Origin of the sequence: Desulfacinum infernum DSM 9756, from assembly GCF_900129305.1 — a bacterium.
Classification (GTDB): domain Bacteria; phylum Desulfobacterota; class Syntrophobacteria; order Syntrophobacterales; family DSM-9756; genus Desulfacinum; species Desulfacinum infernum.
Genome location: NZ_FQVB01000004.1, coordinates 56,314 through 113,337 on the forward strand (window position 1 = coordinate 56,314; position 57,024 = coordinate 113,337).

Annotated in this window: 48 protein-coding genes and 1 tRNA gene (2 of these 49 cut by a window edge); 27 read left to right on the forward strand and 22 right to left on the reverse strand. The window is 61.8% G+C overall.

The window, feature by feature from the left end; translation table 11 throughout:
• The 3 genes from lpdA to BUB04_RS01360 form a co-directional block, all read left to right on the forward strand.
• Window positions 1–1,024 carry the 3' portion of a dihydrolipoyl dehydrogenase gene (gene lpdA / locus BUB04_RS01350; RefSeq protein WP_073036491.1) on the forward strand. The gene continues 395 nt to the left of window position 1, outside the view, so only the last 1,024 of its 1,419 coding nucleotides appear in the window; its start codon lies beyond the left edge, outside the window; the stop codon is at window positions 1,022–1,024.
• A 9-nt stretch (window positions 1,025–1,033) separates the two neighbouring features.
• Window positions 1,034–1,654, forward strand: coding sequence for an NAD(P)H:quinone oxidoreductase (gene wrbA, locus BUB04_RS01355; protein ID WP_073036229.1), 621 nt, complete (start codon window positions 1,034–1,036; stop codon window positions 1,652–1,654).
• A 209-nt stretch (window positions 1,655–1,863) separates the two neighbouring features.
• Complete coding sequence (locus BUB04_RS01360; RefSeq protein WP_073036231.1) at window positions 1,864–3,480, forward strand: FAD-dependent oxidoreductase; 1,617 nt, start codon at window positions 1,864–1,866, stop codon at window positions 3,478–3,480.
• Between the two features lie 211 nt (window positions 3,481–3,691).
• Here the strand turns inward: BUB04_RS01360 and BUB04_RS01365 are convergent, their stop codons facing one another.
• On the reverse strand, window positions 3,692–4,150 hold the full coding sequence (locus tag BUB04_RS01365; RefSeq protein ID WP_073036233.1) for a universal stress protein: 459 nt from the start codon (window positions 4,148–4,150) through the stop codon (window positions 3,692–3,694).
• Window positions 4,151–4,272: 122 nt separating this feature from the next.
• Here BUB04_RS01365 and BUB04_RS01370 point away from each other — a divergent pair, with 122 nt between their 5' ends.
• Entirely contained in the window at window positions 4,273–4,926 is a 654-nt protein-coding gene (locus BUB04_RS01370) for a translation initiation factor IF-2 (protein WP_084075852.1), read from the forward strand.
• Between the two features lie 128 nt (window positions 4,927–5,054).
• Here BUB04_RS01370 and BUB04_RS01375 read toward each other — a convergent pair whose 3' ends face one another.
• A complete protein-coding gene (locus BUB04_RS01375; protein ID WP_073036236.1) occupies window positions 5,055–6,179 on the reverse strand; it encodes an SO_0444 family Cu/Zn efflux transporter in 1,125 nt (374 codons plus the stop codon).
• A 28-nt stretch (window positions 6,180–6,207) separates the two neighbouring features.
• Window positions 6,208–6,561, reverse strand: a complete 354-nt coding sequence (locus tag BUB04_RS01380) for an ArsR/SmtB family transcription factor (RefSeq protein ID WP_073036237.1) — start codon at window positions 6,559–6,561, stop codon at window positions 6,208–6,210.
• 303 nt (window positions 6,562–6,864) lie between these two features.
• Here BUB04_RS01380 and BUB04_RS01385 point away from each other — a divergent pair, with 303 nt between their 5' ends.
• From BUB04_RS01385 to BUB04_RS01395, 3 genes are all read left to right on the forward strand, one after another.
• The gene (locus BUB04_RS01385) at window positions 6,865–10,206 is read left to right on the forward strand and encodes a bacteriohemerythrin (RefSeq protein ID WP_073036239.1); all 3,342 of its coding nucleotides are present in this window, start codon (window positions 6,865–6,867) and stop codon (window positions 10,204–10,206) included.
• A 531-nt stretch (window positions 10,207–10,737) separates the two neighbouring features.
• Complete coding sequence (locus BUB04_RS01390; RefSeq protein WP_073036241.1) at window positions 10,738–11,838, forward strand: ABC transporter substrate-binding protein; 1,101 nt, start codon at window positions 10,738–10,740, stop codon at window positions 11,836–11,838.
• A gap of 51 nt (window positions 11,839–11,889) precedes the next feature.
• Window positions 11,890–14,784, forward strand: coding sequence for a PAS domain-containing hybrid sensor histidine kinase/response regulator (locus tag BUB04_RS01395; protein ID WP_073036242.1), 2,895 nt, complete (start codon window positions 11,890–11,892; stop codon window positions 14,782–14,784).
• Between the two features lie 332 nt (window positions 14,785–15,116).
• Here the strand turns inward: BUB04_RS01395 and BUB04_RS01400 are convergent, their stop codons facing one another.
• Window positions 15,117–15,431, reverse strand: coding sequence for an AzlD family protein (locus tag BUB04_RS01400; protein ID WP_073036244.1), 315 nt, complete (start codon window positions 15,429–15,431; stop codon window positions 15,117–15,119).
• On the reverse strand, window positions 15,428–16,180 hold the full coding sequence (locus tag BUB04_RS01405; RefSeq protein ID WP_218588347.1) for an AzlC family ABC transporter permease: 753 nt from the start codon (window positions 16,178–16,180) through the stop codon (window positions 15,428–15,430). Before BUB04_RS01405 ends, BUB04_RS01400 begins: the two co-directional genes overlap by 4 nt.
• Before the next feature lie 269 nt (window positions 16,181–16,449).
• Here BUB04_RS01405 and BUB04_RS01410 point away from each other — a divergent pair, with 269 nt between their 5' ends.
• The 6 genes from BUB04_RS01410 (at window position 16,450) to BUB04_RS01435 (ending at window position 20,676) form a co-directional block, all read left to right on the forward strand.
• Window positions 16,450–16,794, forward strand: a complete 345-nt coding sequence (locus tag BUB04_RS01410) for a hypothetical protein (protein ID WP_073036247.1) — start codon at window positions 16,450–16,452, stop codon at window positions 16,792–16,794.
• A gap of 71 nt (window positions 16,795–16,865) precedes the next feature.
• Entirely contained in the window at window positions 16,866–17,528 is a 663-nt protein-coding gene (locus BUB04_RS01415; protein ID WP_073036249.1) for an RNA polymerase sigma factor, read from the forward strand.
• 10 nt (window positions 17,529–17,538) lie between these two features.
• On the forward strand, window positions 17,539–18,126 hold the full coding sequence (locus BUB04_RS01420) for a zf-HC2 domain-containing protein (RefSeq protein ID WP_073036251.1): 588 nt from the start codon (window positions 17,539–17,541) through the stop codon (window positions 18,124–18,126).
• Window positions 18,119–18,571, forward strand: a complete 453-nt coding sequence (locus BUB04_RS01425) for a DUF3106 domain-containing protein (protein WP_073036253.1) — start codon at window positions 18,119–18,121, stop codon at window positions 18,569–18,571. Before BUB04_RS01420 ends, BUB04_RS01425 begins: the two co-directional genes overlap by 8 nt.
• Before the next feature lie 602 nt (window positions 18,572–19,173).
• On the forward strand, window positions 19,174–20,148 hold the full coding sequence (lplA, locus tag BUB04_RS01430) for a lipoate--protein ligase (protein WP_073036255.1): 975 nt from the start codon (window positions 19,174–19,176) through the stop codon (window positions 20,146–20,148).
• Window positions 20,149–20,349: 201 nt separating this feature from the next.
• On the forward strand, window positions 20,350–20,676 hold the full coding sequence (locus BUB04_RS01435) for a carboxymuconolactone decarboxylase family protein (RefSeq protein ID WP_073036257.1): 327 nt from the start codon (window positions 20,350–20,352) through the stop codon (window positions 20,674–20,676).
• 194 nt (window positions 20,677–20,870) lie between these two features.
• Here the strand turns inward: BUB04_RS01435 and BUB04_RS01440 are convergent, their stop codons facing one another.
• The 6 genes from BUB04_RS01440 to BUB04_RS01465 all read right to left on the reverse strand — a co-directional run bounded on the left by BUB04_RS01440 (window position 20,871) and on the right by BUB04_RS01465 (window position 26,526).
• Window positions 20,871–21,182, reverse strand: coding sequence for a DUF6506 family protein (locus tag BUB04_RS01440; RefSeq protein ID WP_073036259.1), 312 nt, complete (start codon window positions 21,180–21,182; stop codon window positions 20,871–20,873).
• Window positions 21,183–21,346: 164 nt separating this feature from the next.
• The gene (locus tag BUB04_RS01445; RefSeq protein WP_084075864.1) at window positions 21,347–22,339 is read right to left on the reverse strand and encodes an ATP-NAD kinase family protein; all 993 of its coding nucleotides are present in this window, start codon (window positions 22,337–22,339) and stop codon (window positions 21,347–21,349) included.
• A gap of 418 nt (window positions 22,340–22,757) precedes the next feature.
• The gene (locus BUB04_RS01450; protein WP_073036261.1) at window positions 22,758–23,732 is read right to left on the reverse strand and encodes an alpha-ketoacid dehydrogenase subunit beta; all 975 of its coding nucleotides are present in this window, start codon (window positions 23,730–23,732) and stop codon (window positions 22,758–22,760) included.
• A 60-nt stretch (window positions 23,733–23,792) separates the two neighbouring features.
• Entirely contained in the window at window positions 23,793–24,752 is a 960-nt protein-coding gene (locus BUB04_RS01455) for a thiamine pyrophosphate-dependent dehydrogenase E1 component subunit alpha (RefSeq protein WP_073036263.1), read from the reverse strand.
• Window positions 24,753–24,797: 45 nt separating this feature from the next.
• Window positions 24,798–25,163, reverse strand: a complete 366-nt coding sequence (locus BUB04_RS01460) for a Lin0512 family protein (RefSeq protein WP_073036265.1) — start codon at window positions 25,161–25,163, stop codon at window positions 24,798–24,800.
• 16 nt (window positions 25,164–25,179) lie between these two features.
• Window positions 25,180–26,526, reverse strand: coding sequence for a dihydrolipoamide acetyltransferase family protein (locus BUB04_RS01465; protein ID WP_073036266.1), 1,347 nt, complete (start codon window positions 26,524–26,526; stop codon window positions 25,180–25,182).
• Window positions 26,527–26,882: 356 nt separating this feature from the next.
• Here BUB04_RS01465 and BUB04_RS01470 point away from each other — a divergent pair, with 356 nt between their 5' ends.
• Window positions 26,883–28,916 carry a sigma-54-dependent Fis family transcriptional regulator gene (locus BUB04_RS01470; RefSeq protein WP_084075867.1) on the forward strand — a complete coding sequence of 678 codons (2,034 nt, stop codon included), beginning with the start codon at window positions 26,883–26,885 and terminating at the stop codon, window positions 28,914–28,916.
• A 96-nt stretch (window positions 28,917–29,012) separates the two neighbouring features.
• A complete protein-coding gene (locus BUB04_RS01475) occupies window positions 29,013–29,465 on the forward strand; it encodes a superoxide dismutase [Ni] (RefSeq protein WP_073036268.1) in 453 nt (150 codons plus the stop codon).
• Between the two features lie 43 nt (window positions 29,466–29,508).
• On the opposite strand, the gene BUB04_RS01480 is transcribed toward BUB04_RS01475, so the two are convergent.
• The 3 genes from BUB04_RS01480 to BUB04_RS01495 form a co-directional block, all read right to left on the reverse strand.
• Window positions 29,509–29,865, reverse strand: coding sequence for a hypothetical protein (locus tag BUB04_RS01480; RefSeq protein WP_073036270.1), 357 nt, complete (start codon window positions 29,863–29,865; stop codon window positions 29,509–29,511).
• The gene (speB, locus tag BUB04_RS18635; RefSeq protein WP_084075870.1) at window positions 29,862–31,271 is read right to left on the reverse strand and encodes an agmatinase; all 1,410 of its coding nucleotides are present in this window, start codon (window positions 31,269–31,271) and stop codon (window positions 29,862–29,864) included. The genes BUB04_RS01480 and speB overlap by 4 nt, the downstream gene beginning before the upstream one ends.
• 334 nt (window positions 31,272–31,605) lie before the next feature.
• Complete coding sequence (locus BUB04_RS01495) at window positions 31,606–32,046, reverse strand: hypothetical protein (RefSeq protein WP_073036272.1); 441 nt, start codon at window positions 32,044–32,046, stop codon at window positions 31,606–31,608.
• A gap of 281 nt (window positions 32,047–32,327) precedes the next feature.
• Here BUB04_RS01495 and BUB04_RS01500 point away from each other — a divergent pair, with 281 nt between their 5' ends.
• The 4 genes from BUB04_RS01500 to BUB04_RS01515 all read left to right on the forward strand — a co-directional run bounded on the left by BUB04_RS01500 (window position 32,328) and on the right by BUB04_RS01515 (window position 35,607).
• Window positions 32,328–32,822 (forward strand): NUDIX hydrolase, encoded by a 495-nt coding sequence (locus BUB04_RS01500; RefSeq protein WP_073036274.1) that lies wholly within the window; start codon window positions 32,328–32,330, stop codon window positions 32,820–32,822.
• Window positions 32,823–32,845: 23 nt separating this feature from the next.
• Window positions 32,846–33,211: a VOC family protein gene (locus BUB04_RS01505; RefSeq protein WP_073036277.1), complete on the forward strand. Its 366-nt coding sequence runs from the start codon at window positions 32,846–32,848 to the stop codon at window positions 33,209–33,211.
• Between the two features lie 413 nt (window positions 33,212–33,624).
• Window positions 33,625–34,692 carry a DUF362 domain-containing protein gene (locus BUB04_RS01510; RefSeq protein WP_073036279.1) on the forward strand — a complete coding sequence of 356 codons (1,068 nt, stop codon included), beginning with the start codon at window positions 33,625–33,627 and terminating at the stop codon, window positions 34,690–34,692.
• Window positions 34,693–35,025: 333 nt separating this feature from the next.
• Window positions 35,026–35,607 (forward strand): hypothetical protein, encoded by a 582-nt coding sequence (locus BUB04_RS01515; RefSeq protein WP_073036280.1) that lies wholly within the window; start codon window positions 35,026–35,028, stop codon window positions 35,605–35,607.
• A gap of 92 nt (window positions 35,608–35,699) precedes the next feature.
• Here the strand turns inward: BUB04_RS01515 and BUB04_RS01520 are convergent.
• The 3 genes from BUB04_RS01520 to BUB04_RS01530 all read right to left on the reverse strand — a co-directional run bounded on the left by BUB04_RS01520 (window position 35,700) and on the right by BUB04_RS01530 (window position 37,305).
• Window positions 35,700–35,787 (reverse strand) — tRNA-Leu (locus BUB04_RS01520).
• A gap of 170 nt (window positions 35,788–35,957) precedes the next feature.
• Window positions 35,958–36,371 (reverse strand): polysaccharide biosynthesis C-terminal domain-containing protein, encoded by a 414-nt coding sequence (locus BUB04_RS01525; protein WP_073036283.1) that lies wholly within the window; start codon window positions 36,369–36,371, stop codon window positions 35,958–35,960.
• Between the two features lie 22 nt (window positions 36,372–36,393).
• Complete coding sequence (locus BUB04_RS01530; RefSeq protein ID WP_073036498.1) at window positions 36,394–37,305, reverse strand: M28 family peptidase; 912 nt, start codon at window positions 37,303–37,305, stop codon at window positions 36,394–36,396.
• Window positions 37,306–37,536: 231 nt separating this feature from the next.
• On the opposite strand from BUB04_RS01530, the gene BUB04_RS01535 reads away from it, so the two are divergent.
• The 3 genes from BUB04_RS01535 (at window position 37,537) to BUB04_RS01545 (ending at window position 43,268) form a co-directional block, all read left to right on the forward strand.
• Window positions 37,537–39,714, forward strand: coding sequence for an acetyl-CoA hydrolase/transferase C-terminal domain-containing protein (locus BUB04_RS01535; protein WP_073036285.1), 2,178 nt, complete (start codon window positions 37,537–37,539; stop codon window positions 39,712–39,714).
• Between the two features lie 314 nt (window positions 39,715–40,028).
• Window positions 40,029–41,423: a class II fumarate hydratase gene (locus BUB04_RS01540; protein WP_073036286.1), complete on the forward strand. Its 1,395-nt coding sequence runs from the start codon at window positions 40,029–40,031 to the stop codon at window positions 41,421–41,423.
• Window positions 41,424–42,209: 786 nt separating this feature from the next.
• Window positions 42,210–43,268 (forward strand): VgrG-related protein, encoded by a 1,059-nt coding sequence (locus BUB04_RS01545; RefSeq protein WP_178371866.1) that lies wholly within the window; start codon window positions 42,210–42,212, stop codon window positions 43,266–43,268.
• Window positions 43,269–43,662: 394 nt separating this feature from the next.
• On the opposite strand, the gene BUB04_RS01550 is transcribed toward BUB04_RS01545, so the two are convergent.
• Together BUB04_RS01550 and BUB04_RS01555 are read right to left on the reverse strand one after the other, a co-directional pair.
• A complete protein-coding gene (locus BUB04_RS01550; RefSeq protein WP_073036290.1) occupies window positions 43,663–45,615 on the reverse strand; it encodes an acetoacetate--CoA ligase in 1,953 nt (650 codons plus the stop codon).
• Window positions 45,616–46,460: 845 nt separating this feature from the next.
• A complete protein-coding gene (locus BUB04_RS01555) occupies window positions 46,461–46,811 on the reverse strand; it encodes a cupin domain-containing protein (RefSeq protein ID WP_073036292.1) in 351 nt (116 codons plus the stop codon).
• 194 nt (window positions 46,812–47,005) lie between these two features.
• Between BUB04_RS01555 and BUB04_RS01560 the strand changes: the two genes are divergently transcribed.
• From BUB04_RS01560 to BUB04_RS01575, 4 genes are all read left to right on the forward strand, one after another.
• Window positions 47,006–47,854 (forward strand): sugar phosphate isomerase/epimerase family protein, encoded by an 849-nt coding sequence (locus tag BUB04_RS01560; RefSeq protein ID WP_073036294.1) that lies wholly within the window; start codon window positions 47,006–47,008, stop codon window positions 47,852–47,854.
• A gap of 126 nt (window positions 47,855–47,980) precedes the next feature.
• Window positions 47,981–48,307, forward strand: a complete 327-nt coding sequence (locus tag BUB04_RS01565; protein WP_073036296.1) for an MTH1187 family thiamine-binding protein — start codon at window positions 47,981–47,983, stop codon at window positions 48,305–48,307.
• Window positions 48,304–48,534, forward strand: a complete 231-nt coding sequence (locus BUB04_RS01570) for a KH domain-containing protein (RefSeq protein ID WP_073036298.1) — start codon at window positions 48,304–48,306, stop codon at window positions 48,532–48,534. The genes BUB04_RS01565 and BUB04_RS01570 overlap by 4 nt, the downstream gene beginning before the upstream one ends.
• 187 nt (window positions 48,535–48,721) lie before the next feature.
• The gene (locus BUB04_RS01575; protein ID WP_073036300.1) at window positions 48,722–51,190 is read left to right on the forward strand and encodes a Lon protease family protein; all 2,469 of its coding nucleotides are present in this window, start codon (window positions 48,722–48,724) and stop codon (window positions 51,188–51,190) included.
• A gap of 309 nt (window positions 51,191–51,499) precedes the next feature.
• On the opposite strand, the gene BUB04_RS01580 is transcribed toward BUB04_RS01575, so the two are convergent.
• From BUB04_RS01580 to BUB04_RS01590, 3 genes are all read right to left on the reverse strand, one after another.
• Window positions 51,500–53,110, reverse strand: a complete 1,611-nt coding sequence (locus BUB04_RS01580) for a bifunctional aminoglycoside phosphotransferase/ATP-binding protein (RefSeq protein WP_073036302.1) — start codon at window positions 53,108–53,110, stop codon at window positions 51,500–51,502.
• 66 nt (window positions 53,111–53,176) lie between these two features.
• On the reverse strand, window positions 53,177–53,953 hold the full coding sequence (folE2, locus tag BUB04_RS01585) for a GTP cyclohydrolase FolE2 (protein WP_073036304.1): 777 nt from the start codon (window positions 53,951–53,953) through the stop codon (window positions 53,177–53,179).
• A gap of 17 nt (window positions 53,954–53,970) precedes the next feature.
• On the reverse strand, window positions 53,971–54,747 hold the full coding sequence (locus tag BUB04_RS01590) for an ATP-binding protein (protein ID WP_073036306.1): 777 nt from the start codon (window positions 54,745–54,747) through the stop codon (window positions 53,971–53,973).
• A 260-nt stretch (window positions 54,748–55,007) separates the two neighbouring features.
• Here BUB04_RS01590 and BUB04_RS01595 point away from each other — a divergent pair, with 260 nt between their 5' ends.
• Window positions 55,008–57,024 carry the 5' portion of a response regulator gene (locus tag BUB04_RS01595; protein ID WP_073036308.1) on the forward strand. It continues 1,340 nt past the right edge of the window, so only the first 2,017 of its 3,357 coding nucleotides appear in the window; the start codon lies at window positions 55,008–55,010; its stop codon lies beyond the right edge, outside the window.

Consider the following 57,024-nt stretch of genomic DNA (forward strand, 5'->3'; position numbering starts at 1 on the left):
CGTCACCCATCTTAAGTTCCGCCATGCCGTGGTGGCCACCGGGTCGGAGCCGGCGGCCCTTCCAGACGCTGCCTTTCGGGTGGGCGGGCGCATCATGGATTCCTCGGCGGCGCTGGACCTGGACGACCTGCCGCAGCGGCTGCTGGTCATCGGCGGCGGCTACATCGGGCTGGAGCTGGGAAGCGCCTATGCCGTCCTGGGGAGCCGGGTGACCCTCGTTCACCGGGGAGAAAGGCTTCTGGGCGGCGTGGATCCGGACCTCACGCGCCCTCTCGAAAAGCGGCTCGCCCAGGTGTTCGAAAAGATCCACCTGCAAAGCGAGGCGACGGAGATCAGCGAAGAAGAGGACGGTGTGGCCGTGACGCTTCGGACGCCGGATGGCCCGGTTCAAGACCGCTTCCACAAGGTCCTGGTGGCGGTGGGACGAAGGCCGCGAAGCGCCGGGCTGGGGTTGGAGGCCGCAGGCGTTCGGATCGGTGCCAGGGGATACATCGAAACCGATGAACAATGCCGCACATCGGTTCCCACCATCTTTGCCGTGGGGGATGTGGCGGGGGATCCCATGCTGGCCCACAAGGCCATGCGGGAAGGAAAGGTGGCCGCGGAAGCCATCGCCGGACTGCCGTCGGCCTACGACGTCCGGGCCGTTCCGGCCGTGGTCTACACGGACCCGCAGGTGGCCTGGGCGGGATTGACGGAGACGGAGGCCAGGCAGAAGGGCCTTCGGGTCAAGGTGGCACGCTTTCCGTGGGGGGCTTCCGGCCGGGCGCTCACCATGGAAGCCGCCGAAGGCCTGACCAAGATGGTCCTGGACCCGGATTCGGGAAGGGTCCTGGGCATGGGGATCGTGGGTCGAGGCGCCGAAACCCTCATCGCCGAAGGGGTGCTGGCCATCGAAATGGCGGCCACGGCCGAGGACGTGGCACTGTCGATCCACGCCCATCCCACGCTGTCGGAAACGGAAGGGGAAGCCGCCGAGGTCTTTCTGGGCAGCGCCACGCATCTTTTTGTACCCGGTCCATAGGAGGAGAAGATGGAGACAAGGATTCTCGTGGTCTACTATTCGCTCTACGGCCATGTGTATCAGATGGCGGAAGCCGCCGCGGAGGGGGCTCGACGTGTTCCCGATACCGAAGTGCTGATCCGGAGGGTGCCGGAAACGCTTCCCCCGGAGGTGATCGAAAAGATGGGGGCCGTGGAGAGTCTGCGCCGCCAGGAGCACGTGCCGGTGTGCACGGTGGAGGAACTGGCGGAGGCGGACGGGATCATCTTCGGAACCCCCACGCGGTTCGGCAACATGTGCGGCCAGATGCGCCAGTTTCTGGATTCCACCGGCGGACTGTGGGCCCGGGGTGCCCTGGTGGGCAAGGTGGGCAGCGTCCTGGCCAGTTCCAACACCCAGCACGGCGGGCAGGAAGCCACCATCCTGACGTTCCACGTAACCCTCCTTCACCACGGCATGGTGGTGGTGGGACTTCCCTACACGTTCGCAGGGCAGATGACGGACGAGGAGGTTTCCGGATGTTCGCCGTACGGGGCTTCCACCGTCGCGGGCCGTGAAGGCCGTCGTCTTCCCAGCTCCAACGAGCTGGAAGGGGCCCGGTTCCAAGGCGAACACGTGGCCCGAATCGCCGCCAAGCTCAAAGCCCGTTAACGAGGATCGGAGCGACCTCTTATCTTCATGGGCGCTTCTTGACGTTCGCTGGCGTTTTCTCTCTCATGAACCCTCTGTGGGAGCGGGGCGGGGTCTATCCCCCCGCTCATCCCGCTGGGGTGAGAAAACCCGACGGAGAGAACGCTCCATTTCAGGACAGGGAAGGTCCCCGGCGGATCCTGTGCCGATGGGGGAAGGGAGGAGACGACATGGCGCGGAAAGGAGGGTCCTTGCCCAAGGATGTGGCGGAACATCTGAAAAACCTTTTCGACAAGCTGCCGTACGAGGTGGCCATCCATGCCTTTTCCGATAGGAGGCATCCCGAGATGCGGGAGGCCGTGGAGACCTTCGTCTCCATGTTCAAGGACCTGTCCCGCAAGGTTCGAGTGATGCACCGGGACGTGGCCGACCCCGAAGCGGCCCACTTTCATGTGGATCGCACCCCCATGCTCCTTTTCTGCCCGGATCGCTACCGGGTCCGCTATCTGGGGCTGCCTCTGGGGGAGGAAGGCCGAACGCTGGTGGAGACCATCCTCCACATGGGTACCGCCACCGACGGATTGAGCGACCAGTCCCGGAAGGTTCTCTCCCGGCTGGAAGGAGAGCGACGGATCAAGGTGTTTGTGAGCGCCACCTGCCCCTACTGCCCTCAGCAGGCGGTCAATGCCGTCAAGGCCGCGGTGGCTCGGCCTCAGGCCGTTTCCGTGGATATCGTGGATATCGAGTTCAACCCCGATTTGGCCGATGCCTATGAGGCCTTCAGCGTGCCGCAGGTGGTGGCCAACGAGGTGCTTATCGCCCAGGGGGCCCAGCCGGAGGAGCTCTTCATGGCTTCTCTGGTGAAGCTGGAACCCCAGACCATCTTCATCCCGGACAGCGACGCGGAAGAAGTGGAAACGGACCTCGTCATCGTGGGCGGAGGTCCCGCCGGTTTGACGGCGGGCATTTACGCCGTGCGCAGCGGGCTGCGCGCCGCCGTGGTGGAGCGCGGCAACCTGGGAGGTCAGGTGGCCACGACCCCCATGGTGGAAAACTATCCGGGGTTGAGCCGCGTGCCCGGGAAAACGCTGGTGGACATCATGGTGTCCCACGCGCTGGAATACGTGGAAATCTTTCCCAATGAAGAAGTGGTGGAAGTGCGTCCCAACGGACGGCTGGAAGTGGTCACCACCAGGCGGCGGTTCACGGCCCGCGCGGTGCTTCTCGCCACGGGGGCCTCCTATCGCCGGCTGGGAGTGCCGGGGGAAGACCGGCTGGCGGGTCGCGGAGTGAGCTACTGCAGCACCTGCGACGGACCGCTCTACCGGGGCAAAAAGGCCGTGGTGGTGGGGGGCGGCAACAGCGCCGTGACGGAAGCGTTGCATCTGCATCACATCGGGGTGGAGGTGGCCTTGGTGCACCGGCGCGATTCCTTGCGCGCCCAGGAACATCTGGTGAAGGCGCTGGAAGGTGCCGAAATCCCGGTTCTTTGGAACACGGAGGTGCAGGAAATCGTGGGCGGGCGCTTCGTGGAAGCCGTGCTCCTTAAGAACAACAAGACCGGAGAAACCTTTACCCGCGAAACGGACGCCGTCTTTGTGGCCATCGGCTACGTGGCGGAAACCACCCTGGCCAAAAAGCTGGGCCTCCCGCTCACCCCCGACGGGTTCGTTCGGCACGACGGGTCGCACCGAACCGCCATTCCGGGCGTCTACACGGCGGGAGACGTGGAGGGGGGCTACCGGCAGATCGTGACGGCCACGGCAGCCGGGGCGGCGGCAGCCATGACCATCTTCGAAGATCTTTCGAACCCCTATTGGACGCGGGAGCACTCCGCGGCGGGATAGGGGACGCGGGGCCGGACGAGCCGCCGAGCGGAATGTTGCACGCCTCAGGGCGCAGAGCCGTATGAACGGTGAGACTTGAACACGGTGAGCCAATGCCTTTAGGAAACGGTCTTGGCGTGTGAGGGCGGTTCCCGGACCGCCCCCACATGCATGCCGGAAATGGGGTTGCAGGCGCGGGAGGACGCTGTCGCCCCTGTAAACCGCCGGGCGATCAGGAACCGTCGCCTCCGCTGCTGGGCCGAACCACGAGAACCGGCACCTTGGCGTTCTTCACCACCCTCTCGGCCACGCTGCCGAAGGGGAAGTGGCCCTTGAGACCATGGCTCGTCAGCACCACCAGATCAATGCCTTTGTTTTCAACGGTCTCGAGAATCTTTTTGGCGGGATCGCCGCCTTCCACGAGCCGCTCAAAACGCGGACACCCCTGGAGACGCTCCCTGCAGATCCTGTCGAGGCGCTCCGTGGCCTCCCGTACGATCCACTTGTGAAACTCTTCCAAGTGCTTCCTGCCCCACTCCCCGTACCACGGCTCATGACCGCTCATGTCCTCGACCACGTAGAGCAAGACCACTTCCGCACCGTACTTTGCGGATAGATCCAAAACATAGTCCAGAGCCGCTGCGGAGCTCTTGGACAAATCCGTGGGCCATAAGATTTTGGAGACTTTCATGATGGGCCCTCCTTTTCGCTCGATGGGTTTTACTTAACGCTAATGCACTCGGAAGGGATGCACAAGCAGGGACCGCTTTGGTGATTCGGGCACCCCAATCCGCAACTTCGGAGGTCGGCAAGATGGTCCGGAAGTCCAAAAGGAGAAACACCAGGCATGGGGAAGGTCAAGGGGCTCACCCCTTGCCGAGGCCCCGACCAGAGGCTCGGGAACGGGCGCTGGAAGTGGTGTTGAAAGCCGATACGGCGGGTACGTGTGAGGCGGTCAAAGGTCTATTGGAACGTTTGTCAAAAGCGGGTCGGGAGGTGAGGGTGATCCGAAGCGCGCCCGGCGAGGTCACCAAGAACGACGTGCTCCTGGCCGCTACGGCGGGGAAGCTGGTCGTGGGTTTTCAAGTTGGAGTTTCTCCGAAGGTGGAAGAAGCGGCGCGCACCATGGGGGTCGAAATACTGACCTCGGATGTGGTTCACGAGCTGGAAGCCGCCGTCTTAAAGCGAGTTCAGAGCCCAAGGAAAAAGGATGCAGGGGAAGAAGACCTGGTGGGACAGGGCAGGATCATCGGCTGCGAGATCACCCAGGGGCGTTTCGTGGTGGGACGGCCGTTTCGGGTTATCTCGGCCATGGGCCCTGTATATGAAGGGATGATTCAATCCATGCAGATGGACCGGCGCCCGGTGCAGGAAGCAGGGGTTGGAGCTCAAGTGGGGATCAAGATCGCCGACTGGAACAGGGCCAGAGAGGGTGACCTGGTGGAAGTCTTCACAAGAAGGCGTTAGCTCCTGCCTCCACGTAGAAAAAGCTCCCCGGCCACCGGGTTGACTCCAGAGGCCCGAGCGACCATCCGAAGCCCACAACACTTAAGGATGCGGGTGCCGGCGTCCCGCGCCGGCTAACGGGAAGAGGATCATGTGCCTGGAAGGGAGGAACAGGAACAGGCTGCACGGGTTGGTCCCGAGGCCTGCCAACGGGCGCGGATCTTTCGGGCCCCCAAGGGCAGCAGGTAGAGGGCTAGGAGGAGGGCTGCGGACAAGGGCTCCCAAAGACCCCGGGAATGATGGACGGCGGCAAGCTCCGATGCCGCCACCGGAATGTTGAAGGTCTCGAACACCAGGTTCGTGATCCAGCCCATGAAAAGCGTGCAGGAAGCCACGGAAGCGAGATAGACGGCGGTGACGGCCTTTCCCCAGAAGCGCCCCAGCACCGTGAGGGTGGCGGTGTTGGTGGCGGGACCCGCCAGAAGAAAGACCAGGGCCGCCCCGGGAGAGAGCCCTTTGAGGATCAGGGCCGCGGCGACGGGCGTGGAAGCGCTGGCGCAGATGTAAAGGGGGATTCCCACTGCGAGCATGAGAAGCAGAGACCAGCCTTCGTGGGCGGTGAGAAATCGGGTGACGTCCTGCGGCAGAAGCGCCGCGATCACGCCGGAGAGCAGAATCCCCAAAAAGAGCCAACCGCCCAAATCCTGCAGGAGATCGGAAAAGCCGTAGAGCATGCCCTGGACCACGCGTCTTCCCAAAGACGGCTGGGAACCTTGGTGGGCCGCATGGGGGTCGGTCTGGGGGGCGTCAGGCAAGGGCGGGCGGGAAGGTGCCTCGGCCGGATCGGACTGGGGGAGCAGGTTCACGAGCATCCCCGTCACCGTGGCGGTGACGAAAGCGGCCAGCGGCCTTAGAACGGCCAGAACCGGTCCCAGGAGGACGTAGGAGAGGGCGATGGAGTCCACTCCCGTTTCCGGCACCGAGACAAGAAAGGCCGTGGAAGGTCCCTTTCCCGCGCCGCGTTTTCTGAGATCCATGGCCACCGGAAGGACGCCGCAGGAACAGAGGGGCAGCGGGATGCCCAGAAGGGAAGCCTTCACAACGGCCGCCGTGCTGTGCCCTCCCAAGTGCCGAAGAATCCTCTCTTCGGGTAGAAAGACCTTGACCAGGCCCGCCGCCCACAGACCAAAGAGGATGAACGGAGCCGACTCCGCGAGGATGGCCCAGCTGTTTCCAACGATCTTCAACAGGATGGGGAAAACGGCTTGCGACATGCTTGTGCTTTCTTCCGGGGGAAAGAGTTCACTCTTCGGCCACGTGCTCCAAACCCTCACGGAACAGGTGGCGTACGTGATCATCGTCCAGGGAGTAGAAGGCCATCTTGCCTTCCCGGCGCACCTTCACCAGCCGGGCGACGCGCAGCAGGCGGAGCTGGTGGGACACGGCCGACTGGGAGGCGGAAATGGCGGCCGCCAGGTCGCACACGCAGAGTTCCCCGTGCTGGAGGGCGCTCAGGATGCGCACCCGCGTGGGGTCGGCCAGCACCTTGAAAAGCTCCGCAAGGCGTTCCGCGGTCCCTTCGGACACCATCCGGGTTCGGGCGCGATCCACCTTTTCCGGGTGGATGCAGACGACGGAGCACACATCCACATGCATAAAACCCTCCTCATATGACCACATGTTCATGTGATATGTACCGGACTCGCCCCCTCGTGTCAAGCCCGCCCGGCTGGGATTTTAACGAAGGCCTCCCCGGGCTGGGCCCCCGCCGCGGGAAGGGGTGGGCGTGCCGGAGCCGATAGTCACGGCGCCACGTCTTTTCCTCTCCGCTGGCTTACATCCTCGTATAGGCAAAATCAGTCTTAAGTTTTTTCACAATCGAGCCGATAGGCAACGTACGGAAACATGCGATGCCGTAGAGCCATTGGTGTGCCCGAAAGGAGGAAAGGAGCGTTCCCGATGCAATTCACGTTGAAATCCAAGCTCATTGCGCTGTGCGCTGCCCTGGTTGCGGTCCCGCTGGTGGTCAGCACGACCATCAACACGCTGCTTTCACGGTCCCAGTCCGGCCATTTGACCGGATACCTGAACGATGTGCTTGCCGAGAATGGCAAGACGCATCTGTCCGCCATTCTGGAAAACGATCACACCCTGGTGGCGAACCTGGTCAAGCAGACCGAGAACGACGCTCGCAGGCTGGCCGCATCATCCAACCTGGAAGGCTACATCAGCGCCAGGACGGGAACCAACGAAACCCTGGCCAACCTGGCCAAGGACAGGGTCTTTGCGGAAATCGGCCGGTTCTTCGATTTGTTGGAGTCGCGCCAGAATACCGTGAGACAGAAGCTGGAGAGTGATCTGAGGCTGGCCCGCGCCGTGATGAAGCAATACGGACTGGTGGCCACTACGGGCATCGAATTCCAGTGGGACGCCAGGAACGAAGTGACGGGTGAGACGCACCCCGTAAAGCTTTCCCTCATGCAGTTCGGGTCGGAACTTCTCTACCCCGCCGATTCCTTCGACCAGGAGGTGGCGATCGTCGACGATGTGAAGGCCATCTCGGGAAGCGACTGCATCATCTTTCAGCGCATGAACGAGGACGGGGACATGCTCCGCGTGGGGTCGAGCATGGCCAGGACGGAGACTCAGCGCGATGTGGGGTCGTTCATTCCGAGCAAGGGCGCTTTGGGGGATCCGAATCCTCTCATCCAGGCCTTGCTTAATGGGGAGAACTACAAGGTCAGGGAGGCCAGGGACGGAGAATGGTACCAGAGCATTTACGCGCCCCTGGTGGATCCTTTCGATGATGTGATCGGGGCTGTGGCCATCACTATCCAGGAAAAGGACCTGGATGGAATGCGGGAGGCCATCGCCTCGGCTCGCCTCGGGAGTTGCGGTGTCTTCTTCATAGTCGACAAGGAGGGGGTCGTCGTTGCCCATCGGGACGACACACTGGTGGGCAGGAAGGTGGGCGACCTTCCCGATTCGTCGCAGGTCATGGCCGCCTATTCCAAGGCGAGAGAGATCGGGAAGACCTTCAGCAGCTACACCGACGGCGACGGCGTTCACAAGGTCGTGGCCGCCGTGGAATTCGTGGATTACGGCTGGGTGATCATGAGCACCTGCTCGTGGGAGGATCTGGGCGGGGAAGCCCAGAAGGCCTACTGGCAGGGGTTCCGCGGGGAGTTGGAAGCCCTGTGGAAGGTGGCCACGGTGGAAACGGCCCGGGGCGAAAAGAGGCTCTATAGCCAGGTGCGGTTCCTGGATGCCAGCGGTCGGGAGGTTTTGAAGTTCGTGGATGGCGCCTTCGTGGAGGATCTGCGGGACAAGGGCGGAGCCGACTGGTTCCAGGCGGTTCGAAGGGCGGACGGTCTCGTGAACACCGGCGTGGTCCTGGCCGAAAACACCGGAAAGCCGGAAATGCGTGTGGTGATCCCCGTCCGGGCGGCTGGCGAATTTGCAGGTGCCGTGGCGCTCAACCTGGATTGGTCGGTCATCTGGGACGTCTTGTCTTCCAAAACCTATGGAAAGACGGGCTACTCTTCCGTGGTCAACCAGGCCGGCATTATTGTCTCTCACCCGAAATACGGCCTGACGGATGGAATCAACCTGACGGATTCCCGGTACGGGGCTTTGGCGGAGCTGCTGAAAAAGGGTCTTTCGGGGGAAAAGGGAACAGGCGCCTACGAATTCGAAGGAGTTGCGAAGTTCATGGCCTACAAGCCCCTGAAGGTGGGGGATGCGACCTACGTGGTTGTGACGATGATGGCCCAGGATGAGCTGATGGAAATGGCCAAGCATGTGGGAGACAACCTGCGGCAAGGCCAGCGTCAGTCCGTGAAGTGGGCGATCGGGATCGCCTTGGCCATGCTGGCAGCGGGTATCGTGGTTGCTGTGGCCTTCGGCCGCCGCATTGCCGACCCTATCCTCCGGGTGGTGACCGGGCTGAGCGAAGGGGCGGATCAGGTGGCGGCGGCGTCCAATCAGGTATCGGAGTCGAGCCAGGAACTGGCGGAAGGGGCCTCCCAACAGGCGGCATCCCTGGAAGAGACCTCATCGGCCCTCGAAGAGATGGCGTCCATGACGCGTCAGAATGCGGACAATGCCTCCCAGGCCAACGCCATTGCCAAGACGTCCGGCCAGGATCTGGTGGAAGCCCAGAAGGCCATGGAGACCCTGGAGGAAGCCATGGGCGATATTGCGCAGGCGAGCCAGGAGACCCAGAAGATCATCAAAACCATTGATGAGATCGCCTTCCAGACGAACCTGCTGGCTCTGAACGCGGCCGTCGAGGCGGCTCGAGCGGGCGAGGCCGGGGCCGGTTTCGCCGTCGTGGCCGATGAGGTACGAAACCTGGCCATGCGAGCGGCGGAGGCGGCCAAGAATACGTCCCAGATCATCGACCGAACGGTCCAGAAAGTGAGCTTCGGAAATCAGGCCGCTGAACAGGTGTCCCAGGCCTTTGCCAAGGTGGCGGACGGGGCTGCCAAGATCGGGGAGCTGGTGTCCGAAATCGCTGCGGCCAGCAGCGAGCAGGCGGAAGGCATCCAGCAGGTCAACCGGGCGGTGGCCGATATGGATCGCATTGTCCAGCAGAATGCCGCCAATGCGGAAGAATCCGCCTCGGCCAGCGAGGAACTGAGTGCCCAGGCGGAGATGGTCCGCGACTATGTCCATCAGCTTGCCAAGGTGGTGGGGAATGCGGTGTCCCGCAACGGGGACGAGTCCAGGCCCACGCGGAGCCTGCCCGCGTGGGGGGAACCGGCTGCCCGGCTCGGCCTTGAGGGCAAGGCGGGGAGGGGTCCGGCGATGGGTGCCGATGCGCCCGCAAGAGTTCCGGCCCACCGGGCCACCCGGCCGGGGGGCGGCGAAAATGCGGGACACAGGGACCTTCTGGTGTGGAGCGAGGAGTACTCCGTGGGGGATGTGGACCTGGACCGGCAGCACCAGAAACTGTTTGCCATGGTCAACCGTCTGGCCCAGGCCATGGCCCAAGGCAAGGGGAAGGATACGCTGGGTGCGTTGTTGGAGGATCTGGCCGATTATACGGAGACGCATTTCGAGCAGGAAGAAAGAGCGATGGCCAGGGCCGGTTACCCCGAGCTGGCCGCTCACAGACAAGCGCACGCCAGGTTGACGGACCGGGTGCGGGAGGTCATCGAAAGATTCCGCAACGGCGAATTCGGCCTGAGTATGGAAGTGTTGAACTTTCTTGAAAACTGGCTGAAGAAGCACATCCTGAGCGTGGATCAAAAGTACGCTCCCTACCTTGGTCGCGAGGAGGATGCGTCGCGGTTCTGAGCTGGTGACGATGGAAGCCGACCCGTTCCAGTGCAGGACAAGGGGAAGGGCGGCCCATCGGGTCGGCCCCGTAGGAGCGGGTCCGAAAATGGTTTTCCGGCTCAAGGGGCCGGGAATTTCCAATCACTTCGTAGCCGCGGGGCTTCAGCCCCGCGGAAAGGTCCATCGCAACCCCATGAAGTGGCGGGAAATGAGCGATGGCCCGTCCAACGTCCGGAGGTTCTTCCGCAGCCCTAAAGGGCGGCGCTACGAGAAAACCGGGGCCTCGGCGTTCTCGGACAGCCCCGTAGGTGGCATCCCACGGCTTGGTGAAAGCGCCGGATCCCCGCGCCAGGAACCCTTCGTTCGAAGGGGCGCGGGGATCTTGTGCTTTGCAACGGTCGCGGGTTCCCAATGCCTTGGAAAGGCCTGGGGGCAAGTTTTTTGCCCCGCGTTGAATGCACTGGATGGGCCGAATGGTTCGAGACTCATGTGGACGAATCGATTCACTGCGCGTGGGCTGCTTAGTTCCGAACAGGGAGGCGGGAGCGGATGAAGGCCGGTCCGCGCGGGTATAGAGTGGCGCGGGCGGCCGGATTGGCGCTGCTGGTCCTTTCGATCCTGGCTGGAGGTGGGAAGGCGGAAACGCCGCGTCATGTGCCGCGGCTTTTTGTCGTTCACAGCTATGAGGAAGGCCATGCCTGCGGGCAGCCGCAGTTCGACGGCATGCTGGCCGAGCTGGGCGAATCCGGTCTCCTGCCCGGGGTCAATATCCTGATCGAGAACCATTTCATGGATACGAAGAGGCGGAATAACACCCCGGAGCTCATGGAGACGGAGGCGGCACGGGTTCTTCAACGGATTCGGGCTTCCAGACCCGATGTGGTCCTGACCTTGGATGACAACGCCTTTCGAACCGTCGGCCTCAGATTGGTGGGTGAGCCCATTCCGGTCGTTTTTTGCGGCGTGAACGAGGCGCCGGAGGAATATGATCGGATCCGGGATTTTATGGAAACTCGCCAAAGGCCGGGAAAAAACGTAACAGGCGTGCACGAAAGGCTTCATGTGCGCGAGGCCTTGAGGGTTCATAAGCGACTTTTTCCCGGCCTTAAGAAAGTGGTCTTTTTCTGTGACGAATCGCCCACGGGGCGGGCTATCAAGAGGGAGATCCTCAGGGAACTTTTGGTGCCGGCCCCCGAAGCGCCCTGCGACTGGGAGGTGTTCACCGCCCGGAGCTGGGAAGCCTACTGCGATGCGGTCTTCCGGGCCGGGCAGGACCCGGATGTGGGTGCTATCTATCCTGCGGCACTCTTGTTGAGGGACGGTCGAGGCAGAACGTATGCCACCTCGGAGATTCTGCGCTGGACGACGGCCCATTCACGGAAGCCCGAAATGGCGATCAATTTCACTTTTGTCGCGGCAGGATTGTTCGGCGGGGCCGTTGTGGATTTCCGGGCCATGGGAAGACAGGCCGGAAACATGGTGGTGGAAATCCTTTCCGGCAGATCCGCGGCAGACATCCCCATCGTGGACTCTTCCCGATGTGCTCTCGCCTTCAACCTCAACCGCGCGTTGCAGTTGGGAATTCAACTGCCGGAGGACGTCATCCTGGCCGCCGACATGGTTTGGTTTACACGCTTTGTTGCGCACTGAATGGCCTCGATGGGTGATAGCGGAACCGATGCTTCTGTGGAGGTGTGGTGTGTGAAAAAACCCCGTTCCTTCGCCCGATCCCTTCTGTGGACCCTGTTGACCTTTGAAGGCGTTTCCCTGTTGTTTGCTCTGGGCTGGTTCTTCACCATCTTGGAACGGTCCTACAGGGACGAATACCTGCAGCATCTGCATGCCAACCAAACGCGACTCAGGCTCGAAATGCGGGAGCGGTTGAGCTCTCTGACGGAAAGAGTACGCACGGTGAGCACGGACAACGGGGTGCGAGTGAACCTCATGCTGGGCCTGAGCCATCGTATCGACGAGATTATCGCCACCCGATATGGGCCGCGGCATGGGATGCATGTTTTCGTTCAGGAAGCCCAGAGCGGCCGCATACACCCGGTTGGACCCGGAATGAACCGGCCGACACTGTGCGAAGGGGTTCCCATGGAGAATTTCTTTGCCCTGGGGGCCCGCCCGACCCCTTTCTTTTGCGGGACAAGGACGCTTCTCGTGGCCACGGTGCCCGTCAAACGCCAGGATGAGCTCCTGGGCACGGTCCTGGGCGTCTATGTGTTCCAAGAGGACGGAGCCTTCCGAAGAGAGCTCGAGACGATCGGGGCGGGGCGTATCGTTCGTCCGTACAAGGCCGGATTTGTCGACGTGTGCAACGGGACCTCAGTGGAAGGCGACTTTGTAATTCCTGCCGAGCTCATGAAGTTGCCATGGTGGGACGTGCGGGGGCATGGCGGCCGCTATGTCATGGCGCCCCTGGAGGACGGCCGGGTCCTTTCTGTGGTGTACCCGCTGACGGTCCTGCAGCGGAAGCGGGCCGGACTCGTGAGTACGTTGAGCGTCATCGTGCTCGTGGTCTTGGCGGGCACCCTCCTGGTTGCACGGATCATCATCCGAAGGGTTTGCTCGCCGTTGGACCTGTTGGTTCGTGAGGCGGGCCAGCTGGCTTCGGCCCAGGAGCCGCGTTTCATCAAGACTTGCGTGGGCTACCAGGAAATACAGGCCTTGGCCGCCTCCTTCAACCGGGTCTTGAAAAGCTTCTGGGACCTCCAGGGGCGGATCAGGCAGTCCGCCCAAAGGCAGGTGGACGCTTCCGAGAGGCGTTACCGGGTTCTTGTGGAAACGAGCCCTGCGGGGATTCTGACCGTTGATGAGACGGGGGTCATTTTGTTTGCCAACAAGGCGGTGTGTGACATCACGGGCTATGGCAGCGATGAGTTGGTCTCGGTTCCGTTTCTCTCCCTTCTCAGCGATGTGCGTCTGGGTGAGCGGGAACGGCTCTGGAATGAAATCAAAAGTGGGCGCGTCGCCAGTAGGGAGTTTCGGCTCAGTAACAAGGCGGGTCGCGAGATATGGGTCGAACTGTATGCCGGTCCCATGATGGAGGAGGACCGACCGGCCCGGTTGTTGTGCATGGTGGACGTGACGGCCCGGAAGGTCACGGAGCTGGAGCGTGAGCGACTGGCCATAGCCATTGAACAAGTGCCGGAGGCGGTCTTCATCGCCGATCGGAAATGGACCATCCAGTACGTGAACGCGGCTTTCGAACGGATGTTCGGCTGGAAGCGGGCGGAGGTGTTGGGACAGCCGCTGGACGTGCTGCGCTCCGACGCCATCGATACCCAGGTGTACGACCAGATCCGACAAACTTTGTCTTCCGGAAGGCCCTGGAAAGGGATGATCCCCACGAGAACACGCCAAGGGAAGAGTATCGAGGGGGAAGCCAGTGCAACCCCGATTTTCGACAGGGAGGGGCGGATCGTAAATTACGTCTATATTCAGAGGGATGTGAGTCGGGAGCGGGAGCTTGAAAGGCAGATTCGCCAAAGTCAGAAGTTGCAGGCCATCGGAACGCTGGCTGGAGGAATCGCTCACGATTTTAATAACATCCTGACGGCGATTATGGGCAATGCCCAGCTGGCCTTGATGTACGCAAAGGGCGATGAGCGGGTCCGCGAACGAATGGAGAGGATTTTCAAAGGCTGCGAGCGGGCCCGCGACATGATCCGCCAGATCCTGACGTTCAGCCGCCGGGAGGAGCGAGCGTTCGGCCCTTTTCGCTTGACGGAGGTGGTGAGCGAGGCCCTCGAGCTCCTCAGGGCGACGCTTCCAGCCACCGTCCAAATCCAGCGGGAATTCCAGGTGACCGAGGATCTGATCCGGGGAGACCCCACGCAAATCCATCAGGTCATCATGAACCTGGGAACCAATGCGGCCCATGCCTTGGAAGGGCGGGTGGGAGTGCTCCGGGTGAAGTGCCGGGAGATTGCTTCAACCGGTCGGGGCGAACCTCCCCATGCCGATCTGCAGCCGGGCCGCTATGTTTGTCTCAGCGTGGAGGACAACGGCGTGGGCATGGACCGCCACGTGCTGGAGCGGGTCTTCGATCCCTTTTTCACCACCAAACCGCGCGGGCAGGGCACGGGGCTCGGCCTGTCCGTCGTCCACGGAATCGTGACGGGCCATGGCGGAGCCCTTGCCATTGAGAGCCGGCCGGGAGAGGGCACGACGGTCAGGGTCTATCTTCCCCTTGCGCAGGAGGCGGAGGAAGCGGCCCGGGAGAGGTCCCAAGCTATGCCGGTGAACCGCATGAAGGTGCTGGGGGTGGACGACGAGGAGCTGGTGCGCGAGATGCTCCGTGAGATGCTGGAGCTGGAAGGACACGAGGCCAGCGTGGTGGGCAGTGCCGAGGAGGTGATCGAAGCGGCGCAGGGCGGTGGGTGCACCGGGTTGGATGTGCTCCTGGTGGATCAGACCATGCCCGGAATGACTGGTGTGGAGCTTGTAAAGAGATTGAGGGAAATGGGGGTTCGGGCGCCGGCGGTCATCTGCACGGGAAATACCGCATGCCTTCCCAAGTCGCGCCTGGAGGATTTGGGTATCGCGGATGTGCTCCAGAAGCCATTCACCCGGGAGGACCTGCTGGCGTGACTGTCGCGGATTTCCGCCAAGGAAAGTCCGGCAGCGCGTGCCGAGCCTCGGACGCGATCGATGACGCGTCCGGACCGTTGAAAAGCGAGAAACCTTGCTGAAAGAGATGGTGCCTATGAGGCTGTCCGAAAACGTCGCGGATGATCTCTTTTCGCGTAGCGCAGCCCTTTAGGGCTGCGGAAGGACCCCAGAACGTTGGATGGACCATCGCGTATTTCCTGTCACTTCATGAAGTTGCGATGGCCCTTTCCGCGGGGCTGAAGCCCCGCGACTACGAAAAGAGGGGCCATAGCCCGGGCTCTTGCCTCGGAGAGCCATTGTCGGACAGGCTCCTAGGCGAAAAACCTCCGGCCGGCCATCATGATGATCATGCCCACGAGCATGGCCAGAAAGACGTTTCTCGACCTCAGCGCCACGGCCGCCGTGCAGGCGGCGGCCACTACCCCCAGAGCCCCGGCGGCCAGGATGCCCGGGGCCACCAGCGAGACCAGCAGGGTTCCGGGAAGGGCATCCATGAAACCGCGGAATCTTCCTTTGTTCGGCAATCTGGTGGAAAGAAGGAGCCCCCCAAGGCGGAGGGCGTAGGTGACCAACGCCGCCGCCCCGATGGCTGCATAAGCCTGCCCATCCTGCAATCCCCAAGTCACGGCCCTGTTTCCTCCTCTGACTTACCGTCGTGTCTGCAGGCCGCGCAAAAGGATCCCACCAGCGCGCCGCAGATGATGTACCATTTGCCGGGGAGCAAGCGCTCCACCACCAGGGCGGTGCCGGCCGCGGCCACCCAGGGGATGAGATCCATGCGGCCCCGCCAAAGGGACATGGCCAGAGCCGTGAAGACGGCCACGAAGGCGAAGTCCAAAGCGTAGACGGCCGGATCGTCGACGGCGGCTCCCAGCAAATGGCCGGAAAGGGTTCCCATGCACCAGGCCGTCACGACGCACAGCCCGCCTCCCAAAAGGAAGCCCGTGGAGACGGACCCGTTCCGGCGTCGGGCCGCCATGGTGACCGCCCAGTTTTCGTCGGCCACCAGATGCATGCGGGTGGCCTTGTGCCAAAAAGAAGCGCCACGGAAAACGGGCTCCAGGGAGGCGCCGATCAACAGGTAGCGCAGGTTGATGGCCAGCACAGCCAAGGTCATCTCCGCGATGGGGAGGGGCGGGACCCACATGTCCACCAGGACGAACTGGGCCGATCCGGCAAAGACACTGAGATTCATCACCAGCAACTGAACCCAGGTGATGCCCTTCTGGACGGCCAGAACCCCCAGGACGCTCCCGTAGGCTGCCACGCTGGCCGCCACGGGAAGGTTCGCCGTAAAGCCCGCGGCCACGTGGTCGAGGCGGGCGGAATAAAGCCCGGAGGGGCGTTGGGACCTTGTGGATAGTTCAGGGGTCACTTGGGTCTCCATTTTGATGGGAAGGCTCCCCTATAGCGCAGAGCAGGAAAAAAGGAAACCCCCTTCCTTTTTACGCCCTTTAACACAACCCATTTGCGCCCATGGGCGTTCATGGGCGGTTTTCCATCCCGCAAATCCAACATCTCCCTTCACTCCCAAACTGGATTCCTCCTGTTGTCATCCAAGCGGGGCACTTCCGGCATCCAAGGGGTCAAACAGGTTGGAATCGGAAAACCGGAACAGGAACCCGAAAAACCGGGAGGTGAATCATGAAGACGAAGACTCTGATGGGAATGGTGGTTTTGTGGGTGGGACTCCTGGCGGCCCCGGTGGCGGCTCAGGCTGATTGGGTGCGGGTTTACGGAAAGGATGCTGTGGTGCGGGGCCGAGGCCCTGTGGTGGTCGTCTGTGATTCCTGCCGCGTGTACCACAAGCATGTCCGTTGCTGGTACCCGAATGCGTGCCGATCGCGCTGCCGTGCGCATCTGAAAGTGCAATACAAGAGCTGGTATCGGACCCATGAACGGCGTTATCATCGGGATGGCGACCACTATTTCGTGGGAGCCGCCATCCACAGCCCGGGCTTGACGGTGATCTTCCGTTCCCATGATTGAAGCAGGTTGTAGCTTGCGCTTGCAAAGGGTGAGGGGGCGCCTTGGCCGGGGATGCTGAAGCGGGGAAGGGAATGATCCGAGTGGCGGGAAGGGCGGATGCGAAAGGGGAAGCCGGCGTGGAATCCGACGCCGGAGCCCCTTCTTCGGACGACCTGGAACTTGTACGGCGTGCGCGGGGCGGAGACCGGGACGCCATGGAACGTCTCATGGCGTTGTATTATCCTCGGGTTTTGGCCACGGCTTTTCGGTTGTGCGATTTCGACCGGGGAGCCGCCGAGGAAGCGGCGCAGGAAGCCATGCTCAGCGTCTTTCGCCGGATCGGCCAATTCGAGGAGCGCTCCGCTTTCAGCACCTGGCTTTACAGGATCGTGGTGAACACCTGCCTGATGGAACGGCGGAAAAGGAAGAGACGCTTTTCCCTGCTGAGGTGGTGGCCGACGGAAAACTCGAACGCGGCGGAAGGATCCGGTGAAACGGAGGGCGGTTTCGCTTGGTCCGGGACGTCGAGTGCTGCGGCCGTTGCCCACATGGGCCTGCAGCGGGACGTGCTCCGTGCGCTGCGATCGCTTTCGGAACGGCAGAGGACGGTTTTCGTCCTGAAGGTTTTTGAAGAGATGACGCTGCAGGAAATTGCAGAGGTGAGCGGTATGGCTTTGGGAACGGTGAAGACGCACCTGGTGCGGGCCATGCAAACCATGCGAAGGCAGCTTCGGGATTATGGCGGGGATCGTTAGGGGCGGTGCCATGGCAGGATGCAGGAAGTTCAGGGACGCGGCCGCACTCTATGCGGCGGGCGCATTGGATCCGGGGGAGCGCAGGGCCTTTGCGGACCATCTGCTCGGCTGCGCGTCGTGCCGCAACGAGGTGGAATCCTGGGAACATTTTCTTCAAGAAGTGGCCCAGGCGGGGAGTGTGCCTTCGCCTTCTCCCCGGGAGGCGGCATGGGCGGTGGCACGGGTGCTTCGCCGCCTGGAAGAAGAAAGGAGGGGTGCCGGTCGCAAAATGCGCCCGGGAGTTTCCCTCGGACGGGGCGGTCGCGTGTGGGCGGGGGCCGCCGCCGGCGCCCTGGCCCTTCTACTTTTCCTGGGCGGGGTGCTGTGGCGTCACTTGGAAACGATGCGTCCGGTCACCATACGGACCGCGCAGGAGCGGGTGTTGCCGCCGGAAGAAAGGGAGTTGATCGAGCGCCTGGATCTTTTGCGGGATCTGGAAACCATTGAAAAGCTCGTTCGCACAGTGGACGGAGAACGCGACAAGGGGGAATCCCCAAGTGTTCCGGGGTCCCGGCAGGGATTCCGCCAACGGAACGAAAGGAAGACGGGCCATGCGTGACCCGCGAAGGTTTCTTTCCAGGATCCTCCTGTGGGGAGTTTTTCTCGTGTGGATGGCGGGCTTCGGCTTCGGAGCCCATGCGGCCCCCTTTCCGGCTGGCCATGCCCGGGGGCATGTTTCCGAGCTTCCTTCCGGGGCCGTCCTGGCCAAGAAAGACGCGTCGAACGGGAGGAGCGGAGCGGGCTATGGGGCGGACCGGGGCGCATGGCGGGACCGTTACCAAGAGTGGGAGTCTTTGTCGCCCGAGGAAAAACAGAGAATCCGGAAACGCTACGAAAAATACAAGAACTTGCCGCCCCAGGAGCGGCAGCTTTACGAAAAACGCTACCGGCAATGGGAGCGCCTGACCCCGGAGCAGAAGAAACGGGTGGAGGAAAGCCTGCGCAACTGGGATCGGCTCACGCCGCAGGAGCAAGAATCCGTCCGCCGCCTTTTCCTGAAATGAGCTTCCAGTATCCACCCTTCCTTTCTCTGGCACACCTCTTGATCGGCTTAAAACCCTGCCTGGTCGGATGGCCTGCGCCCGTGGCGCCACTGGTGGATGGGGGGTGCAGAGTGCCTTTCGGGATGGAACCATAGGGGCCAAGGACGATTCACCCCCACAGCCTTCAAAGCCCATCTATACAATGAAACCTGGGTGCGTGTCCGGGGAACGGGCGTTCTTCATCAACCGACAGGGGGCTCGACATCTTTCGTAGCCGCGGGGTTTCAGCCCCGTGGAAAGGGGCGCTCGTAATCCCATGACGTGATAGGCAACCCGGCAGCCTAGGAGCGTGTCTGAGAACGGCAGATTTGCGCCGTTCAACGCCCATTCGTCATCCCCGCGAAAGCGGGGATCCGGGATTTCCGGCAACTGATGGACTCCCGCTTGCGCGGGAGTGACGGTTGGGGGAGTTCTCGGGCAGCCTCCTAGCCGACGTCCGGGAGGGCGCCCGCAATCCTGAAGGGCTGCGCTACGAGAAAGGCGGTCATCTACAACGTTTTCAGACAAGCTTCCAGTAGTGCGGCCGCATTTCTCATGTCCGGAAAGGAGGAGACGCACATTCCATGATCGGCGTGTGGCTGGAATCCACCGAGGCCGCCTGGAACCTGGCGGCCGAGGAGTACCTGTTGCGCAACGTCCGGGAAGACTGCTTCCTGCTCTGGAGGAACCGTCCCGCCGTGGTTTTCGGCCGGAACCAGATCCCCCACGCGGAAGTGGACCACCGGTTCCTTCTGGAAAGCGGGACGGCCCTGGTTCGCCGGCAGAGCGGGGGCGGCGCGGTCTATCACGATCTCGGGAATGTGAATTTCAGCTTCCTGCGCACTCGGCGATCCGGCCTATGGCTCGATTACGAACGCCTGTGCCAACCGGTGCTGGCCTTTCTGACATCCCTGGGCCTGCCGGTCCGCCCCGACGGCAAGAGCGACATCAGCCTGGGAGGCCTCAAGGTCTCCGGGAACGCCCAGTACGCCACCGGGGATCGGCATCTTTACCACGGCACGTTGCTTTTCGACACGGACCTGGAAGCCCTTGGGAAGGCTCTGGCGGGAAAGACCGAAAAATACCGGCATCGGGGCGTGAAGTCCGTGCGGCGCCGGGTGACCAATATACGCCCCCACCTGGTCTCGGACATGACCGTGGAAACCTTCATGGAAAACCTGTGGATTTTCATGAGAAGGCGGCTGGGGTTCAGGACGGTGGCGCTGTCTCGTGAGGATCGGCGCCGGATCCACGACCTTGCCGGGGCGAAGTATGCCGGATGGAGGTGGACCTACGGGACGTCTCCCCCTTATGAATTCCAAAATGCCCGGTCCCATGGCGGGGAGCCTTGCGAGGTGCGCCTCAAGGTGGTGCGGGGGATCATCCGGGAGGCCCGCGTGCGCGCGGGGACGCCTGTTTCGGCCAACGGCGACCTGAGCGAGCTTCTCGAGGGGTGCCCCCACGATCCCGAATCACTTCGCGGGCGATTGGCCGGCCGACTAAAACATCCCGTGGGGAACTCCCGGGATCCGGAATTTTTCCTGTGGCGGCTGCTGTAGGAGTGGGTGCTGTTCCAGAAGCGAACAAGGAGCGTGGGGCGCCTGTTCGAAAGGTGAACATGCGGCGCGGCGGACCGGGCCAAGGTGGACGCGTGGGGCCTTGCACGTTCTTTGCTCGACAAGATCTGGGAGAGATTTGGAATGGAGGGATGTCACGGCATCAAGACACCGGCGAATCACGTAAGAGCGAGGAGAGGGACCATGAACGCGGCGGAGAAAGCCACCGAGGCATTTGCCTACATCCAGAAGCACATTCCGGAAGTCTACGAGAAGTACCTGGAGTTCACCAAGTCCATGTCGGAAAAGGGGGGGCTGAGCCCTCGGGACAAGGAGCTGATCCTTGTGGGCTGTTCCGTGATGTCCCAGTGCGAGATGTGTATCGCCATCCATGTGGAGGGTGCCGCGGCGGCGGGGGCTACCCGTGAGGAAATTCTGCAGGCGGCCCTGATGGCGGTGGCCATGGGGGGATCGCCCAAGCTCATGTACCTGAAGTACGTCTTTGAGGCGCTGGAAGACCTTTTCGAGTGATCCGGTTCAGGGGCCAAGGTCCCGGTTTCTGCTTCAGAAGGGCTCTGCGGGGTGCGGCAAACGATTCCCTCGCGGTGCCCGACGTGTTGGCTCGATCGCCCGCGATGCACATCGTAGGGGCGGGGTTTATCCCCGCCCGCTAATCCCGGAGGGAGAATCAACCTGGCGCCGGCCGGCAAGACTCCCCGCAATCCTTAGAAAAAGGCGTCGCCGCTGGCGTTTCCGAGCCCCGGGTGGATGTCGAAACGCACCACTCCCACCGGAACCGATCTGCCCACGGCTTCCGTCACCAGGGCCGTTCCCTTGTTGCCGAAGCCGCCGCAGAGTTCAATGGCGGCTATACCTTCCTTTTCCACCAGATCCTTGGCGGTCTGGGCCGCCTGCCGGTAGTTTCCCACGCCGACCACCAGAAGATGCACCTTGGGGGTTTGGACCCACTGGCGGTGGGTCTGGGGATCCGCTTCGGGTGCCACGAAAATAAACGCCGCTTTCAGGATGTCCGCCATGGTTTTCCTCCTTGCTGTTTCCGTGATCTGTGATCCGTAATCCGTGAGCCGTGATCCGTGAGCCGGGTTTCGTGTTTCGCGGTCGGCGGTGCGTCAAGGCAAGGGAACGGGAGGAGAGGCTGCTTCCTCGTTCTGCAAGACCGGCCGCTGGGTTTTTGCGGGACTCAGTGGGTGGAGACAAACACGCCGTCCTTCTGAGCACGGCGCATGACCTTGGCGGCGTCCACCACCACGGGGCCCTGGATGGAAAGGCGGACCCGAACGGGCCGTGAAGGCGTAACCTCCACTTCCCTCTCTCCGTCCAAGGCCAGCACGCACCGGTCCGACAGCACCGGGTAGGCCTTGAGGGGGCTCATGGTTTCGTAACTCGCAATGGGCACTTGCCGGAACAACCCGGGGGCTATAGCTGCAGAAACCCGCTTCGACCCGTTTCCGAGGAGAATGTGGAGCCCCACGGGGTCCTGGGGTTCGATGGTCAGGAGCTGGCCTCCGACGGCCGAAAGGCCGATGGATTCGGGGCGACAACGGGAAAGGAAGATCTGGCTAAGCTTGTCCACATCCCAGACGGCCCGGGCCCCGATGAAGGAACCCTCATGCACGGCCACATCCACGAGGGCCACATCCAAGACCGTGTCTCCGGAAAGAATTTCCAGGCAGCAGCTTCGGTAGCCCAGGTCTTCCGCCTGATGGGAGCGGCGTGCGGCCAGGCCCGCCGTGAGACCGGCGATGGTGGCTTCCATGAAGGAGGGAAAGACGTTGTTGGTGCCCGTGGAGATGGGAAGGAGCGGGATTCGGCGGGTGCCCTTGACCACCGCGCGGCATGTCCCGTCGCCTCCCAGAACGACGATGCAGCCCACTCCGTTGGCTTCCATCCAAGCGGCCGCGGTGGTGGAGTCGTCCTGGCTGTCGGTGAGGGTCATGGGCACCGGGGTCACGTCCATGGACACCGCGCATCCCCTCAGAGCCCGGCCCACGATGGCATAGGAATCGGGCATGTAGAAGACCTGCTCCGTTCCCGTGGCTTCCAGTCCCTTGAGAATCCGTCGGACGATCCGCACCTTTTCCTGATTGTCGAAAACGCTCCCGTGTGCCACCAGCCGTCGAATGTCCTTTCCCGATACCGGGTTGGCCACAATTCCCACCGCCGCCAAGAGCATCCTCCTTGTCTTCCGGGCTGCGGGCGTCTGCGCCGGGAACCCACACGGGTACCAGAGGCGATTCCCGCAGCTCGCAAAGGGGTGATTCTTTCCTAGCGTGAAGTTCTGACGGGGGGCGTAAAGCCCACCCCTCCTCCCACAAGGGATCCGGAGCACCACCCTTTGACACGAATCGAACCGATCCCGCCGTCGATCAGCCTTTTGGGAACTTGTCCGAGACCGCTGGGGATGACCGCTCTTTGGTTCCGCAGCCCTTTAGGGCTGCGGAACCATCTTCGAACGTCGGATGGGGCATCGGGTATCACCTGTCAATCCATGGGGTTGTGAGGGCCCCTTTCCTCGGGGCTAAAGCCCCGCGGGTACGAAAGAAGCGGATCCCTTGTGGGTAGATGAACCAAGCGTGTTCTCGGAAAGCTTCCTACGCCCGGATCTTTTTCACGGCGGTCACCACGTCGTCGACGCCCGGGATGTAGGCCTGCTCCAGGGGAGGCGAGAAGGGCACCGGTGTGAACGGCGCCGCCACGCGTACGATGGGACCGTCCAGGTAGTCGAAGGCCAGTTCCGCCACCTGGGCCGCAATCTCCGCTCCGAATCCGGCGTGTTTCACCGCTTCATGCACCACCACCAGTCCATGGGTCTTCTTGACCGATTCCACGATGGTGTCCGTGTCGAAGGGAACCAGGGTTCTCGGGTCGATCACCTCCGCACTCATGCCGTCCTTGGCGAGGACGTCCGCCGCTTCCAGGGAGGTGTGAAGCATCTTGGCCGTGGCCACGATGGTCACGTCCGTCCCTTCCCGGTGCACCTGGGCTTTTCCGAAGGGCACGGTGTAGGGCTCGTCGGGAACGTCCCCCTCCAGCCCGTAGAGAAGCTTGTGTTCCAGGAAGACCACGGGGTTGTCGTCCCGGATGGCCGTGATGAGAAGTCCCTTGGCGTCGTAGGGTGTGGCGGGCATGGCCACCTTGAGGCCCGGGACATGGGCGAACCAGGCTTCAAGGCTCTGGGAGTGCTGGGCGGCGGCCCCGATCCCGGCTCCCTGCGGAGTGCGCAGCACCATGGGGATCTTGGCCTTTCCACCGAACATGTAGCGCATCTTGGCGGCCTGGTTGAAGAGCTGGTCCAGGGCGACGCCGATGAAGTCCACGAACATGATCTCGCACACGGGGCGAAGCCCGGCGGCGGCGGCTCCCGTGGCGGCCCCGATGATGGCGCTTTCGGTGATGGGCGTATCCTTCACCCGCTTTTCTCCGAACTGTTCATAAAGCCCTTTGGTGACTCCGAAACACCCTCCGAAGGGCCCCACGTCCTCGCCCATGATGAAGACGTCGGGATCCCGCTCCATTTCCTGCCGAAGGGCTTCGTTGATGGCCTGAAGATAGGTCTTGGTCGGCATGGCTGTCTCCTTCAATGCGGTGTTCGTACGGTTCCTCGGGCGGCCGAGGCATGGACCGTCTCAGGCGTAGACGTCTTCCAGCACCTCTTCGGGCGCGGGAAGCGGGCTTTCCTCGGCGAAGGCCACGGCCGCCTCCAGCTCCCGGGCGATGGCGTCGCGGATCTCCCGATCCTTATCTTCCGTCAGGATCCCCTGCTCCAGGAGCTTTTCCCGGAGCCTCTTGATGGGATCCTTGGCCATCCAGGACTGCACTTCCGCCTCGTCCCGGTAAGTGCAGGCGTCGCCCTCGAAATGTCCGCGCCACCGGTACGTCTTGCATTCAATGAGAGACGGGCCGTCTCCGCGCCGGGCCCGGTCCACGGCTTCGGCCACCGCTTCGTAGACCGCAACCACATCGTTTCCGTCCACCACCACGCCCGGCATGTCGTAGGCGGCGGCCCGGTCCGCGATGTCCGCCACGGCCATGGATTTACAAGTGGGGCAGGAGATGCCGTAGCCGTTGTTTTCATTGACGAACACCACCGGAAGCTTCCAGGCGCTGGCCAGGTTCATGGCTTCCTGGGTGGTGCCCTGGTTGGAAGCTCCGTCGCCGAAAAAGCAGACGGCCACCTGGTCTGTGCCGCGGTACTGGGCCGCCAGGGCCGCGCCGTTGGCGATGGGGCCGCCGCCTCCCACGATCCCGTTGGCTCCCAGGATGCCCAGGTCCACGTCGGCGATGTGCATGGACCCGCCCTTGCCCTTGCAGTAGCCGGTCTTCTTGCCGAAGAGCTCGGCCATCATCCGCTTGAGATCCCCGCCCTTGGCGATGAGGTGCCCGTGACCGCGGTGGGTGCTGGTGATGTAGTCCTTGTCGGTGAGAACGGCGCAGGTTCCGGTGGCCACGGCCTCCTCACCGATGTAGAGGTGGACGAATCCCGGGATCTTTCCGGCGGCGAAAAACTCTTCCACCTTCGTTTCAAATTCCCGGATTCGGACCATGGTGGTGTACATCTGGATGAGTTTGTCTTCCGTAAGACTCATGGTGCACCTCCTTGTGGAAAGCCGAAACCGCGGTTTCGGCTCCGTCTAATGGGTGTCCACGAAAACGGTGACCGCCACGTTGGCCACCACAATGGTGTCGCAGTCCTTGGCGAACCGGTCCACGCAGATGCCCGGGGCTTCCATCCCTCCCGGCACCGTGCGCACGGTCTTGAGTCCGATGGGCACCTCCCTTTTTACCGCCTCCACATCCACCCGGTCCGGGTGCGGACAGGCCACCAGGATGTCCACATGCACCTGATCCAGGCTTTCCAGTTGGAGGATCTCCAGGAGCCCGCACAGGCAGCTGCGGCCGATGGCGTCCCGCACCGCCCGGCACGCGGCCTTGGTCACGTCCATGCCGTGCAGGTCGACTCCCGACCCCAGTTCCACCACGAATCGTTTGCCGGCCATCTTCCCCTCCTTGCCTTCATGCGATCATGGTGGCCGGATCTTCCAGGAAGTCGGCCAGGGCCCTCAGGAAGGTCATGGCCGGCGCCCCGTCGGTGACCCGATGATCGAAGGTGAGGCTCAAGGTCATCAGGGTGCGCACGCAGATCTCTCCCCCATGGACGGCGGGCTTTTCCACGGCCCGGCCCACGCCCAGAATGCCCGTTTCCGGGGGATTGAGGATGGGCGTGAAGCCGTCCACCCCCAGCATGCTCACGTTGGTGATGGTGAAGGTGCCGCCTTGGATCTCGTCTATGCTCAAACGCCCCTCACGGGCCTTCGCCGCCAGCTTTCGTATCTCCCGGGCCAGCTCCAGGACGCTCAGGGTTTGGGCGTTCTTCACGTTGGGCACGATGAGTCCGTCGGGGAGGGCCACGGCGATCCCCAGGTTTACATGGTCATGGACGACGATGCCGTCTTCGGTGAGCCAGGAGTTCATGATGGGCACCTTCTTGAGGGCCCGGCAGACGGCGTAGGCGATGAGGTCATTGTAGCTCACCCGGGGAAGGTCCTGATCGGCGCATTGGAGGCGCAGGCGATCCCGGAGACGCTTGAGTTCCGTGGCGTCCACTTCCACAAAGACGCTGAGCTGCGCCGACTGGTGGAGGCTGGCCATCATGTTGTCGGCGATCACCTTGCGCATCCCCTCCAGGGGGATCACGGTGCCCGCGGCGGGCCCGGTGATCCCAGGCGCCGCCGGGGCGGCGGAACGTTCCGCCTTTCGCTTTTCCAGCGCCCTGAGAACATCGGCCTTGGTGATCTTGCCGTCGGGCCCGGTGCCTTCCACGGAGGAGAGATCCAGGCCTTCCTTTTGCGCCAGGGCTTGGGCCTGGGGGCTGATGGAAGGACCCGCTTCCGTTCTTTCCTTGTAGCGGCGCACATCCTCTTCCGTGATGCGCCCTTCCGGACCCGTGCCTTCCACCCGGCCCAGGTCCAGGCCCCATTCCTTGGCCAGGCGCCGGGCGATGGGGGTGGCCCGCACGAAAGAACCACGGGCCTCGCCGCTCTCCTTCTCCTTGCGTGCCTCCCGGGCTGCCGCGTCCGGTTCGGACTGCAAGGAAGGCCCCTCCCGCCGTTCCGGTTCCTCGCCTTCCCGGGCGATGACCGCCACCACGGTCTTCACGGGAACCGTCTCGCCGGCGGGAACCAGGATCTGAAAAAGAATGCCGGTGGCGGGCGCTTCCACGGAATTGGTGATCTTGCTCGTTTCCACCTCAAAGAGCGGCTCGCCCTGGGCCACCGGATCCCCTTCGGCCTTGAACCAGCGGGTGATTTTGCCCTCCGTCATGGTCAGCCCCCATTTGGGCATCAATACATCCACAGCCACTTGGTTCCTCCTTTCGCGGTCCAAAGTCCGGAAACACTGCCTGAGATTTCCTCGTTTCCCCGTCGGAAAGGTGCATGCGCATCCGTCTTGTGCGGGTTGCGGATTCGCTGCGTCTTCAAGAGAGGCAAGAGAAGTGCCACGCCAGGGAACCAATGAGCTCCAATGTTTCTCGAGGAGGGTGGAGGCCTGTGTTCCATTTTCGAACAGCCCCCTCCCATCCACCAAGTCGGTGGTTGCATTACCCGCCAAGAGCGGCATATGATCCATCAGTTTCACGTGCGCGGCCCATGGTGGCTCTTGGCGGAAGGGACCTGTGCGGTCCAGCCTTTCCACTCACCTCCAATCAGGGGGGTGCCATGTACGAACTGGTCTGGAAGGACTCGCGTTTTCAGCTCGTGCGTTCTCGGCAGCCGGGTGCGGGAGGCCGAAACCCCGATTCCCTGACATGCAGTCTATCCCACGGCGACATGGATCTCCAAGCCTGGAGGGACTATGTCCTGCGCGGGCGGTCCCACGACGCCCTGAGGGACGTGATCCGGCGCTCGTGGTCCAGGTGTCGGGAAAGCGGGGTGGATCCGGGGCAGGAAAAGTGCTGGGACATCCGGGACGAAAGGGAACTGGGCGAAGAGTACCGACTTCTCCGGGAACTCACCCTGGACGTGCAAACGGAGATCTACAGCCTCATCCGGAGCCAGGGCCTTCTGGTCACGGTGTCGGAACGGCGGGGTTACCTGCTGGCCATGTTCGGCGATGTGAAGGCCCTGCGTGCGGCGGACCGGCTCAACTTCGGTCCGGGGGCCAACTGGTCCGAGGGCAGCGTGGGAACCAACGCCATCGGGACCGCCTTGACGTGCGGGCATCCTCTAAGGGTTCAGGGGCCGGAGCACTACTGCGAAAGCCACCACGGCTGGGTCTGCACGGCGGCCCCCATTTTCGGATGGGACGGCAAACCCTTGGCCGTGGTGGATATTTCGGGCCCCCTGGATTCCGATCACAGCCGGACGTTGGAGCTGGCCATGTACGGTGCGCGGCTGATCGAAAGCCGCCTTTACAGGATGCAGGCGGCCCAGCAGCTTTTTCAGGGATCGGAGGTGCTTCACACCCTTTTCCAGTCCCAGTTGGCCGGGCTGATCTACGTGGATCCCAACGGGCGGATCCTGGACGCCAACGCGGCGGCCGCAGCACTGCTGGGGGTCTCCCGGACAAGGCTTCGCGGGGGGAGAATCCAGCGTCTTTTCGATATGAGTCCCGTGGCGGCAGCCCTCCGGGGGGGCGTTTCGGGGGGATCTCCGCAGGGAATTTCGGTGAGATGTCTGGTCCATGAACGCCTTTCGGCCACGGCCCATCCCGTGGTGAGCCCCAACCGGGCGCTCATGGGCACCCTGGTGGTCCTTTCCGAATCGAAACCGGCCCCATGGACCGTTTCCAAGCCTCCTTCGGCTCAGGATCCCTTCGTGAAGGTGTTGGGGAGAAGCCAGGCGCTCCAGGAGGCGCTCAATCTGGCGCGCCGCGTGGCCGAATCGGACACCACGGTGCTCCTGGTGGGGGAGAGCGGTACGGGAAAGGAGGTCCTCGCCCGCGCCATCCACGAAGCCAGCTCGCGCAAGAAAGGGCCGTTCGTAGCGGTCAACTGCGGCGCCATCCCATCGGGCCTCATTCAGAGCGTTCTTTTCGGCTATGTGGAAGGCGCCTTTACGGGGGCGCGGCGAGGGGGAAGTCCCGGAAAGTTCGAACAGGCCTCGGGCGGCACGCTCTTTCTCGACGAGATCGCCGAAATGCCCCTGGACATGCAGGTCAACCTCCTGCGGGTGTTGGAAGAGGGGCAGATCTGCCGCGTGGGGGGCACTCGGGCAGTTCCGATGGATGTTCGGATTCTTGCTGCCACCCACCGGGACCTGGAAGATCGCGTTCGCCAGGGGCTCTTCCGCGAGGACCTCTTCTATCGACTCAACGTGGTTCGCATCGTCCTCCCGCCCCTGCGGGAAAGGGACGAGGACATCCTGATTCTGGCGCGGCACTTCATCGACACCATTTCCCGGAAGCTCCATCGAACAATCCGATTCGTCTCCCCCGACTTTTACGGGGCGCTCCTGGCCCACCGGTGGCCGGGCAACGTGCGGGAACTCCGGCATGCCATCGAAGCGGCCATCGCCCTCATGCCCGGGGACGTCCTGGGGCCTGAGAGCCTTCCCGATCGCGTGCGAAACCTCCCCGAGCGGCGACCCGTCCCGGCCCCCGATTCCCAGGAATTCAACCTGAAAAAGGTGGAGGCGGAGACGATCCGGCGTGCCTATGCGCACTTCAAGGGCAACATTACGGAGACGGCCCGGGCCCTGGGAATCGGCCGAAATACGCTTTATGTGAAATTGAGGAAGCTGAAGATCCTGTGATGAAAGTCCCGTATCGCCCCTTGACATCTTTTCTTTAGGTCTCATCTGCTGGGTATGGAGTCAAAGGTGTCATCAGATTTGAATAGGGAGGGCATCATGAGAAGATCGATTGCGTTCATGGCGTTGGTAGTGTTTTCCGCCGCGTTTCATTGCTCGGTCGCCTTCGCTCACTGCGAAGTGCCCTGCGGGATCTACGACGATGTCTTGCGGGTGAAGCTCATCGCCGAGCACGCGGACACCATTGAAAAATCCATGAAGCAGATTGAAACGCTGCGCAAGGAAAGCCCGGTGAATTTCAATCAGCTGGTGCGATGGATTTCCAACAAGGAAGAACATGCGAGCCAACTCCAGCATATCGTTTCCCAGTACTTCATGACTCAGCGGATCAAGCCGGACCAGGAGAAGTATCTGGAGAAGCTTGCGGTGCTGCACAAGATCCTGCTGGCTGCCATGAAATGCAAGCAGACCACCGAGCTTTCCCACGTGAACGCGTTGAGAGCGCTCTTAAAGGAGTTTGAGGTGCTTTATTTCGGGCACAGCGTCCAGTGATGGGAAAACTCGAATCGGTGCAAGTCGAAAGTGGCCCCAAAGATCAGCAGGAACAGCCGGAGGCGGGGGTCACGTCGCAATAGACGTTGAGAAGCGCGATGCCCACCGCCTGCTTCCTGTGCCTTCGCGTCCCCCAAAGGGGCCAGCGGTGCATGGCCTGCAGCGTACGCTTGAGGTGCTCGTGGAAGTAGTGGGCCCGCTCGAACTCACCGTAGGATCGGCCCGTCACGGGGTCCCGCACGGGATACCAGGCGGGCACCCAACCCTCCACGTTCTCTTCGAAGGCGTCCCACACGGCGTAGGGATCCACGTGGAAGGGGACGGTTTCCCAGCACAGATCCGGAAGCGGAAGACCAGGGTCCAGGAATTCTTCCAGCAAAGGGTCCGGACGGCGGCTCATGGATCCTCCTTTCGGCGGAGCATGCGGGCGAGGATCTCCTTGAAGAGTTTCGCTCCCAGGGCGGCTGTAATGCCCGACGGGTCCCGTTCGGGGTTGATCTCCACCAGGTCCGCTCCCACCAGCCGCCCGCGCAGCCCGTTCACGAGGCGCAGGACCTGCCGGGTGGAAAGTCCCCCGGGTTCAGGGTGGGAAACGCCCGGAGCATAGGCCGGATCCAGGCAGTCCACGTCCAGGGAAAGGTAGACGGGGCCGTCGAATTCCAGATCGCCCGTCCCGTTCCAGCGGTCCATGGAAAGGACTTCCACGCCGAAGCGTTCCGCCACCTTTCTTTGCTCCTCGTTCATGGTGCGAACGCCCACCTGGACGAGCCTTCGGGCCAGGCCTTCCTCCAGGATGCGTGCAAAGGGGGAACCGTGGCTCATGGGGTTGCCGTCCAAAGCCGGATAAAGATCCGGGTGTGCGTCCAGGTGGAGGATATTCAAGGGGCCGTGGCGGGCGGCCACGGCGCGCACCACGGGCACGGTGATGGAGTGATCGCCTCCCAGAGCCAGAACGGCGCCGCCCAGTTTCAGGATCCCGTCCACGGCCCGTTGGACCTTTTCCACCATGCTTTCCGTGCCTGAAAAGGAAAGGTCTCCCGCGTCGGCCCATTGGTCGTTGCGGTCCAGGGCCAGACCGCATTCGGCCGTGAGATTCATGGATCCCGAACGGAGGGCCTCCCGGATGCGCCCGGGAGCCAGGGCGGGACCCCGCCGGTGGGAGGAATTGGCGTCGAAGGGAACGCCCAGCACGGTGACCCGGGCGGCCAGCCGCCGGAGGCGTTCCACGAGAGCCCCGAGTTCACGAACCAGGTGGGGATGGAGGTTGCGGCATTGCAACCTTTGGAGCAAGGACCGGTAATACCAGAGCGTTCCCGATCGGCCCCCGCGGAAGCGGTCCCAGACGCCGGGGCCTTCCCGTTCCAGATCCTCCGCGATGGTACGGGCGTTGTGGATCTTGTCGGCCAGGGTGATGAGAAGGGCGTCGGCCGAAGCTGTTTCCAGGTGCTGCAGGTAGGCCTCTTTCCGTTCCCGCCAGGGGGGCTTGGGCGATTCCAGGCAGTCCGAGCAGGCCCATACGAGTGAGGCCACACGGTCGCCCAACCGGGTGCGGATCACCTCCAGGGTGGCTTCCCCTCCCTGGTCTTCCACGGCGTCGTGGAGGAGCGCCGCCACGGCAACATCCTCGTCGCCGCCGTTTTCCAGCACCATGGCGGCCACGGCCAGCAGATGGGATAGGTATGGAACTCCGGAGCCCTTTCGCACCTGACGGCTGTGATAATCGAAGGCCGTGGCGAGGGCCTCGCGGAACCTGGGGGAAAGGCCGACGGGCGGCTGAGTACGATGTCTCTTGTGCACATCTTCCATTTTCTATGCCCTTCCAGTCATGGCGCTTCTTGCGCCGCTCCCACACACCGGTCATTTCCATTTGCGTCCATAGGCGTTCATTCGCGGTTTTCTTTCACTTGAACCCCCATGACGGAGAGCCCGTGGCAGCGAAGGATGAAACGCACCTTTGGAAAGCCGGTCCCTGTAGGGGCGAATGATGACTCGCCCCTACAGGCCGCACGCACGAGCGGAACGAGGTGGCGCTTGATGTAAAGCGGATGTGCCCGTCGGGCAGGGGCGCGGTTGATCCCCGCCCGCGAATCGCGCGGCCCAAAGACCCGGCAAGAAATCGTTGGGTCCAGGGACCAAACCGTCAGCCCGAAAACATGGGAAGGCGCACGGGCGTCGGCTTCCCGATGTTGACTTCCCGTGAGGTTGCCGCCTTCCAGTGGCATTCGAGCCCCTGCTTCCAGTGGGCGAAAAACTCCTCCATGGATTCCACGAAATCGGGGTCGTGTTCGGTACGATTGACCGTGCCGTGGACGACGATCTTGTCGGGGGCCGGGGGAAAGCCGGTGGTGACGGTCCACTGGAAGGCGTTGGGACATTCCGGCATGGTGAAGCGAACACCGCCGTTGATCTTTTCCCTGCGGACAATGAACCGGCCCCAGATGCAAAAGATGACGCCCTCCTCGTCGCGCACGTCCGAAGCCGATTCGATGCTGGCGCAATAGAGGGGAAGGGCTTCGAGGGTGCACATCTGCTGAATCTCTTCCTGTGTCGTCCTTTTATCGGCGATGGCGAAAAACTCCATTGGGCTCTCCTCTCTCGATCTCCGGATAAAAATACAGGCGCCGCACCCGTTGGGTGCCGCCGTTGCCGAGTCATATCCCAGGACCGCCGTCCCTGTCCATAGGGCGGCTGGAGGACGTTGGGAGCTCGATACGGGCGGTCATTGCAGCGGCGAAGGGTTTTGGCCTTGATGGAGAATGGCCTTTGGTGTCATTTTCCAAGGGCGACCTCTTGCCACGGCGGCGGGTCTTTCGGGTATGGGTAGACCCCCTGGAATCGACGAAGGAATCAGAAGGTGTCAGGATGAAATATTGCCCCCTCTGTGCCTCTTTTCTGGAAGAGCGAATCATCGATGAGCGCCCCCGGCTCGCCTGCACCAACCCGCAGTGCGACTATGTCCATTGGAACAATCCCACCCCGGTGGTGGCGGCTGTGGTGGAAGTCAACGGTTCCGTGGTGCTGGTGCGCAGCAAGGGATGGCCCGAGAAGTTCTTCGGCGTGGTGGCGGGCTTTCTGGAAGCCGGCGAGACGCCGGAGCAGGGGGCGTTGAGAGAGGTGCGGGAGGAGCTGGGCCTGGATGGGCGGATCGAGGACTTCCTCGGGATCTATTCCTTTTTCGAAAAGAACCAGGTGATCTTCGCCTATCACGTCAAAGCCGACGGGCAGGTCAAGCTGGGGGACGAACTGGCCGAAGCCAAGCTGCTCCCGCCCGAAAAAGTGCGGCCCTGGGATGCGGGCACCGGCCCGGCGGTGCGGGAGTTTCTGGTGCGCCGGGGGCTGCACAACGGCCGATCATGACGGTTGGATGGGGGAGGACTCGCATGGGACGGACGGTGAAGGACGGCGAACAGCTGGTCTTGGCCCTCTACGTGAGGGACTTGGAACGGTCCGCAAAGTTTTTTACGGACTTGGGTTTTGTCGTCAATCGAAGGGACGGAGTCTTCATGGAACTTCGTTGGGAGACTTCCCTTCTCTTTCTGGTGGAAATGCCTGATGTAAAGCCGCCGGAAAAGGCCATCGGCAACCTCCGGGTGGTTGTGGACGATGTGGATAAACTCTACCAGAAGGCACGTTCCCTGGGCTATGAGATCGTCACCGAAATAGGTGACCGCTACTACGGCATGCGCGACTTCGTGGTGGCCGGACCGGACGGGATCCATCTGCGGTTCGCGAGCTTGAAGGCCTAGGAGGCTGTCTGAGAATGGTTAATCTGCCCTTTCCAACGTCCATCCGTCATCCCCGCGGAAGCGGGGATCCAGAATTGTCAGTAAGTTATGGACTCCCGCTTGCGCGGGAGTGGCGGTTGGGGGAGTTTTCGGACAAGCTCCTAGGAGGCTGTCCGAGAATGTTCCGGATGAACGCTTTTCCCGGAGCGCAGCCCTTTAGGGCTGCGGATGAATCCAAGGTCGTCGGATAGGCCATCGCATACGGCCTGCGATTTCAGGGGGTTACGATGGTCCTTTCCGCGGGGCTGAAGCCCCACGGCTACGAAGTGATCGGAAATTCCCGACCTCTTGAGCCTGAAAAGCATTGTCGGACAGGCTCCTAACGAGGGTCCGCTTTGTGGACGAACTTCATGTCGCTATCAGGAGGACAAAAGATGCACACGGTTCTCATTCATCCCACGTCTTATGAAGACGTACGGGAGGCGGTGGAGAGAGTGTTTCAGACCTTTCCCCTGGATCTTGAAGGAAAGACGGTTCTCATCAAGCCCAATGCGCTTCGGGCGTCCCGGCCGGAGGAAGGGATCGTCACCCACCCGGCGGTGCTCAGGGCCGTGGTGGAACGGGTGGAAAGGGAGCGACCCGCTCGGATCGTGGTGGGAGACAACCCGGGCGCCTTCGACTACGGAGCCAATGAAAGGGTGTTTCGGGAAACGGGCCTCATGGACGCCGCCAAGGGTTATTATTCAAATATCGGGCTGGATTCCACGCGGGTTCCCTTCCATCCGGAGTTCATGGAGTCGGTGAGTGTTTCCAGGATCGTTCTGGAAGCGGACGTGGTCATCAGCCTGCCTAAATTCAAGACCCACGGCCTGACGGTGATCACGGGGGCGATCAAGAACTCCTATGGCATCCTTCCGGGGGCCCAGAAGGCCCGACTGCACAAGGCGGCCGGAACGCCCCGGCGGTTTCACGAACTCCTGGTGGAAGTCTTCCGGCTGCGCGTTCCCGACCTTTTCATCGTGGATGCCGTGACGGGAATGGAAGGAAACGGCCCGGCCTCTCCCGATCTGCGCCCCATCGGCCGCATTCTGGCGGGGGACAACGCGGTGGCCGTGGACGCGGTGATCGCCCACATGATGGGCTGCGATCCCGGTGCCCTCCGGTTTCTCCAACGGGCCGGGGAATTGGGATTAGGAGACCCTGCACTGGATCGGATCCGCATCCTGGGGGATCTGGTGAGGCTGGAAGGTTACAAGCTTCCCCCGCTGAGCGGCGAAGCCAATATGAACAACGAGCAGATCCAGCAGCTTTTCGAAGCCAAGATGTCCTTGCGCCCCCAGGTGGATCCGGCGCTCTGCACCGCCTGCGGCACCTGCGTGGACCACTGCCCCGTTTCCGCCCTTTCCATGCCCGAAGATCTTCCGCAGGTGGACCCGGCGCTCTGCATCACCTGTTTCTGCTGCCAGGAAATGTGCCCCGAAAAGGCCATCGCCCTGGGGTGACAAGTGGGGAGGGTGGTCGGCCTTCTGGGCACCCTCCGCTCCGGGATACCGGAATGCACGCGGGTTGCCCCGGGAGCTTGGCCGGGTTAATGTTCCGAGCATCAAGGTGGAAAGAGTCGGCCCCTCTTTTATCCTGACCCGCAGCGATCCCTTCGACGCTCTTTGCCTCCACGCCACGAATGCGACCGTGCCGATTCGGATCGACTATTCGTTTTCTTGACCGCTGTGACGACACAAGGGAAAGAGCGGGTCACGGCGACGTGGGTTGCGCTTTAGCCGGGTAAAGGTAGGGGCGCGCCTGGATCCTTACATCCTCTCAGCGGTGAAGAGACGATGCATGAAGACAAGAGTCACGAGGACAAGGAACGGGAAGCGGTTTTCGGTCGGCAGCCGGAAGATGCCGTGGAGGTCCTGGAGTGGATTCAAAAGAATGTGGCCAGGTCCGATGACGTAGTTGAAGAAAAGCCGACACCACCTGAACGCATGACCCCCCCTTATGAGTCGGCGGGATGCACCGACGGGGGCAAGGCCCCGGACGACCCCGTGTGGACCACCAGCTGGGATGTGCTGAAAAAGTATTATGCCGGAGGCCATGGGCCGTTGGCGGATTTCGTGCGCTGCAAGTTCACCATTGCGACGCCGGACGGCTGCAGGATCACCTGGTACCGTGGGAACTTCGACGCGGCCGATTTGGGAATCGGCGGGAAGTGGATAAGGCGTAAGATCACTGCCCAGAAGGTGCGCGAGCCCAATGTGGAGTGCCCGCAAGGATATATGGAGTGCGTCCACTTCGACATTGACATCCAGTACGAGGTTTCCCTTCGAGTGGGCTGGCTGCGGCTCCTTTCCATCAACAACATCACGCGCCAGAAATGGCTGCGATTCTGCGCTGATGGAAGCGTGTTGTCGGGATGACCCAGTGTGGGCGGGATTAGCGGTGGATGATGTGGGAGATGGCTCACCGGGGCGCAATGTGCCGAACGGCGGCTGGAACTTGAGTGGCGTACTGGTGCCTGGGGCGGGGATCGAACCCGCACGGGCACGGGGCCCAAGGGATTTTAAGTCCCTTGTGTCTGCCTATTCCACCACCCAGGCACGCTCGGGAACGTAGCACAGCGCCGAAGCGGGTGGCAAGAGAGATGCCGCTGGATTCGGCGGCAGGCAAGCCGTTAAAGACTCTGCCTGGCAGCTCGGCTGTAAGGACCAATGGTTCCCGCCTCTCCAGCTGGTGGTAACCAGTGGCTTCGCCGGTCTGGCCGCACCCGTTACGAAAGCTCCGGAAAGCCGTCGAAGGGCACATCGTCTTCGGGATCGTAGGTGGAATCGTAGTATTCCACGAGCCATGCGTCTTCCAAGGCGTGGAAGCGATGGGCAAGCAAGGGTGGAATGACGAGCTTGTCGCCGCTCCGTACGTCCGTATGCCCCTTTCGGCCGGTTTCCACATCCACCGTAAGGATCCGGACCTTTCCGGAGATCACATAGAAGCGCTCGGTCTTCACCCGATGGTAGTGGCCGCCCCGGAAATGGCCCGGCCCGGCTCTCAGCGAAAAGACGGCCAGATGCCGAATGGTCAGGCCGTCTTCGATGAGAGCCACCTCTCCCCGATCCTCCAGCCACCTCTTGACCCTCCGAAACTCAGCCGTCACGGGAAGGGATTCCACAAGAATCTTTCTCTGCATGGTCTCGGTAGACTCCTGCAGTTCATCGTTCCTGGAGAAGGAATAAGAGCAGGCTTTTCACCAATTGCGCCATGAAGGGGAAATCGAGCGTTTCCATGGTATCACAAGGGGTATGGTAATGGGGGTTCCGGTAGAAGGCGGAATCGGTCACCATGACGGCCCGGTAGCCCCGGTCCCAGAAGGGAGCATGGTCGCTCAGGCGCACCGACGGGATGAGCCAGCCGTTGAAGGGAACCGCCAGCGTGACCACGGGAAGATGGGGATTTTTCCGAAAGGCCGTCTCCATGGCCCGGACCAATCCTTTGGACCGACCGTTGCCGACGATACCGATGAAGTCCCCCCGATCCGGATAGTTCTTGAATCGAAGGGGCCAGGGATAGTTCTGACATCCCGGACTCCGGCAGGTATAGCCCACCATCTCCAGGCAAATCATGGCATCCAGGCGCTCACCGTTTTTGCGGGCGTTTCGGGCCCGAACCCGGCTGCCCATGGCCCGGGTGCCGTAGGCCGGTGGCTCTTCCAGGGCGAAGGCCGCAAACTGAACCGCAGGGGCCAAACCCCCATGGGCGCCGAAGGACGCGAAGAGGCGGGCCGTTTCCAGAAGAACCGCCACGGCGCTGGCGTTGTCGTCGGCCCCCACGGTGCCCGCCACCGAATCGTAATGGGCGCCCACCAGGATCCGCTTCCGCGACCCTCGGGCCGGGACTTCCGCCAGGATGTTCGCCACCCTGTGCCCCTCGAATTCATAGGGCTCCTCCACCGGCTCCAACCCGGCCTGTCGGAACACGTTGGCGATGTAGTGCGCCGCACGGAGGTGTCCCTCCCAGTCGGCGACACTGCGCTCTCCGATTTCCACCGTGAGCACGCGAACATGCTCGCAAAGGCTCCGCTCCACGCAAGCCAGGTCCAGCTCATTGAGATGGCCGACCGCCATGGGGTTCTCCTCGGTTGGCGAGAGGACGAGAGAGCTGAGGAAAAAAAGCAGAAAGAAACATTTGTTCATTAGCTCGGTTTCTTTGGCATCTTCCGGCCGGTTTGTGAATTTCCTTGCATAATGGCGAGACTCTCGCTAGAAGAATCGGTCGTTGAAACTCAAACGCGAGCGCGCCTTCCCCCTCCCTATGCGGATGCGAGTGCGAAAACGAGACCGGAAACGGAGATGCCCATGAGCCGCAACCACCCTGCCGTTTTCAGAGATCCCGACGCGTGTACCGATTATATCCTATCCAAGGTGGGGAAGAACATCGTCCTCGGGCTGGCCCTGGGATTGGGCAAGCCCAACCATCTGGCCAACGCCATCTTCAATCGCGCCCGGCGCGACCCGTCCCTACGGCTCAAGATCATTACGGCCATCACGCCGGAAGTGCCCGGGTGGTCGTCGGATCTGGAGCGGCGCTTTCTCCAGCCCATTCTGGAACGGGTCTTCGGCGGTTATCCTCCCTTGGAGTATGCCCTGGCGGTGAGGCGAAACAACGTGCCGGAAAATATCCAGGTCTGCGAATTCTTTTTCCGTCCCGGCGCCTTCATGAACCACGAGCATGCCCAGCTCAATTACATCAGCACCAATTACACTCACGCCGTGCGGGATCTCATGGACAACGGCATCAATGTGGCCGCGCAGCTGGTGAGCGCCGAACGGCGGCCCGACGGCCGGGAGAGCTATTCTTACAGCTGCAACCCGGAAGTGGCGCTGGATCTGGTTCCCGCCATGAGGCGGGCCGAAAGGGAAGGGCGTCCCGTGGCCATCGCGGCCCAGGTGAACCGCAATCTTCCCTACATGTACGGAGATTCGGAAGTGGATCCGTGCGAGTTCGATGCGGTGCTGGATCATCCCGACTACGAGTTCCCGCTGTTCGCACCCCCCAAGGAATCGGTGAGTACCCAGGATTACATGATCGGCCTCCTCGTGAGCAGCCTGGTTCGCGACGGGGGAACCCTGCAGATCGGCATCGGCTCTCTGGGCGATGCCATCGCCTATGGGCTCATTGCCCGTCACGAGCACAACGAGCGCTACCAGGAGCTGCTTCGACGCGCCGGAATCCTGGATCGTTTCGGCCAGTCGGTCCAAAGGTATGGCGGCACGGAACCCTTTCGGGAGGGCCTGTACGGTTGTACGGAGATGTTCGTGGACGGCTATGTGCACCTTATGAGGCATGGCATTGTCAAGCGCAAGGTCTACGACCATCCCGTAATCCAACGGCTGGTGAACGAGGGGAGACTCAAGGAAGAGATCACCGCCGCAGTCTTGGACGAACTTTTGGGGGCCGGCGCCATTTCCGCGAAGCTGACGGAAGAGGATGCGACCTTGCTGGGGCGATTCGGAATCCTCTCGCCCGAATGGCGTTGGGAGGAAGGGGAGCTTACCAACGGAACGCTTCGCATCCCGGCGGACCTGAACGATGCCAAGGCGAGGCGCGAGCTGGAAGCGCACTGTCTGGGCGAACGGCTGCAAAACGGGGTGGCCGTTCACGGAGGCTTCTTCATCGGCCCCCGCAGCTTTTATCAGGCCCTGCGTGACATGGCGCCCGAGGAAAGGCGGCTCATCAACATGACGGCCGTCACCTACATGAACCACCTCTACGGCGACGAAGAGCTGAAGGCCCTGCAGAGGCGCCACGCCCGCTTTGTCAACACGGGCCTTATGGTCACCCTGGGAGGCGCCATCGTCTCCGACGGCTTGGAAGACGGTCGGGTGATCAGCGGCGTGGGCGGTCAGTACAACTTCGTCTCCCAGGCCCACGCCCTTCCGGGAGGACGCTGCATCATCATGATCCGAAGCACCCGGGGAAGCGGACGCCACACCACTTCCAACGTGGTCTTCAACTACGGTAACATCACCATTCCCCGGCACCTGCGGGATATCGTGGTCACCGAATACGGCATCGCCGACATCCGTGGAAAGACGGACCGGGAAGTGGCGGAAGCCCTTGTCCGGATCGCCGATTCCCGCTTCCAGGACGAGCTGGTCAGGCAGGCCAAGGCGGCCCGGAAGCTCCCGGCGGACTACCAAATTCCAGACGCCTATCGTCAAAACGTGCCCGAAAGGCTGGAAGCCGAACTGGAACCTTTCAGGAAACAGGGGCTTTTCGGACCATTTCCCTTCGGTACGGATCTCACGGACCAGGAACTCATCCTGGCCAAGGCCCTGCGCCATTTGAAGGACGCCACCAACGGCAACAAGGGGAAGCTCCTCCAGCTGAAGCCCCTGCTGGCCAGTCTGGCTCCGCCCGCGGAAGCCAAGCCCTACCTGGAACGGCTCGGTTTGGAAGCCCCCAAGGACGCCAAGGAGAAGATCTTACAGCGGCTGGTCACCCACGCCCTGGCGGCCACGGGAGCTGTTTGAGGGAAAGGGTAAAAGGCTAAAGGGTAGAGGGCAAAGGTAAAAGGTTAAAGGGGAAAGGGCTTGGGCGCGTCAGGAAGGGGGGACGGGGGGCTGTAAAGCCTCCCGGGCCTGAATCTTGGCGTCCAAAAGTTCAACGGCGGAAACGCCCCACAGCCGTCACACAAGAATTCCATTGATCCCGCTTTCGATCCCTCGTTAAGTTTTCGACAAAGCACGGCCGCAGGCGGTCCCCATGGGAGTCGGCGGCCGAAAGTAGCACTCGGCAGCTTACGGGCGTTCCAAGGCCGCGCGCCGGTGAGCATAGGGGGAAAGACATGGAAAGCGGGATGCGGGTGGAAAGGGATTCGCTGGGTGAGGTGCGGGTGCCGGAGTCTGCCTACTATGGGGCGCAGACGCAGCGGGCGGTGGAAAATTTCGGTCTGGGCAACGTGACCATGCCCCGGGAGTTCCTGCGTGTTCTCGCTCTTATCAAGGAAAAGGCCGCGCGGGTTCACGGAAAGGAAGGGCGGCTGGATCCGGCGATCGCCGAAGCCGTCGCTCGGGCCGCCCGCGGGGTGAAGGACGGGCTTCACTGGGACCAGTTTCCCGTGGACGTCTACCAGACGGGATCCGGCACGTCCACCAACATGAACATGAACGAGGTGATCGCCGGCCGTGCCAATGAAATCCTTACGGGGCGGCGGGGAGGGCGGGATCCTGTCCATCCCAACGACCACGTGAACCTGGGCCAGTCGAGTAACGACGTCATACCCACAGCCATCCGCATGGCGGCCTGGATAGCGGTGAAAGACCGGTGCCTTCCGGCGCTCAAAGGCCTCCATGAGGTATTGAGGGAAAAGGCCTCTCAGTTTCGCGACGTGGTGAAAATCGGCCGCACCCATCTCCAGGACGCCCTCCCCGTGACGCTGGGCCAGGAATTTTCCGGCTACGCGCGGCAGGTGGAGCTGGGGATCGAGAGACTGCAAAGCCTGGAGGCGCGCCTTTGCGAGGTGCCTCTGGGTGGAACGGCCGTGGGCACCGGCGTGGGAGCGCCTCCGGGGTTCGCCCGGGCCGTCCTGGACGAGATCAACCGGGAGACCGGCTGCCGGTTTCGGGAAGCGGCGGATCACTTCGAAGCCCAGGGGGCGCAGGACGTCCTGGTGGAAGCCAGCGGCATGGTGCGAACGGTGGCCGTGAGTCTTGCGAAAATCGCCAACGACATCCGATGGCTCGGGTCCGGCCCCCGATGCGGCCTGGGCGAGCTGCGTCTTCCAGAACTTCAGCCGGGATCTTCCATCATGCCCGGTAAGGTGAACCCGGTCATTCCTGAGGCCGTGATCCAGGCCTGCGCCCGCATCGTGGGTAACGATCAGACCCTGGCCCTGGCCGGGCAGGGCGGGGTCTTCGAACTGAACCTCATGCTCCCCCTCATGGCCCATACCCTGTTGGAATCCCTCGGCCTGCTGGCCAATGCCGCCCGGGCGCTGGCCGAGCGCTGCGTGGCGGGAATCGAGGCGGACCGGGTGCGCTGTGCATCCATGGTGGAACAAAGCCTGGCCCTGGCCACTTACCTGGTGCCCCTGGTGGGATACGACCGGGCGGCCGAGGTGGCCAAGAAGGCCCACAGGGATGGGATCACCGTTCGGGAGGCGGCCCTGGCCCTGGGAGTGGCCAGCGCAGAAGACCTGGATCGAGCCTTCCGGGAGTTGGTCCCCGGAACGGGTTTCTGACGCCTTTCTCGTCAAAGGCCTGACGAAACCGGCATGGGAAAGGACCCTTCGGCCGTTTGCCGATCAGATCCTGGCGGTGCCATCGGCACAACAGCCCGAAGACATCGACGCGTGCCGCGGGCGGAAATGTGCGACCTGGGGAAAAATCGGACCAATACCCGGAAAATTGTGCCGCGCGGGGAGGTCTCCTCCAACGATCCCATGCGCTTTCTTGTGCCTCCCACAACACATCCAAACCACGATGCGTCACGTTAAAGACCTTTTGGCGTCTCTTTGCGCTCATCTGCGGTTCTCTTTCACATTTGAGTTACAGTCCTAACAGTCATGGCTCCCCTTGCGCCACCCCGCATGGATGAAAGAGCGGGCCGGATCAAGGGCATTTGTCAGAACGCCGCAATATGCCATTCTCTATGAGTCATTGCGCGCCCATTGCATTGCCGGGCACCCTCATTGCGGCCTTCGCAGTTCCTGCAACTAAAAGGATTTGCGTTTATTCTCGTTCATTTGCGGTTCTCTTTCGCATTAAGTCGGACGATTCTTGCCTATCGCGAGGTTGCAGCGGGCGGGCGTAAAGCCCGCCCCTACGAAGGCAGAAGGAACTGAAGAGCAGGGGCGGGGTTTATCCCCGCCCAGGAATCGCGCGGAGCTAGGAAGAATAGAACGAAAGAATCGCTCCATCTGTGATACAAGGAGTTGCAGTCCGGATGGCGGATCGCCTGATTTTGCATGAAGTTTGCAATCGTCAAAGTCGGGCGAATCCCAACCGTTTCGACAGGGGAGGTCATCTTGGCGGTACAGTTCATAAAGAATCCCATCCCGAAGCCCTCGGTGGATCAAGGAGCGGTGGAACGGACCCGTGTGCTCACGAGGTCCATGGAACAACGGGTTTTCCAGCAGGTGTTCCAGGGAGAGCGGGGACTTGCGGTCGAGGCGCCTATGGGCTCCGGCGATGACGATTGGCGGATGCTCCAAGAATTGGGCGCCTCCACGCATGGCATGGACTCTGTGCGTGCCCGACTCTGTTCCATGAACGATCGGCAGCTTCAGGCGGCCATCGTGGCGGCCTATATCAAGGCGGCCGCCTTGGGTTCCGGTGGATCATCCTGGGGCGGTCCCGATTTTTCGGGGCTCTCCGCTCTTCCCCAGGATGCGAAACCTTCCCTTACGGGACCCGAGCCTCCAGACCAGGAGATCTCCTTGGACGATCAGCTCGACCTGGGCGCTCTTTCGTCCATCTTTGAATCGGGCGAAGACGGTGTGGGCGCCGTGGGATACGACAGCCGCGGCGGAACGTCCTACGGGATCTATCAATTGTCCTCCAAAACCGGCACCATGGACCGCTTCCTGGATTTTCTCAAGGAACGGGAACCGGCATGGGCGGCCCGGTTGGAGGCGGCGGGCCCTGCGGATACGGGAAGCCGAGACGGGCGGATGCCCAGAGTGTGGCGGCGAATCGCCCGGGAAGACCCGGATCGGTTCGCCGCGCTCCAGCATGCCTTCGTGCGGGAAACCCATTACGAACCGGCGGCTCAGGCGGTGGAAGCGGCCACCGGGATCGAAGTGGAGGGCCTTTCCCGGGCAGTGAAGGAGGTTCTGTGGAGCACGGCCGTGCAGCACGGTCCCCGACGGGCCGCCCGCTTCTTTGCCGGGGGCCTCAACCGGGCCAGGGCCAAGGATGGAACAGTTGATGAGGCGGCTCTGATCCGGGCCGTCTACCGATTTCGCGAGCGGACCAGCGGCGTTTTCGACGGATCCATTCGGCGGGCGCTCCTGAGCCGATTTTCCGAAGAAAAGAGGATGGCCCTGGCCATGCTTCGCGGCGACTCGGCGGAGGATCTTGCTTAGGAGCGAGTGGGGGAACTCTGCCAACCGTCACTCGCGCGCAAGCGTAACTTACCGGAAATCCTGGATCCCCGCTCCGCTTTCAAGCCGGGGACAAGCTTCGCGGGGATGGCGAAGGGCCACTGAACGGCACAAATCTACCCTTGACGGACAGGCTCCCAGGAGGCTGCCCGAAACGGACAAGGGACTCGACATCTTTCGTAGCCGCGGGGCTTCAGCCCCGCGGAAAACGGTCATCGGAATCTCTTGAAGTGATGGGGACTAAACCCAATACCCCATCCGACGTCCGGGGGCTTCCGGCGCAGCCCTGAAGGGCTGCGCTACGGGAAAAGCGCTGCGCCGTGGCGTTTACGGGCGGACTCCCGGGTAACTCGCGGAAAAGGGGCGGGAGGCCCCGTCAGTTCTGAAGTTCCGGAATATCCTTGAAATAATCGAGGGATTCCGGATTGGCCAGCGCGTCCTTGTTCTTCACCTCCTGGTTGTGGATCACCTTCCGTACGGCCAGTTCCACCTTCTTGCCGCTGATGGTGTAGGGGATGTCGGGAACGGCGATGATCTTGGCCGGTACGTGCCGCGGGGTGGTGTTTTCGCGGATGGCCTTCTTGATCCGGTTGATGAGCTCGTCGGTGAGCTCGTGGCCCTCCCGAAGTTTGACGAAGAGGATCACCCGCACGTCATTGTCCCAGTCCTGCCCCACCACCAGGCTGTCGAGCACCTCGGGGATGGTTTCCACCTGACGGTAGATTTCCGCCGTGCCGATGCGCACGCCGCCCGGGTTTAGGGTGGCGTCGGAACGGCCGTAGATGATCACCCCACCCCGCTCGGTGATCTCGATGAAGTCGCCGTGGTGCCACACGCCGGGATAGACCGAAAAATAGGCGTCCCGATACTTCTGTCCGTGCGGATCGTTCCAGAAATAGATGGGCATGGAGGGTGCCGCCGCCGTGCAGACCAGCTCCCCCTTTTGGCCGATGACGGGCCTTCCGTCCTCGTCCCAAGCCTCCACCTTCATACCAAGGCCGCGGCATTGGAGCTCTCCCGCATAAACGGGACCCATGGGGTTGCCCAGCGCAAAGCAGGAAATTATGTCGGTGCCTCCGGAAATGGACGAAAGGCACAGGTCTTCCTTGATGTCGCGGTACACGTATTCGAAGCTTTCGATGGAAAGGGGAGACCCGGTGGAAAGCACCGCCTTGAGGGGCGTGAGATCGTAGGTTTCCTTCGGTTTTACCCCCGCCTTTTCCACCGCGGCCAGGTACTTGGCGCTGGTGCCGAAGATGGTGATCTTTTCGTCCTGGGCCATCTGCCACATGGCGCCCGGATCCGGATAGAAGGGGGATCCGTCGTAAAGCAGGACGCGGGCGCCCAGGGCCAGGGAGCTCACCAGCCAGTTCCACATCATCCAGCCGCAGGTGGTGAAGTAGAAGATGGTGTCGTCGCGTTTGAGGTCGGTGTGGAGCCGCAGTTCCTTCAGGTGCTGGATGAGCGTACCCACCACGCCGTGGACGATGCACTTGGGTACTCCCGTGGTCCCCGACGAATACATGATGTAGAGAGGATGGTTGGCGGGAACCTGCTCGAATTCGATCTCCAGGCCGTCGTCCTTGGCCAGGAAGTCTTCCAGAAGCACGCCGTTTCGCACCCGACCCGGATCCGGCTTGGGATCCGTATAAGGCATGACCACCACCTTTTCGATGCTGGGAAGCTCCTTCAGGATCTCGGCGATCCTTGCCAGAGAGTCAAAGGTCTTCCCGTTGTAGTAGTAGCCGTCGGCGGTGAAAAGCACCCGCGGCTCGATCTGTCCGAAGCGGTCCAGAACGCCCTTGATGCCGAAGTCGGGCGAACAGGACGACCAGACGGCTCCCACGCTGGTGGCGGCCAGCATGGCGATGACCGTCTCAATCATGTTGGGAACAAACCCGGCGATGCGGTCGCCCGGCTGGATACCCATGTCTCTCAAGGACTTGGCCAGGCGGGCCACCCGGTCGTAAAGCTGCGCGTACGTGATGTGCCGGGTGGGTTGTCCTTCCCCCTTGAAACTCAGGGCGATGCAATCGTCCCGGTACCGGAGCAGGTTCTCGGCGAAGTTGAGGCGGGCTCCTTCGAACCAGCGGGCTCCGGGCAGCTTGGCCACGTCATCCACCACCTGGTCATAGGAGCGGCTGCAAAGGATGTCGCTGTAGTCCCAAAAGGTGGCCCAGAAGGTGGGAATTTCGGTGACGGACCACTCATAGAGCTCGTCGTAGGCTCGGAACGCCTTCCCATGTCGCTCGTTCACGTATTGCATGAAATGGTACATGTTGGAGTTTTGGATGCGTTCTTCGCTGGGTTTCCACAGGAGCTTGCTCATGGGTTGCCTCCCTTGCAGATGACGGTGAACAGGACCGGGCCTTCAAGCATCTGGATAACGGCGAATTATAGGAGCCGTTTCCAGCCGAGAGCGATGAACGGCGTGGCCGTCCGGGAAGTCATGGGGGGCGTACGGGCCGCCTGGAGCAGATCGGGAACCGGGAGAGGGCGCTCTTCGAACGGGAGTGGGGGAATCAGTCTGCTCTCTGTAAGGACTTTCCCTGTAAGGCCCCGTGGAGGAACCCTACAGGCGGCCGGATGATAGCAGGTTTCGCCAATGAACCAAAGTTTAAAATGCACAAACTTTCTCAATCAGAAGGCTTATCGAGCATTGTGAAGCCGGGCAACGACGTGTCCCGCAAAAAAGTCCGCATCCCGAATAATCGCCATTCGTGGGAGCGGGCTTGGCGGCGATCCCGGCCGCGGCCAGGTGTGCTCCCAGCAGGGACCCTAGGAGGTTGTCTGAAAACTCCGCCACCCGTCACTCCCGCGCAAGCGGGAGTCCATAACTTACTGGAAATTCTGGATCCCCGCTTTCGCGGGGATGACGAATGGGCGTTGAACGGCGCAAATCTGCCATTCTCGGACAGGCTCCTAGGAGGTTGTCTGAGAACGTCGCGGGCGACCTGTTTTCTCGTAGCTGCGGAGGAACCCCCGGCCGTCGGATAAACCATCGCGTATCTCCGGTCGCTTCATGGACTTACGATGACCCTTTCCGCGGGGCTAAAGCCCCGCGGCTACGAGGAGGACCAAAATTCTTCGGCCTTGTAAGTCGGAGAGCCATTGTCAGACAGCCTCCTAGGCCCATGTGCGTCTATCGGCGTTCATTGGCGGTTCCGTTTTGCATTAAAGTTCCGGCGGTCCGGAAGGGATGAGACAGATGAAGCGCAGAGGGGCCTCGGAGGTATTCTTGATCTGGTGGTCCTCATTGGGGGGAATGAAAACGGCATCGCCGGCTCGCACCGGCACCCAGTTTCCTTCCTTGAGAACGGCACCTTCGCCTTCATGAATGAAGATTTCGTGCTCCCAATCATGGGTATGGCGCGGGGTGTGGCCGTCGGGCTGAAGTTCGAAAAAGCGCATGCAGAACCTCTGAGCGCCGTCTTCCTTGCCGATGAGAACACGCCCGGCCACGCCTTTGGCCACGTCGTTGTCGAAGACCGTCGGTTCCACGTCCTTGTAGGATTGAATCTTCATGGAAAGCTCTCCTCGCCAGCTTGATGAAAACATTGATACGGTCAATCCGCACCCGCTTCGCCCGCTCACCATAAGCCGATTTTCCGTGCCGTTTCAAGGGGCTTTCGTGGGCGGCCGCCGAATAAGGTGGTTTGCCGGCTAAGGATTTCCTACAATGGAAGCCAAGGTGCGGAGATGCCTAGCGGGGGAGACCAGTGAAGACCGTCTCGTTCGACACGAAAGCCAAGGAAGTGCTCCGGCGGGTTCACGTGAACATGCCATGGAGATTCCTGGGGGATTATTGGGATCTGATCCTGAGGGAAGCCATTCATCTGGAGCTGGGCTTTTCCGGCGAAGAGCTGGACGGATTGGACCTGCGGAGAGTGGAAAAGACGGCCGCCGATCTTCGCGCACACGGCTGCCGACTGACAATCCATGGTCCTTTCTGGGAATTGTGTCCGGGCAGTCAGGACCCTCTCATCCGCCAGGTGACGCGCCTGCGGTTGCATCAGTTGGCGGACGTGGCGGAGGTGGTGCGGCCGCTACAGGTGGTCTGCCATACGGGATATGATCCCCGCCATCATCGCACCCAAACCCGGGCATGGCTGGATCGAGCCCAACAAGTGTGGGAACCTGTGTTAAGACGGCTGGAGGGAATCGGGATTCCCCTGTGCCTGGAAAACGTCTGGGAGGAGGGCCCGTCGATCCACCGGGAGATCTTCGACCGGTTGCCGAGTCCCTTTCTGGGATTTTGCTTCGATGTGGGCCATCAGCACTCCTTTTCCGGTGCTTCGGTTTCCGTTTGGTGGGGAGCCTTGGAGGAGAAGATCCTGGAGGTTCATCTGCACGACAATCAAGGAGACTTGGACGAGCATCTCCCGGTGGGCCGGGGGGCCGTCGATTTTGACGACCTTTTTCGAAGAATCGGGGCACTGGATTCCGCGCCGGTACTGACGGTGGAACCCCATACCTTGCCGCACCTGGTGGAAACGGTGAACGCGCTCACGGCCTGGCTGGGTGAATGTGAAAGAGAACCGCGGATGAACGCCAAGAGAGGCACATGATTCTTTTCGGCCGTAGGAGTGGCGTTGGCCGCGATAAGGAAAACCGAAAATCGACCCCGATGGGAATTGGCGGGAGGACGCAAGGGTTTTCTTGATCCTTGAGAAAGGGAAACAGGGAGGCGGACCATGGCGATCGTGGAGGTGAGTGTGGTGCCCCTGGGAACGGGCGACACCAGCTTGAGTTCCTACGTGGCGAAAGCTGTAAAGATCGTCGAAGAGAGCGGCCTGGAATACGAATTGACAGGCATGGGAACGATCCTCTATGGAAAATTGGACGACATCTTACAGATCGTACGGCGCATGCACGAAAGCTGTTTCGAGCGGGGCGCTCGCCGGGTTCTGACCCATCTACGAATCGACGACCGCAGGGACAAGCCCAGCTCTCCCCGGGAAAAGGTGGACTCCGTGCGGAAGAAGCTCATTGGGGAACCCCAAGAGGAAGGAGCGTCATGAAGGCATTGGTGGAATATCTGGTCAAGGCCATGGTGGATCATCCGGACAAGGTTCTCTTGGCTCAGCGGACTCAGGATCAGTCCATTCATCTGGAGCTGTCGGTGGCTCCCGACGATATGGGTCAGGTGATCGGTCGGAATGGAAAGACCATCCATGCCGTGCGGACGGTAGCTCAAATGGCCGCCGCCAGCAAGGACTGCAAATGCCGGCTTGAGTTGTTGGGATGATGGGCTGCACCGCCCCGGGTCCTGACGGCTGGAAAAAGAGTCGGGGAAGGGGTGCCAAGGGGCCGTGAAGTGCTTAATATGGATGCATGTGCTTGCAAGCACAGGGTTGTGTCATTGATGGCTGTTGCAGGCGATGACGTTCCGCAACGGAACCCACACAACAGACGAGGAATGCGGAGGAGTGGTGATGTCCGGCTTGTTTAAGGAAGTGCCTGTGGAAGAACTTCGCGGGTATGTGGATCCGGGGTCCCTTCCCTTTGAGCACACGGGAGCGCTGGAGCCGTTGGAAGAAGGCGTGGTGGGCCAGGAACGGGCCATCGACGCCATCAAGTTCGGCATGGGGATGAAGGAAAAGGGCTACAACATCTACATAGCGGGGCCCGGCAAGGCGGGACTTACCTACATCGCCAGGACGTTTCTGGAAGAGCAGGCGAAGAAGGAGCCGACCCCCCCGGACTGGTGCTACGTCTACAATTTCAAGCAGCCCGATGAACCCAAGAGCCTCAAGTTGAGCCCCGGCCGCGGCAAAGAGCTCAAGAAGGACATGGAGGAGTTCATCCACACGCTCCAGGCCAAGATCCCGGAGGTGTTCGACAGCGACGATTATCGCGCCAAGGAAGCGGAGGTGCATCAGGCCTTCGAACGGCGCCGGCGGGAGATCATCGACGAACTGTCGGAAATGGCCAAGGAGGAGGGCTTCATCCTGCAGTTTTCCCAGGTGGGCATGGTGATCATCCCGGCCAACAAGGAAGGCCAGCCCATGGGCCAGGAGGAGCTCAGCGAGCTGAGCGAAGAGGAGAAGAAGGCCCTTCGGGAAAAGAGCGACGAGCTCCAGGAAAAGATGAAGGCGGCCATCAAACGCATCCGTGAGGCGGAGACGGAATTCAAGGAAAAGCACGCCAAGCTGGATAACGAGATCGCGCTCTTCGTGGTGGGCCAGCTCATCGAACACTACCTGGAAAAGTACGAGAACGAACCGGACGTTCTCGACTACCTGAAGGCGGTGCAGGAAGACATCCTGGAAAACATCGACGATTTCAAGAAGAAGCCGGAAGGCCAGCAGCAGATGGGTCCCTTTCCGGTGCAACCCAAAGAGGCCGCCTTCCGAAAATACGACGTGAACGTCCTCATCGACAATTCGGAAACGGAAGGGGCGCCGGTGGTCATCGAATCCAATCCGGCCTACCCCAATCTTTTCGGAAGCATCGAACGCCAGGCGTGGTTCGGTGCACTCTTCACCGACTTCACGATGATCAAGCCCGGTGCGCTCCACAAGGCCAACGGCGGATACCTGGTGATGAAGGCACTGGATCTTCTCAAATGGTATCTCTCCTGGGAGGCCATCAAGCGAGCCCTTCGCGACGGCGTGATCAAGATCGAAGACCTGGGGGAACTCTACGGGATCTTCAGCACCCGCACCATCCGCCCCGAACCCATCCCCATGGACGTGAAGATCGTCCTGACCGGCGATCCGTACCTCTATCACCTTCTCTACATCTACGACGACCGGTTCCAGAAGCTCTTCAAGGTCAAGGCGCACCTGGACGACCAGATGGACCGCAAGGACGAGGCCGTTCTGCAGTGCGCCCGCATGATCAGCCGGTTCTGCCAGGAAAACAAGATCCGGCACCTGGATCGCTCCGGCGTGGCCCGCGTGCTGGAATACAGCATGGAGGTGACCGGGGACCGCGATAAACTGAGCCTGGAACTGGGCGATATCAGCGATCTCTTGCGGGAAGCCAACTACTTCGCCGGGCTGGAAGGCGCGGATTTCATCGGGCGGGAACACGTGCACCAGGCGATCCAGAAGAGGATCTATCGATCGAACCTCATCGAGGAACGCATCAAGGAACTGGTCAAGAAAGATATCTTCTGGGTGGAGACCACCGGGGAGAAGGTGGGCCAGGTCAACGGCCTGTCCGTCCTCATGACCGGAGACCACGAATTCGGAAAGCCCAACCGCATTACGGCCACCGTGTCCGTGGGCCGCGAAGGGGTGGTGGCCATCGAGCGGGAATCGAAGCTGAGCGGCAACATCCACACCAAGGGCGTCCTGATCCTTTCCAGCTTTCTCAAGGAGCGCTTCGCCCACAACAAGCCCATCTCGCTCACAGCCTCGCTTTGCTTCGAGCAGAGCTACGGCATGGTGGACGGAGACAGCGCGTCCAGCACGGAACTCTACGCCATCCTGAGCGCCCTTTCCGGAGTTCCCATCAAGCAGGGAATCGCCGTCACGGGGTCCGTCAGCCAGAAGGGCGAAATTCAGCCCGTGGGCGGCGTGACCCAGAAGATCGAAGCCTTTTTCGACATTTGCGCCCACAAGGGCCTCACGGGCGACCAGGGGGTGATCATCCCGGAAAAGAACGTGCGGAACCTCATGCTGAAGCAAGAGGTGGTGGACGCGGTCAAGGAAGGCAAGTTCCACATCTGGCCGGTGTCGCGGATTGAGGAGGGCATCGAGATCCTGACGGGCGTACCCGCCGGAGAGCTGCAGCCGGACGGGACGTATCCCGAGGGAACCATCTTCCGCAAAGCCGACGACCGGCTGCGGGAGATCGCCGAGATCGTCAAACAGTTCGGAAAGGACGAAAACGGCGGCGCAAAGGGCGCCTCCGACGAAGGAAACGCGGGAGGATGTCCCACCTGCGACCGGTAATTCCAGGAAGTTACGCCGGCTCATGTGCAGGCGGATCCTGCAGGAAAGGGTCGCCGGGTTCCGCCCGGCGACCGGAAAAAGTCCTTCTCGACGGTCTTTGGGGACTGCCCGGTGGCGCCATGGATGACCTCTTTTCTCGTGGCGCAGCCCTTTAGGGCTGCGGAAGGCTGCCGGGCGTCAGATGTACCATCGGGTATTTCCCACATCACAGGGGCATAATGACCATCTCCCGCGGGGCTGAAGCCTCGCGCCTACGAAGGGAATACAACCCCCGGCCTCTGGAGCCGGAGGCCATTCTCGGACAGCCTCCTAGGCTTCGCCGGCCCGGCGGCGGCTCTGTTCCGAAAGAAGGGCGTAGGCGGCGTTCATGGCCTGGAGGACCGTCTCGGAATGGGGCCCTTCCGTGTCGATCCGGCACAGGACGCTTTCAGGAAGATCATCGGTGGGTTCGTACGTTTCCAGGAAGCCCCGAAGGTGGTGGAAACGGGCGTCGGAATCGGTCTTTTTGGTTTCGCGGGCCCGGAGCCGGTCTTCCAGGACGGCCGTGGAACACCGGCATTCCAAAAAGACGACGGAGCAGCCCATGTCTTCGGCAAGCCGCAGGGCTTCCCGGCGCCACTTGGCCTGCGAAAAGGTGGCGTCCAGGATAACGGATCGACCGGAACGCAGCCGCTCGTGGGCCAGGGAAAGGATCCGGGCGTAAACCCGTTCCTTCTTTTCCGGCCGGTACAACCCCTCACCGAAGGAGGCGGCCGAAGCGGAGGGCTCGGTGGAGTCCAACAGTTCCCGGCGAACCCGATCGGAATGGAGGGCATCGATTTCCAGAAGCGACGCCAGGGAACGAGCCAGCTTCGATTTTCCCGAGGCCGGCAGTCCGCAGCAGATCCACAAGGTGGGGGTGGCGAAGTGGACGGCGTGCCGGTAGGCCTGCTGGAGATACCGCTGGGCCGACTCAATGAGTGAGGCGCGTTCCGCCTCCCCCATTTGATCCGCGCGAAGGCAACAGACCTTGACGCGAACCATGGCCCGGTAGCAGGCGTAGAAATCGAGCAGGCGGTAGAGGCCGGGGTCTCCGGCCTCTCTCACGTAGGCGGCCAGAGTGCGCCGGCTCCAATGGGCGGCCCCGGCCAGATCCAGATCCATGTGGAGAAAGGCCAAGTCGGCGGCCGTATCGCCGTATCGAAACCGATCGTTGAATTCGATGCAGTCAATGATCTGCAGGGTTTCGGCAAAATAGATGTGGTCGGGGCGAAGATCGCCGTGTCCGTCGCAGATTCTTTCCTGGGAGATGCGGTCCAGGAAGAGCCTGGTGTGATGGCTCAAGAAGTGTCGGGCCACGGTTCGGATGAATTCCCAGCGCTCCCGGTCCAGCCAGGTACCCGCGAACCGTTCCGTTTGCGCGAAATTTTCCTCCACGTTGTAGGAAATGATCTCGGGGGTTCCGAAGCGGTCGATCTCCCGGCTGCGTTGGGCATTCCTATAAAAGGATGCCAAGCGGTCCCCCAAGGCTTCCATAGCCCCGGAAGGAATCCTGCCGGACGAAAGACGGGCTTCCAGGCTGTCTTGCGGGTCCAGTTGGCGCATGCAGACGGCGTATTCCACGTCCCGGCCGGGGCCGTCCAGGCTGAGCCGGCCGCTCTCGTCCATCCGGACGGCCGCCACCCCCAGGTAGACGCCGGTGCTGAGACGCTGATTGAGCCGGACTTCCTGGGAGCAAAACCGACGCCGATCTTCCAGGCGGCTGAAGTTCAGGAAGCCGAAGTCCACCGGCTTTTTCAGCTTGTAAACCTTTCGGCCCGTCAGGAAGACCGCGGAGATGTGAGTGTCGATACGTCGCAGCTCAGAGACGGGATGAGGGTAGAAGGCGGGATCGGAAAACGCTTCACAGACTCTCTCGAACGCAGGCATGGACCGATCCATGGTGCCCTCCCGGTACCAGCCACAGGCTGTCAATGCCGACGGAAGAATCGAGTGTTCGCGGGCGTCTCAAGTCCGATAGCGCTCGATGAAGGCGTAGGCGCTGTGGTTGTGGATGGATTCGAAATTTTCCACGTCCACCTGGAACCAGGTGATGTTCGAATTCTGCTTCAGCTCATAGGCCACATCGCGGACCACGTCCTCCACGAACTTGGGATTTTCGTAGCCCTTTTCGGTCACATACTTTTCGTCGGGCCTTTTCAGCAGGGAGTAGACCTCGCAGGAAGCGGCCTCCTCCACGATGCGCACCAGATCCTCGATCCACATGAACTTCTTGAAGCGCACCGCCAGGCGGGCCATGCCCCTCTGGTTGTGGGCGCCGTGGTCGCTGATTTCCCGAGAGCAGGGGCAAACGGTGGTGATGGGAACGTTCACCTCCACCACCAGGTCGTAGCCGTCCTGGTGGCTCAGCGACCCCGAAACCCGGCACAGGTACTCCATGAGCCCGGACGTTCCGGTGACGGGGGAGGCCTTCTCGATAAAGTAGGGGAAGGAGATTTCCAGGTGGGCCGACTGGGCGTTGAGCCGCTCCTGCATGGCCTCCAGGATCTTGGAAAACTCGCGAATATCCAGGTGACCGTAGAACTCATTGAGAATCTCGATGAAGCGGCTCATGTGCGTGCCCTTGAACTTGCGCGGCAGGTTCACGTACATGTTGATGCTGGCCACCGTGTGCTGGACGCCGTTCTTTCGGTCCATGACGGTGATGGGGTAGCGGATGTTCTTCACCCCGACCTTGTCGATGTTGATGTTGCGATGGTCGTATTGACTCTGAACGTCGATCATGGGCCACGTCGCTTGGTCTAGGGCTGTTGCAGCTCGGTCAGTTTCCGGGCGATTTGGGTGAGGGCCTCACGAGTCTTTTCGGCGGTCTCTTCGGCAAAAACCCCGGCCAGGTCCGCTTCGATAATGGCTTCGTCGTAAGGAATGAAGCCCAGGAAGACGTATCCGGGCAGCTGCTCCTGGAGGAAGGCCGCATCGCGCTCGCTTCGGATCTTGTTGCCCACCACGTAGAGGCTGGCGATGCCGATGTCTTTGGCCAGTTGATCCACCTTGAGCGCCGTCTCGATGCTTCGCCGCCCGGGTTCCACCACCACGATGAGCGCGTTGACGGCCCGGGAGGTGCCGCGGCCCAGGTGCTCGATGCCCGCCTCCATGTCCATGACCACCACTTCGTCGCGTCGAAGGATCAGGTGGTGCACCAAGTTCTTCAAAAGGACGCTTTCCGGGCACACACACCCGGTCCCGCCCTTCTTCACGCCGCCCATGACCATGAGGCGGATGCCGTCGCCGCAGGGAACCGCCACCTTTTCGGGCAGGTCGTCCACTTGGGGGTTCATCTTGAAAAAACCGCCGAAGCTTCCCGGAACGGATTCGGTGCGCTCGGCGATGAGCTGCTTCATCTGTGAGATGGGAACCAGTTCACCGGCGTCTTGAATTCCCAGGGCGTGACCCAGGTTGGCGTCCGGGTCGGCATCGATGGCCAGGACCGATTTTCCTTGAGAAGCGAACCAACGCGCCAGAAAAGCCGAAAGGGTGGTCTTTCCCACGCCGCCTTTGCCGCTCACTGCGATCTTCACAACACACTCCTTAATTCCAACCCGGTTTCCATGGGATCCGATCCCACTCCTAACGTTATGGGCCTTGTAATACTTTCGGGACCCGGTTGCAATCCCCAATGCTCCGCCTGGGCGGCCGAAGGAAGGGAGTTTGGGGCCGGCGGGCGGGGAAATGCACAAACGCCCTTTATGAATTGTCCTTTGCTGACGATTAGATAAATTAGGTCGCTTTGTGGCTGTGTTCATGAGATGGGGTCGTGTGGAATGGGGGGTTAAGGCACGTGGGCTGGCTGAAATATCTGAGAACCCAGGCGATGTTCCTCTGTGTGATCATGATCCTTGTGCCCGTGTCCCTTCTGGGCACGCTTTCCTACATGAAGGCCAAACGGCTCGTTCAGAGTCAATTGCAGGAGGACAATTTCCGCCTCGTCCAGGAAGCCAGGGATCTCTACATAGACGCCTATTTTCGGAAGATGGAGGAAGACACGGAGGCGTTGGCGCGGAGAGTGGACTTGCTTCGTTTCCGTGAGGATGAGTCCTTCCGCGAAGCCCTCTTTCGGGACTGGGAGCTGTTTCGGTACGTGAACCCGCACGTGGCGTATGTCTATGTGGGAACGGAGGACGGACGGCTGCTTGTAAGTCCTCACTACACGCCGCCCCAAGGCTTTCGCATCACCCGTCGTCCCTGGTACCGTGCGGCCGTGGAAAACAAAGATCGGGTGGCCTGGACCGTCCCCTACGAGGAGGCCAAGACAGGGGTATTGCATGTGTCGGCTGTCAGGTACCTTCCCGCGCCGGACGGCCATCCGGCGGGGGTTTTGGTGACGGACATCAGCCTGGCGGAGCTGACGCGGCTTCTCAGGAACCTGGTCGCGGGCAAAAACCTGTCGCTCTGGCTCATGACGGATCGTAGAGACGTGCTGGTCCACCTGTCGCCGGAAACAGGGGAAACCGCGGAACTATCGCGTTCATGGGCGAACATGTTGCGCGCGTCCCGACAGGGATCTTTCCTGTGGGAAGCGTCGGGCCGGCGTTGGTTCGTCTATTACGTGACCACCGCCGGACCGGGTTGGAAATTGATCACGGCCATGCCTGTGGGGGAAGTGGATCGGAAGGCTGCTCCCATCAAGCACCTCACGGTGTATGTGGCCGTGGTTTCGGCCCTGCTCGCGGCTCTGGGGGCGTACGCTGCCACGCGTCGCTTTCTGATCGGACCTGTCCTGGCCCTGGTTTCCCAAACGGAACATATCAGTCGGGGGGATCTTGATGTGGAAGCCAGGGTCCGGGGTGCCCGGGAGTTCCAATGGTTGTCGGAGGCGGTGAACCGCATGCGGTTGACCATCCGGGAGAAGATGGACGGCCTCCGGGCGGCGCGCGAGGCCGCGGAGCTCTCGGCTAGGGCCAAGGGCGAGTTCCTGGCCAACATGAGCCACGAGATCCGAACCCCCATGAACGGCATCATCGGGTTCTGTCATCTGCTGACCCAAACCGATCTCACCGGACGACAGCGGGAATACTTGGAAAAGCTCAAGGGGCAGGCCCACCACCTGCTCGGGATCATCAATGATGTGCTCGACTTTTCAAAAATCGAAGCGGGGAAGGTACACCTGGAGCAGGTTCCCTTCCAGGTGGAAAAGCTGGTGGAAGATTTGATGAACATGTTCGAGCCAACGGCGCGGTCCAAGGGCTTGGAGCTCCTGGCGCAGATCGGCTCCGACGTGCCCCTGGAACTGGTGGGCGACCCGCTGCGAGTGAATCAGGTGCTGATCAACCTCACCGGCAATGCGGTGAAATTTACCGAGTCCGGAAGCGTGGTGGTGCGCATTGAGCGCGTGGCCGGGGAGGGCGGGAAAGATGTGGAAGTGCGGTTCTCGGTGGAGGATACAGGGATCGGTATGACCCCCGACCAGTTAAGCCGGGTCTTTGATCCGTTCTCCCAAGCGGACGGATCCACGACCCGCAAATACGGCGGCACAGGGTTGGGGCTGTCCATTTGCAGAGACCTGGTCCGACTGATGGGCGGAAAGATGACGGTGGAGAGTTGCCCAGGCGCCGGAAGCACGTTTTCTTTCACCGTACCCTTCTGCGTGAACGGGGAACGGCTGATGGAGCCGCCCGGGGACGTCCGAGGTTTAAAGGGCAGCCGCGTGCTGGTGGTGGACGACAACCCGGCCTCTCTTGAGATTGTCACAGGATATCTGGAAAATCTGGATTTTCAGGTCCAGGGCGCGATTTCGGGCCGGCGGGCCCTGGAAATGCTGGAAGGGCAGGCGGCGGGCTTTCAGATTCTCATCGTGG

What these genes read in the sequence shown, in the direction of transcription:
- wrbA (WP_073036229.1), top strand. Translation starts at nt 1,034, where the DNA reads ATGGAGACAAGGATTCTCGTGGTCTACTATTCGCTCTACGGCCATGTG.
- BUB04_RS01360 (WP_073036231.1), top strand. Translation starts at nt 1,864, where the DNA reads ATGGCGCGGAAAGGAGGGTCCTTGCCCAAGGATGTGGCGGAACATCTG.
- BUB04_RS01365 (WP_073036233.1), bottom strand. Translation starts at nt 4,150, where the DNA reads ATGAAAGTCTCCAAAATCTTATGGCCCACGGATTTGTCCAAGAGCTCC.
- BUB04_RS01370 (WP_084075852.1), top strand. Translation starts at nt 4,273, where the DNA reads ATGGTCCGGAAGTCCAAAAGGAGAAACACCAGGCATGGGGAAGGTCAA.
- BUB04_RS01375 (WP_073036236.1), bottom strand. Translation starts at nt 6,179, where the DNA reads ATGTCGCAAGCCGTTTTCCCCATCCTGTTGAAGATCGTTGGAAACAGC.
- BUB04_RS01380 (WP_073036237.1), bottom strand. Translation starts at nt 6,561, where the DNA reads ATGCATGTGGATGTGTGCTCCGTCGTCTGCATCCACCCGGAAAAGGTG.
- BUB04_RS01385 (WP_073036239.1), top strand. Translation starts at nt 6,865, where the DNA reads ATGCAATTCACGTTGAAATCCAAGCTCATTGCGCTGTGCGCTGCCCTG.
- BUB04_RS01390 (WP_073036241.1), top strand. Translation starts at nt 10,738, where the DNA reads ATGAAGGCCGGTCCGCGCGGGTATAGAGTGGCGCGGGCGGCCGGATTG.
- BUB04_RS01410 (WP_073036247.1), top strand. Translation starts at nt 16,450, where the DNA reads ATGAAGACGAAGACTCTGATGGGAATGGTGGTTTTGTGGGTGGGACTC.
- BUB04_RS01415 (WP_073036249.1), top strand. Translation starts at nt 16,866, where the DNA reads ATGATCCGAGTGGCGGGAAGGGCGGATGCGAAAGGGGAAGCCGGCGTG.
- BUB04_RS01420 (WP_073036251.1), top strand. Translation starts at nt 17,539, where the DNA reads ATGGCAGGATGCAGGAAGTTCAGGGACGCGGCCGCACTCTATGCGGCG.
- BUB04_RS01425 (WP_073036253.1), top strand. Translation starts at nt 18,119, where the DNA reads ATGCGTGACCCGCGAAGGTTTCTTTCCAGGATCCTCCTGTGGGGAGTT.
- lplA (WP_073036255.1), top strand. Translation starts at nt 19,174, where the DNA reads ATGATCGGCGTGTGGCTGGAATCCACCGAGGCCGCCTGGAACCTGGCG.
- BUB04_RS01435 (WP_073036257.1), top strand. Translation starts at nt 20,350, where the DNA reads ATGAACGCGGCGGAGAAAGCCACCGAGGCATTTGCCTACATCCAGAAG.
- BUB04_RS01440 (WP_073036259.1), bottom strand. Translation starts at nt 21,182, where the DNA reads ATGGCGGACATCCTGAAAGCGGCGTTTATTTTCGTGGCACCCGAAGCG.
- BUB04_RS01445 (WP_084075864.1), bottom strand. Translation starts at nt 22,339, where the DNA reads ATGCTCTTGGCGGCGGTGGGAATTGTGGCCAACCCGGTATCGGGAAAG.
- BUB04_RS01450 (WP_073036261.1), bottom strand. Translation starts at nt 23,732, where the DNA reads ATGCCGACCAAGACCTATCTTCAGGCCATCAACGAAGCCCTTCGGCAG.
- BUB04_RS01455 (WP_073036263.1), bottom strand. Translation starts at nt 24,752, where the DNA reads ATGAGTCTTACGGAAGACAAACTCATCCAGATGTACACCACCATGGTC.
- BUB04_RS01460 (WP_073036265.1), bottom strand. Translation starts at nt 25,163, where the DNA reads ATGGCCGGCAAACGATTCGTGGTGGAACTGGGGTCGGGAGTCGACCTG.
- BUB04_RS01470 (WP_084075867.1), top strand. Translation starts at nt 26,883, where the DNA reads ATGTACGAACTGGTCTGGAAGGACTCGCGTTTTCAGCTCGTGCGTTCT.
- BUB04_RS01475 (WP_073036268.1), top strand. Translation starts at nt 29,013, where the DNA reads ATGAGAAGATCGATTGCGTTCATGGCGTTGGTAGTGTTTTCCGCCGCG.
- BUB04_RS01480 (WP_073036270.1), bottom strand. Translation starts at nt 29,865, where the DNA reads ATGAGCCGCCGTCCGGACCCTTTGCTGGAAGAATTCCTGGACCCTGGT.
- speB (WP_084075870.1), bottom strand. Translation starts at nt 31,271, where the DNA reads ATGGAAGATGTGCACAAGAGACATCGTACTCAGCCGCCCGTCGGCCTT.
- BUB04_RS01495 (WP_073036272.1), bottom strand. Translation starts at nt 32,046, where the DNA reads ATGGAGTTTTTCGCCATCGCCGATAAAAGGACGACACAGGAAGAGATT.
- BUB04_RS01500 (WP_073036274.1), top strand. Translation starts at nt 32,328, where the DNA reads ATGAAATATTGCCCCCTCTGTGCCTCTTTTCTGGAAGAGCGAATCATC.
- BUB04_RS01505 (WP_073036277.1), top strand. Translation starts at nt 32,846, where the DNA reads ATGGGACGGACGGTGAAGGACGGCGAACAGCTGGTCTTGGCCCTCTAC.
- BUB04_RS01510 (WP_073036279.1), top strand. Translation starts at nt 33,625, where the DNA reads ATGCACACGGTTCTCATTCATCCCACGTCTTATGAAGACGTACGGGAG.
- BUB04_RS01515 (WP_073036280.1), top strand. Translation starts at nt 35,026, where the DNA reads ATGCATGAAGACAAGAGTCACGAGGACAAGGAACGGGAAGCGGTTTTC.
- BUB04_RS01525 (WP_073036283.1), bottom strand. Translation starts at nt 36,371, where the DNA reads ATGCAGAGAAAGATTCTTGTGGAATCCCTTCCCGTGACGGCTGAGTTT.
- BUB04_RS01530 (WP_073036498.1), bottom strand. Translation starts at nt 37,305, where the DNA reads ATGGCGGTCGGCCATCTCAATGAGCTGGACCTGGCTTGCGTGGAGCGG.
- BUB04_RS01535 (WP_073036285.1), top strand. Translation starts at nt 37,537, where the DNA reads ATGAGCCGCAACCACCCTGCCGTTTTCAGAGATCCCGACGCGTGTACC.
- BUB04_RS01540 (WP_073036286.1), top strand. Translation starts at nt 40,029, where the DNA reads ATGGAAAGCGGGATGCGGGTGGAAAGGGATTCGCTGGGTGAGGTGCGG.
- BUB04_RS01550 (WP_073036290.1), bottom strand. Translation starts at nt 45,615, where the DNA reads ATGAGCAAGCTCCTGTGGAAACCCAGCGAAGAACGCATCCAAAACTCC.
- BUB04_RS01555 (WP_073036292.1), bottom strand. Translation starts at nt 46,811, where the DNA reads ATGAAGATTCAATCCTACAAGGACGTGGAACCGACGGTCTTCGACAAC.
- BUB04_RS01565 (WP_073036296.1), top strand. Translation starts at nt 47,981, where the DNA reads ATGGCGATCGTGGAGGTGAGTGTGGTGCCCCTGGGAACGGGCGACACC.
- BUB04_RS01570 (WP_073036298.1), top strand. Translation starts at nt 48,304, where the DNA reads ATGAAGGCATTGGTGGAATATCTGGTCAAGGCCATGGTGGATCATCCG.
- BUB04_RS01575 (WP_073036300.1), top strand. Translation starts at nt 48,722, where the DNA reads ATGTCCGGCTTGTTTAAGGAAGTGCCTGTGGAAGAACTTCGCGGGTAT.
- BUB04_RS01580 (WP_073036302.1), bottom strand. Translation starts at nt 53,110, where the DNA reads ATGGATCGGTCCATGCCTGCGTTCGAGAGAGTCTGTGAAGCGTTTTCC.
- folE2 (WP_073036304.1), bottom strand. Translation starts at nt 53,953, where the DNA reads ATGATCGACGTTCAGAGTCAATACGACCATCGCAACATCAACATCGAC.